51 protein-coding genes (2 of these 51 cut by a window edge) are annotated in these 56147 nt (G+C 65.9%); 24 read left to right on the top strand and 27 right to left on the bottom strand.

Annotated elements, in window-relative coordinates:
• On the top strand, positions 1-592 hold the 3' portion of the coding sequence (gene wzt, locus CFOUR_RS00460; RefSeq protein WP_085956983.1) for a galactan export ABC transporter ATP-binding subunit Wzt/RfbE. Its footprint begins 203 nt before the window's first position; only the last 592 of its 795 coding nucleotides appear in the window; its start codon lies off the left edge, out of view; the stop codon is at positions 590-592.
• A gap of 105 nt (positions 593-697) precedes the next feature.
• On the opposite strand, the gene CFOUR_RS00455 is transcribed toward wzt, so the two are convergent.
• Entirely contained in the window at positions 698-1666 is a 969-nt protein-coding gene (locus CFOUR_RS00455) for a putative endonuclease domain-containing protein (protein ID WP_085956984.1), read from the bottom strand.
• Between the two features lie 75 nt (positions 1667-1741).
• Between CFOUR_RS00455 and glfT1 the strand changes: the two genes are divergently transcribed.
• Positions 1742-2644 carry a galactofuranosyltransferase GlfT1 gene (gene glfT1 / locus CFOUR_RS00450; RefSeq protein WP_085956985.1) on the top strand — a complete coding sequence of 301 codons (903 nt, stop codon included), beginning with the start codon at positions 1742-1744 and terminating at the stop codon, positions 2642-2644.
• Here the strand turns inward: glfT1 and CFOUR_RS00445 are convergent.
• Together CFOUR_RS00445 and CFOUR_RS00440 are read right to left on the bottom strand one after the other, a co-directional pair.
• The gene (locus tag CFOUR_RS00445; RefSeq protein ID WP_230471757.1) at positions 2586-3050 is read right to left on the bottom strand and encodes a GtrA family protein; all 465 of its coding nucleotides are present in this window, start codon (positions 3048-3050) and stop codon (positions 2586-2588) included. The genes glfT1 and CFOUR_RS00445 overlap by 59 nt on opposite strands.
• 11 nt (positions 3051-3061) lie before the next feature.
• On the bottom strand, positions 3062-3844 hold the full coding sequence (locus CFOUR_RS00440; protein ID WP_230471758.1) for a hypothetical protein: 783 nt from the start codon (positions 3842-3844) through the stop codon (positions 3062-3064).
• A gap of 25 nt (positions 3845-3869) precedes the next feature.
• On the opposite strand from CFOUR_RS00440, the gene CFOUR_RS00435 reads away from it, so the two are divergent.
• From CFOUR_RS00435 to dprE2, 3 genes are read left to right on the top strand one after another with little or no spacing between them, the layout of a single operon-like run.
• Positions 3870-4106 (top strand): hypothetical protein, encoded by a 237-nt coding sequence (locus CFOUR_RS00435; RefSeq protein ID WP_085956986.1) that lies wholly within the window; start codon positions 3870-3872, stop codon positions 4104-4106.
• Between the two features lie 20 nt (positions 4107-4126).
• On the top strand, positions 4127-5524 hold the full coding sequence (gene dprE1, locus CFOUR_RS00430; protein ID WP_413540771.1) for a decaprenylphosphoryl-beta-D-ribose oxidase: 1398 nt from the start codon (positions 4127-4129) through the stop codon (positions 5522-5524).
• Between the two features lie 12 nt (positions 5525-5536).
• A complete protein-coding gene (gene dprE2 / locus CFOUR_RS00425; protein WP_085956988.1) occupies positions 5537-6301 on the top strand; it encodes a decaprenylphospho-beta-D-erythro-pentofuranosid-2-ulose 2-reductase in 765 nt (254 codons plus the stop codon).
• A 118-nt stretch (positions 6302-6419) separates the two neighbouring features.
• On the opposite strand, the gene CFOUR_RS00420 is transcribed toward dprE2, so the two are convergent.
• Both CFOUR_RS00420 and CFOUR_RS00415 read right to left on the bottom strand, forming a co-directional pair.
• The gene (locus tag CFOUR_RS00420) at positions 6420-7811 is read right to left on the bottom strand and encodes an FtsX-like permease family protein (RefSeq protein ID WP_290179579.1); all 1392 of its coding nucleotides are present in this window, start codon (positions 7809-7811) and stop codon (positions 6420-6422) included.
• Entirely contained in the window at positions 7808-8482 is a 675-nt protein-coding gene (locus tag CFOUR_RS00415; protein ID WP_085956990.1) for an ABC transporter ATP-binding protein, read from the bottom strand. Before CFOUR_RS00415 ends, CFOUR_RS00420 begins: the two co-directional genes overlap by 4 nt.
• An 83-nt stretch (positions 8483-8565) precedes the next feature.
• Here CFOUR_RS00415 and CFOUR_RS00410 point away from each other — a divergent pair, with 83 nt between their 5' ends.
• Genes CFOUR_RS00410 through CFOUR_RS00380 form a run of 7 tightly spaced genes read left to right on the top strand, consistent with a single transcriptional unit; the run spans position 8566 to position 18331 of the window.
• Positions 8566-9243 (top strand): sensor histidine kinase, encoded by a 678-nt coding sequence (locus tag CFOUR_RS00410; protein WP_085956991.1) that lies wholly within the window; start codon positions 8566-8568, stop codon positions 9241-9243.
• Positions 9240-9884 carry a response regulator transcription factor gene (locus CFOUR_RS00405; RefSeq protein WP_085956992.1) on the top strand — a complete coding sequence of 215 codons (645 nt, stop codon included), beginning with the start codon at positions 9240-9242 and terminating at the stop codon, positions 9882-9884. Before CFOUR_RS00410 ends, CFOUR_RS00405 begins: the two co-directional genes overlap by 4 nt.
• Before the next feature lie 20 nt (positions 9885-9904).
• A complete protein-coding gene (locus tag CFOUR_RS00400; RefSeq protein ID WP_085956993.1) occupies positions 9905-11734 on the top strand; it encodes a galactan 5-O-arabinofuranosyltransferase in 1830 nt (609 codons plus the stop codon).
• Positions 11735-11744: 10 nt separating this feature from the next.
• Positions 11745-14930 (top strand): arabinosyltransferase domain-containing protein, encoded by a 3186-nt coding sequence (locus tag CFOUR_RS00395; protein ID WP_290179575.1) that lies wholly within the window; start codon positions 11745-11747, stop codon positions 14928-14930.
• A gap of 14 nt (positions 14931-14944) precedes the next feature.
• Positions 14945-15802 carry a cutinase family protein gene (locus CFOUR_RS00390; protein ID WP_085956994.1) on the top strand — a complete coding sequence of 286 codons (858 nt, stop codon included), beginning with the start codon at positions 14945-14947 and terminating at the stop codon, positions 15800-15802.
• The gene (locus tag CFOUR_RS00385; RefSeq protein WP_085956995.1) at positions 15795-17687 is read left to right on the top strand and encodes a M13 family metallopeptidase; all 1893 of its coding nucleotides are present in this window, start codon (positions 15795-15797) and stop codon (positions 17685-17687) included. The genes CFOUR_RS00390 and CFOUR_RS00385 overlap by 8 nt, the downstream gene beginning before the upstream one ends.
• Entirely contained in the window at positions 17681-18331 is a 651-nt protein-coding gene (locus CFOUR_RS00380) for a hypothetical protein (RefSeq protein WP_085956996.1), read from the top strand. The genes CFOUR_RS00385 and CFOUR_RS00380 overlap by 7 nt, the downstream gene beginning before the upstream one ends.
• On the opposite strand, the gene CFOUR_RS00375 is transcribed toward CFOUR_RS00380, so the two are convergent.
• Genes CFOUR_RS00375 through CFOUR_RS00360 form a run of 4 tightly spaced genes read right to left on the bottom strand, consistent with a single transcriptional unit; the run spans position 18332 to position 20676 of the window.
• On the bottom strand, positions 18332-19012 hold the full coding sequence (locus CFOUR_RS00375) for a VOC family protein (RefSeq protein ID WP_085956997.1): 681 nt from the start codon (positions 19010-19012) through the stop codon (positions 18332-18334).
• Complete coding sequence (locus CFOUR_RS00370; RefSeq protein WP_085956998.1) at positions 19012-19299, bottom strand: RNA-binding S4 domain-containing protein; 288 nt, start codon at positions 19297-19299, stop codon at positions 19012-19014. The genes CFOUR_RS00375 and CFOUR_RS00370 overlap by 1 nt, the downstream gene beginning before the upstream one ends.
• A 10-nt stretch (positions 19300-19309) precedes the next feature.
• Entirely contained in the window at positions 19310-20020 is a 711-nt protein-coding gene (locus CFOUR_RS00365; RefSeq protein WP_085956999.1) for an SDR family oxidoreductase, read from the bottom strand.
• Positions 20017-20676 carry an alpha-ketoglutarate-dependent dioxygenase AlkB gene (locus CFOUR_RS00360; RefSeq protein ID WP_085958362.1) on the bottom strand — a complete coding sequence of 220 codons (660 nt, stop codon included), beginning with the start codon at positions 20674-20676 and terminating at the stop codon, positions 20017-20019. The genes CFOUR_RS00365 and CFOUR_RS00360 overlap by 4 nt, the downstream gene beginning before the upstream one ends.
• 116 nt (positions 20677-20792) lie before the next feature.
• On the opposite strand from CFOUR_RS00360, the gene CFOUR_RS00355 reads away from it, so the two are divergent.
• Positions 20793-22214, top strand: a complete 1422-nt coding sequence (locus CFOUR_RS00355; RefSeq protein ID WP_085957000.1) for an HNH endonuclease signature motif containing protein — start codon at positions 20793-20795, stop codon at positions 22212-22214.
• On the opposite strand, the gene thpR is transcribed toward CFOUR_RS00355, so the two are convergent.
• Positions 22211-22753 (bottom strand): RNA 2',3'-cyclic phosphodiesterase, encoded by a 543-nt coding sequence (gene thpR, locus CFOUR_RS00350; RefSeq protein WP_085957001.1) that lies wholly within the window; start codon positions 22751-22753, stop codon positions 22211-22213. The two genes, CFOUR_RS00355 and thpR, sit on opposite strands and share 4 nt — an antisense overlap.
• 25 nt (positions 22754-22778) lie before the next feature.
• Between thpR and CFOUR_RS00345 the strand changes: the two genes are divergently transcribed.
• Entirely contained in the window at positions 22779-24884 is a 2106-nt protein-coding gene (locus CFOUR_RS00345) for an ATP-dependent RNA helicase (protein ID WP_085958363.1), read from the top strand.
• On the opposite strand, the gene CFOUR_RS00340 is transcribed toward CFOUR_RS00345, so the two are convergent.
• Positions 24865-25503, bottom strand: a complete 639-nt coding sequence (locus tag CFOUR_RS00340; protein ID WP_085957002.1) for a Rib/alpha-like domain-containing protein — start codon at positions 25501-25503, stop codon at positions 24865-24867. The genes CFOUR_RS00345 and CFOUR_RS00340 overlap by 20 nt on opposite strands.
• An 88-nt stretch (positions 25504-25591) precedes the next feature.
• Between CFOUR_RS00340 and CFOUR_RS00335 the strand changes: the two genes are divergently transcribed.
• Entirely contained in the window at positions 25592-27043 is a 1452-nt protein-coding gene (locus CFOUR_RS00335; RefSeq protein ID WP_085957003.1) for an amino acid permease, read from the top strand.
• Here the strand turns inward: CFOUR_RS00335 and CFOUR_RS00330 are convergent.
• On the bottom strand, positions 27029-27775 hold the full coding sequence (locus tag CFOUR_RS00330; protein WP_085957004.1) for a TSUP family transporter: 747 nt from the start codon (positions 27773-27775) through the stop codon (positions 27029-27031). The two genes, CFOUR_RS00335 and CFOUR_RS00330, sit on opposite strands and share 15 nt — an antisense overlap.
• An 18-nt stretch (positions 27776-27793) precedes the next feature.
• On the opposite strand from CFOUR_RS00330, the gene CFOUR_RS00325 reads away from it, so the two are divergent.
• Positions 27794-28783 carry an AbrB family transcriptional regulator gene (locus CFOUR_RS00325; protein ID WP_101706354.1) on the top strand — a complete coding sequence of 330 codons (990 nt, stop codon included), beginning with the start codon at positions 27794-27796 and terminating at the stop codon, positions 28781-28783.
• On the opposite strand, the gene CFOUR_RS00320 is transcribed toward CFOUR_RS00325, so the two are convergent.
• Positions 28758-30392: a DUF885 domain-containing protein gene (locus tag CFOUR_RS00320; RefSeq protein WP_085957006.1), complete on the bottom strand. Its 1635-nt coding sequence runs from the start codon at positions 30390-30392 to the stop codon at positions 28758-28760. The genes CFOUR_RS00325 and CFOUR_RS00320 overlap by 26 nt on opposite strands.
• 67 nt (positions 30393-30459) lie before the next feature.
• Between CFOUR_RS00320 and CFOUR_RS00315 the strand changes: the two genes are divergently transcribed.
• The gene (locus tag CFOUR_RS00315) at positions 30460-31515 is read left to right on the top strand and encodes an ROK family transcriptional regulator (RefSeq protein WP_085957007.1); all 1056 of its coding nucleotides are present in this window, start codon (positions 30460-30462) and stop codon (positions 31513-31515) included.
• Positions 31516-32271 carry a serine hydrolase gene (locus CFOUR_RS00310; protein ID WP_085957008.1) on the top strand — a complete coding sequence of 252 codons (756 nt, stop codon included), beginning with the start codon at positions 31516-31518 and terminating at the stop codon, positions 32269-32271.
• On the opposite strand, the gene CFOUR_RS00305 is transcribed toward CFOUR_RS00310, so the two are convergent.
• Genes CFOUR_RS00305 through CFOUR_RS00295 form a run of 3 tightly spaced genes read right to left on the bottom strand, consistent with a single transcriptional unit; the run spans position 32255 to position 35047 of the window.
• A complete protein-coding gene (locus tag CFOUR_RS00305) occupies positions 32255-33118 on the bottom strand; it encodes a CAP domain-containing protein (RefSeq protein ID WP_143338962.1) in 864 nt (287 codons plus the stop codon). The genes CFOUR_RS00310 and CFOUR_RS00305 overlap by 17 nt on opposite strands.
• Positions 33051-34118: a glycosyltransferase 87 family protein gene (locus tag CFOUR_RS00300; RefSeq protein ID WP_290179566.1), complete on the bottom strand. Its 1068-nt coding sequence runs from the start codon at positions 34116-34118 to the stop codon at positions 33051-33053. Before CFOUR_RS00300 ends, CFOUR_RS00305 begins: the two co-directional genes overlap by 68 nt.
• The gene (locus tag CFOUR_RS00295) at positions 34115-35047 is read right to left on the bottom strand and encodes a Sir2 family NAD-dependent protein deacetylase (protein ID WP_085958364.1); all 933 of its coding nucleotides are present in this window, start codon (positions 35045-35047) and stop codon (positions 34115-34117) included. Before CFOUR_RS00295 ends, CFOUR_RS00300 begins: the two co-directional genes overlap by 4 nt.
• Positions 35048-35183: 136 nt before the next feature.
• Here CFOUR_RS00295 and CFOUR_RS00290 point away from each other — a divergent pair, with 136 nt between their 5' ends.
• Positions 35184-36413: a dicarboxylate/amino acid:cation symporter gene (locus CFOUR_RS00290; protein ID WP_085957011.1), complete on the top strand. Its 1230-nt coding sequence runs from the start codon at positions 35184-35186 to the stop codon at positions 36411-36413.
• Positions 36414-36416: 3 nt separating this feature from the next.
• Here CFOUR_RS00290 and amn read toward each other — a convergent pair whose 3' ends face one another.
• Both amn and CFOUR_RS00280 read right to left on the bottom strand, forming a co-directional pair.
• Positions 36417-37775: an AMP nucleosidase gene (gene amn / locus CFOUR_RS00285; protein ID WP_085957012.1), complete on the bottom strand. Its 1359-nt coding sequence runs from the start codon at positions 37773-37775 to the stop codon at positions 36417-36419.
• Positions 37776-37784: 9 nt separating this feature from the next.
• Complete coding sequence (locus CFOUR_RS00280) at positions 37785-38375, bottom strand: TetR/AcrR family transcriptional regulator (RefSeq protein ID WP_101706355.1); 591 nt, start codon at positions 38373-38375, stop codon at positions 37785-37787.
• A gap of 40 nt (positions 38376-38415) precedes the next feature.
• Here CFOUR_RS00280 and CFOUR_RS00275 point away from each other — a divergent pair, with 40 nt between their 5' ends.
• Positions 38416-39726, top strand: a complete 1311-nt coding sequence (locus CFOUR_RS00275) for a M20/M25/M40 family metallo-hydrolase (protein WP_085957013.1) — start codon at positions 38416-38418, stop codon at positions 39724-39726.
• A 343-nt stretch (positions 39727-40069) separates the two neighbouring features.
• On the opposite strand, the gene CFOUR_RS00270 is transcribed toward CFOUR_RS00275, so the two are convergent.
• The gene (locus CFOUR_RS00270; protein ID WP_268989766.1) at positions 40070-40198 is read right to left on the bottom strand and encodes a hypothetical protein; all 129 of its coding nucleotides are present in this window, start codon (positions 40196-40198) and stop codon (positions 40070-40072) included.
• Between the two features lie 50 nt (positions 40199-40248).
• On the opposite strand from CFOUR_RS00270, the gene CFOUR_RS00265 reads away from it, so the two are divergent.
• Both CFOUR_RS00265 and CFOUR_RS00260 read left to right on the top strand, forming a co-directional pair.
• Entirely contained in the window at positions 40249-40329 is an 81-nt protein-coding gene (locus CFOUR_RS00265) for an excalibur calcium-binding domain-containing protein (protein WP_230471878.1), read from the top strand.
• Positions 40330-40480: 151 nt separating this feature from the next.
• Entirely contained in the window at positions 40481-41026 is a 546-nt protein-coding gene (locus CFOUR_RS00260) for a hypothetical protein (protein ID WP_085957015.1), read from the top strand.
• Here the strand turns inward: CFOUR_RS00260 and CFOUR_RS00255 are convergent.
• Together CFOUR_RS00255 and CFOUR_RS00250 are read right to left on the bottom strand one after the other, a co-directional pair.
• Entirely contained in the window at positions 41005-42162 is a 1158-nt protein-coding gene (locus CFOUR_RS00255) for an alpha-amylase family protein (RefSeq protein WP_085957016.1), read from the bottom strand. The two genes, CFOUR_RS00260 and CFOUR_RS00255, sit on opposite strands and share 22 nt — an antisense overlap.
• A 1-nt stretch (position 42163) precedes the next feature.
• On the bottom strand, positions 42164-43780 hold the full coding sequence (locus CFOUR_RS00250; protein WP_085958367.1) for a glutaminase: 1617 nt from the start codon (positions 43778-43780) through the stop codon (positions 42164-42166).
• 89 nt (positions 43781-43869) lie between these two features.
• Here CFOUR_RS00250 and CFOUR_RS00245 point away from each other — a divergent pair, with 89 nt between their 5' ends.
• Positions 43870-45042: a globin domain-containing protein gene (locus CFOUR_RS00245; protein WP_085957017.1), complete on the top strand. Its 1173-nt coding sequence runs from the start codon at positions 43870-43872 to the stop codon at positions 45040-45042.
• On the opposite strand, the gene CFOUR_RS00240 is transcribed toward CFOUR_RS00245, so the two are convergent.
• Positions 45039-45722, bottom strand: a complete 684-nt coding sequence (locus CFOUR_RS00240; protein WP_179154781.1) for a helix-turn-helix transcriptional regulator — start codon at positions 45720-45722, stop codon at positions 45039-45041. The two genes, CFOUR_RS00245 and CFOUR_RS00240, sit on opposite strands and share 4 nt — an antisense overlap.
• 92 nt (positions 45723-45814) lie before the next feature.
• On the opposite strand from CFOUR_RS00240, the gene CFOUR_RS00235 reads away from it, so the two are divergent.
• Positions 45815-46198 (top strand): cupredoxin domain-containing protein, encoded by a 384-nt coding sequence (locus CFOUR_RS00235; RefSeq protein ID WP_085957019.1) that lies wholly within the window; start codon positions 45815-45817, stop codon positions 46196-46198.
• Here the strand turns inward: CFOUR_RS00235 and CFOUR_RS00230 are convergent.
• The 5 genes from CFOUR_RS00230 to CFOUR_RS00210 form a co-directional block, all read right to left on the bottom strand.
• Positions 46179-47372: a copper oxidase gene (locus CFOUR_RS00230; protein WP_290179559.1), complete on the bottom strand. Its 1194-nt coding sequence runs from the start codon at positions 47370-47372 to the stop codon at positions 46179-46181. The two genes, CFOUR_RS00235 and CFOUR_RS00230, sit on opposite strands and share 20 nt — an antisense overlap.
• Complete coding sequence (locus tag CFOUR_RS00225) at positions 47365-48681, bottom strand: MFS transporter (protein ID WP_085958368.1); 1317 nt, start codon at positions 48679-48681, stop codon at positions 47365-47367. The genes CFOUR_RS00230 and CFOUR_RS00225 overlap by 8 nt, the downstream gene beginning before the upstream one ends.
• Positions 48682-48805: 124 nt before the next feature.
• Entirely contained in the window at positions 48806-50050 is a 1245-nt protein-coding gene (locus CFOUR_RS00220) for a zinc metalloprotease (RefSeq protein WP_085957022.1), read from the bottom strand.
• Between the two features lie 500 nt (positions 50051-50550).
• Positions 50551-51102, bottom strand: coding sequence for an LURP-one-related/scramblase family protein (locus tag CFOUR_RS00215; protein ID WP_179154782.1), 552 nt, complete (start codon positions 51100-51102; stop codon positions 50551-50553).
• A 68-nt stretch (positions 51103-51170) separates the two neighbouring features.
• Positions 51171-56147, bottom strand: the 3' portion of a protein-coding gene (locus tag CFOUR_RS00210; RefSeq protein ID WP_435383874.1) for a DUF6923 family protein. Its footprint extends 4404 nt past the window's final position; 4977 of the gene's 9381 nt are visible here — the last part of the coding sequence; its start codon lies off the right edge, out of view; the stop codon is at positions 51171-51173.

Here is a 56147-nt window from a genome sequence, read left to right as displayed (position 1 = left end):
CGCTGGCAAGTCCACCTTGTTGAGGCTCCTGTCCGGCATCTACGAGCCCACCCGCGGCGTCGCCGACGTGCGCGGCCGCGTCGCCCCGGTGTTCGATCTCGGCGTGGGCATGGACCCGGAGATCTCCGGCTACGAAAACATCATCATCCGCGGGCTGTTTCTGGGCCAGACGCGCAAGCAGATGAAGGCCAAGATGGACGAGATCGCGGAGTTCTCCGAGCTCGGCGACTATCTCAACATGCCCCTGCGCACCTACTCCACCGGCATGCGCGTCCGCCTGGCCCTTGGCGTGGTCACCTCTATCGAGCCGGAGATCCTGCTTCTGGACGAGGGCATCGGCGCCGTCGACGCAGCCTTCATGGCCAAGGCCCGGGTGAAGCTGGCCGAGATGGTGGAAAAGTCCGGCATCTTGGTCTTCGCCTCCCACTCCAACGACTTTTTGGCCCAGCTGTGCAACACCGCCCTGTGGGTGGACAAGGGCGAGATCCGGGAGGCCGGCCTAGTCGCGGACGTGGTGGGCGCCTACGAGGGCCCCGAAACCGGCGAGTACGTCGCGGAGCTGGTGGAGCGCTTCCACGGGGACCCCGCCTAGGGAATTTGGGGAAATAGTTCAGCCGGGCGTTGAATTACTCCACCGAGAGACGCGGAATAATTCAGAACCCCCAGGTGGCAGCACGCGCCCTGCGGAAAAGTTCAATCAGCCGGGCTGCCCGGCTGAACTTTTCTGCATCAGCCCTTCGATCAGCCTGATGCACTCGAACATGGTCTCCGAGGCGCAACGCGCTGGCGTCCAACCAGCCATTGTCATCTTGATGGTGATGGACGAGTCCTTCTTTCGTTGTTTCCACTCCAAGTGGTGGGCGCCGTCGTACATGATGGCGATCTTCAGCTCCGGAATAGCCAGGTCAAAGACGGTGACGACCTTGCCGTCCACGATGAGCGGCACTTGTTCTTCCACGGTGTATCCGTAGCGGTCGGCTAGGGCCGTAACCAGCAAGCGCATCTCCGTTTCCTTGGGGGAGTCCGCACGGCAGCTGCTGCTGGCCAGAAGGCTTTTCAGCCAACGCGAGTCAAGTTTCCCCCTCGCCGCGACTTGGATCTCTCGCACCGACAGACCGAGGAAGCGACGAGCGCAGTCGACGAGCTGGAGCGCCATTATTTCCGACGGCTGCCGGCCTGCTACATCGACAACACCCCACCTGTGTTCACCCTTTTTCACCTGCTGTAGCGCTTGCACCACCGCATCAGCGGGGGCAGCCGCCCGAAGGGCAACTCCGCGGTGGTGCAACTGCCAGGTGGAGACAGGGGCACGCGAGGGCCTCCGCACTGTCGGCGAGTGCTCTCCTCCAACTGCGGACCGGGCGGCCGTAGCGCAGAACAACAGCGTGTCCGCGCCCTCCACCAGGAAAGGCAGCCCGTACAACGCCAGTGCCGAAAACCCGCCGACCACGGCACCGGGCCGCTCCACTGTATGGGCAACTGCGCGCGCCGCTGCCGGGGCCCAGTAGAGCACCCCGCGCGGGTGGTGTTTGGCCCCCAGCTCCACCTGCCACTGCTCCCGGCAATGGTCCACCGGTAGATAGCGCTGCCCGCTGACCCTCCTGTACTCCATCCCCGCAGTCCGTTGGCTCGCGTGAGTGAGCACCGCTTCGAACTCGACATTCATTCCGTCATGCACTTTCCCCATGCCTGGTTAGACGCGAAAAGTGCGCGTTTGGATCCCTCGGGCACAATAAAGGGCATGACTGCGCTGAATCCCCGCGGCACGACGGCCGCCGTGATTGTCACCCACCGCCGCGTTGAGCTGCTGAGGCATTCGCTCGAGCAGGTGGTGAACCAAACGCACCCGGTGGATTGGGTGATTGTGGTGGATAACGGCGCGCAGGAGGAGGTGGAGCGGCTGCTGCAGGACCTCGCGGGCGAACGCGCCGTCTACCTGCCTTCCAGGACCAATCTCGGCGGGGCGGGCGGCTTCGCGTACGGGTTCCTCCACGCGCTGGCGCTGGGCGCGGACGCGATCTGGTGCGCGGACGACGACGGCCGCCCGAAAGACGAGCACGTCCTTGAAGAGCTCTACCGAACCGCGGCGAAGCACCAGTTGGCGGAGGTCTCGCCTGTGGTGGCCAACATCGACGACCCGGAAAAACTCGCCTTCCCGTTGAGGCAGGGCACCACCTGGCACCGCCGCGTGGATGAGTTAGAAGGCGATTTCCTGCCCCAGTACGCCAGCTTGTTCAACGGCGCGTTGATCAGCGCGGCGGCGATGGAGCGCATCGGTGTACCGGACTACCGCCTGTTCATCCGCGGCGACGAGGTGGAGTACCACCGCCGCCTGGCACAAAGCGGTATGAAGTACGGCACTGCGCTGACCACCTTTTACCTACACCCGGATGGCTCGGGCGAGTTCCATCCCATCATGGGCGGCCGCGCGCACGCGCAGTTTCCGGACAACCCCACGAAGCGTTACTTCACGTACCGCAACCGCGGCTACATCATCAACCAGCGCGGCATGAAGAAGATGCAGTTGCAGGAGATTGTGCGCTTCGGCTGGTTCTTCTTGCTGGAGAAGAAGGACCCGAAGGCGTTTATCGAGTGGCTGGGGCTGCTTCGGAGGGGCGCGAAAGAGGACTTCCGGAGGCCTTAGATTCGCGGAAGATCCAGTGGCGCTGCAGCTCGAAGTTGGTCACGGTGGCCACGCCTTGGGCGATGATGAAGGAGACGAGGTTCTTCCACGGGTTCACCAAGCCTAACGACGCCAAAGGGGCATCCGTCACCCTCCACAGAACCAGCTGGACCGCGAAGGTCACCGCGTAGAGCACGAACACGGCGCTGGCCTTCTTCGCGTTGATCTTGGCGTTGAAGGAGAACTTGGAGTTGAGCACGTAGGCGGCGATGGTGCCGAAGACCCAGCCGACGGCCTTGGCAACGTCGCGCTGCCACCCCAACGGCACGTCCAGGGTGTAGGTGATGCCGAAGTCGATCACGGCGCAGCCGACGCCGATGACCAAGAACGGGATGAGCTGCTGTTTCAGGGTAGAAGTGGATGCCACGGGCGAATACCCTACCCGCGCATGAGCTGGCGGTAGATATCCAGCATCTCCGCTGGGGCCCTTTCGCCGCCGATGTTGTCCAGCTGGGAGAGGGATTCGGGGCAGAGGGACCGGAGGTCGTCGATAGGCAGGGGCTCGTAGCCCAAGGAGGCGTAGATGCTCTCCGCGATCTGCGCGGTTTCCTCGCCGGCGCAGCAGGTCAGGGCGAACACGAGGGACCAGAACGCGTCGCGGGCCCGGCGCTCGCGCTCCACGGGCAGCTGCTGCAGGCGCGGGCCCGTCCCGACGTCCAAGGCTTGCAGCAGCGGGGCGAAGTCGTGCCCACCGGCGCGGTCCATGAACTCGCGCACCTCCGCGCGCAGCCCCGGCAGCTGCACCTCCCCCATCAGGCGAGCGTTGACATCGACGATGTCGAAGGGCACCGAGCCGAACGAGCCGGAGCCGGCCACGCACACGGACGGCGGGGTGGACTCGTCGCGCGGGTACAGGTTGGCCAGCTGCATCTCGAAGGACCACAAGCCTTTGGAGAAGTGGGTGGATTGGCCGGGGGACTGTAAGACGTCGCAAAGCAGACGCTCCTGGGGCGCATCCGCGCCGACGCCCTCGATGCCGAAGACCTCGCCCACCACGTCGCAGCACCGCGCGATCGTGGTGTTTTCGTCGATGCCGACCCAGCGGTACACCACCTCGTCTGAGACCAGCCCGACGCGCACGAGCAGCGTCGCGCCGGCACGGCGGTCCTCCAGACGGATCACCGGCGCGAGGTGGTCTGAGCGGTAGAGGGTGCTGGACATGGCGCCCAATATAGGCTTTCTTTCTATGAGGAAGCATTACAAAGGCGACGACCCGCACGCGATCCACGAGGCAGCGCAGCGTATCGACGCTCCGTTGTCCGACTTCATGGTCCGCCTCATGGCAGAGGAATTGCCCTTCGTGGATTCGAAGGGGCGCACCCGCATCTACGAGATCCTGCGCGAGCACAAGGAAGCGGGCAAACCTGTGATTTCCAGCCAAGAGGAGCTCCCCGCGGAGATTCGTAGCATCATGGACCTGTAACCGGCGGTAGGGTTATGGCCATGGAACTGACGACCCAATCTCTCTACGGCTGGGGCCGCACCGCCCCTTCCACCGCGCAGGTCCTTTCCACCGCTGACGTGGACACCATCGCGCAAGCAGTCAAGCAAGTCGCCGACGAAAACTCCGAACTGCCGGAGCACAAGCGGCGCGGCATCATCGCCCGCGGCATGGGCCGCTCCTACGGCGACCCCGCCCAAAACGGCGGCGGCCTGGTCGTGGACATGACGCCGTTGAACCGCATCCACTCCATCGACCCGGACACCGGCATCGTCGACGTGGACGCAGGCGTGACCCTGGACCAGCTGATGAAGGCCGCGCTGCCGTACGGTCTGTGGGTTCCGGTGCTGCCGGGCACCCGTCAGGTCACCATCGGCGGCGCCATCGGCCCCGACATTCACGGTAAGAACCACCACTCCGCAGGATCTTTCGGCGACCACGTGCTGTCCATGGAGCTGCTGGTGGCCGACGGCCGGGTGCTGCACCTGGAGCCGACCGGCGAGACCGCAGAGCTGTTTTGGGCCACCGTCGGCGGCATGGGCCTGACCGGCATCATTTTGCGCGCGCGCATCCAGATGACGTTCACGGAGACCGCCTACTTCATCTCGGACACCGACCGCACCGACACCCTCGACGAGACGATCGCGCTGCACTCCGACGGCTCCGAGGTCAACTACACCTACTCCTCCGCCTGGTTCGACGCGATCTCCGGCCCGCCGAAGACCGGCCGCTCCACCATCTCCCGCGGCTCCCTGGCCACCCTGGACCAGCTCAAGGAGTACGCGCCGAAGCTGGCCAAGAACCCGCTGAAGTTCAACGCCCCGCAGCTGATGACGGTGCCGGACGTCTTCCCGTCCTGGACCATGAACAAGCTGTCGCTGATGGCCATCGGCGAGGCGTACTACCTGATGGGCAAGCCGTCGCGCAACGACATCAAAAACCTCACGCAGTTCTACCAGCCGCTGGATCTCATCGGCGAGTGGAACCGCGGCTACGGCAAGGCCGGCTTCCTGCAGTACCAGTTCGTGGTGCCGACCGACGCCGTGGAGCCGTTCAAGGACATCATCTACGACATCCAGACCTCCGGCCACTACACGGCCCTGAACGTGTTCAAGCTGTTCGGCGAGGGCAACCAGGCGCCGCTGTCCTACCCGATGAAGGGCTGGAACGTGTGCGTGGACTTCCCGATCCGCCCGGGCCTCAACGAGTTCCTGGACCGCCTGGACGACCAGGTCATGCAGTTCGGCGGCCGCCTCTACCTGGCTAAGGAGTCCCGCACCTCCGCCGAGAAGTTCCACAAGATGTACCCGGAGCTGCCCGGCTGGCTGAAAACCCGCCGCAACATCGACCCGACCGGCGTGTTCGCGTCCGACATGTCCCGCCGACTTGAGCTGAACTAAGGAGAACCGACCATGTTGAATGCAGTAGGCCAAGCCCAGCACATCCTGCTCCTCGGCGGCACCAGCGAGATCGGCCTCGCCATCGTCGCTGAGCTCGCCTCCCGCGGCGGCAACCCCACCGTCACCCTGTGTGCGCGCAAGGACTCCCCGCGTATCGACGGCGCGATCTCGGCCGTCCAACAAGCCGGCGCAGGCCACGTGCGCCTGATCGACTTCGATGCGCTCGATTTCGCCTCCCACCCGGCCGTCATCGACGCGGCCTTTGAGGACGGCGAGGTCGACGTTGCCGTGGTCGCCTTTGGCACCCTCGGTGACCAGGAACAGCTCTGGCAAGACCAGGCTGCGGCAGTCGCGTCCGCGCAGACCAATTTCACCGCCCCGATGTCCGTCGGCGTCCTGCTGGGCCAGCACATGAAACGCCAGGGCAACGGCAAGATCATCGCCCTGTCCTCCGTGGCGGGCCAGCGCGTGCGCCGCTCCAACTTCGTCTACGGTGCCTCCAAGGCCGGCATCGACGGGTTCTACCTGCAGCTCGGCGAGGCGCTCAAGGACGACGGCGTGACCGTCACCGTGGTCCGCCCCGGCCAGGTGCGCACCAAGATGACCGACGGCCTCGACGAGGCCCCGCTCACCGTGAACAAGGAAGATGTCGCCGAGGCCGCCGTCGAGGCCGCCCTGGCCGGCAAGTCCTCCGTGTTCGTGCACAAGCTCTTCGGCCCCATCTCTCTGGTGCTGAAGGCCATCCCGGCGCCGATCATGAGCAAGCTGAACTTCTAGTACTGCGCGCATAATTCAGCCGCGACCCGTCCCCGCTGACGGATCGCGGCTGAATTTGTCAGACGGGCCCTATTTCCCCAGGACCCTGACTTTTTCTGCCTGAAAGTGTCAGAACCACCTAGTCGTTCGCCCGGCCCATCCCGAGCAGCACCTGCTCGCGAAGCCGACCGGTCCCCACCACCGCCAGGACACAGCCAACCAGCGCGACCGCAACAAGCCCGCCGAACAGCACCAACTTGTCCATCACATTGACGTGGACCACGACCATGGCGGTGCCCATCAGGCTGCCCATGCCGAATCCCAGCAGGGCCACCACCAGCATTGGAACCCCAACCTCGCGCACGGCCACCTTGGTGTGGAACGCGGCCGGCGCGCCAATGAAGTAGAGCGATTTGGTCAGTTGCTTCTGCTCCACCACGGCCAGTGCCTGAGTGAGCAGGGTGGATGACACCAGCAAGACCGCCGCGAAGACGGCGGTGATAGCCACACCGGGGGGAGTATCACCCGTGATCATCTTCAGGACGGGCTCTTCCTCGACTTCCGGTACTGCGGAGATCCAGGCGCCAATACCGCCAATGAACGCCACGAAGTACAGGGCGGTCACTCGCTTCCAGGTGGTTTTCGCGCCTCGGCCGACCCGACGCGTGGCAACGTAGTTTGCGGCCCCGGGGACCCGGTAGCTCAGGCGTGCGAGGAGTTGGATCACGCCGACGGCGATCAGTGCGTTGACGTTGAGAATGCCGCCGGCTACGACCAGCACCACCACGAACTCCAACGCGTCTGCCTGCGGAGCGATGCTCAGCGAGCTTAGGTAGCGGTACAGCACCACCGCACCAACCAGTGAGAGCACCAGCGTGATCATGTTCTGTCCCTTTGGTGGGATTTTCTTGGTGACGCCGAGTGGGGTGACGGAGACTCGTCGCAAAGCAAGCCACACTGAGCACGCAGCCAACACCAGCACGACGATCCAGGCGATGGGGATGACCCACCAGGTGAGCATTTCCCAGGTGTCGACGCGCTTTTCCTGGAACGTCAGCAAACTCCACGCCGGGCACGTAACTATGTACAGCACCGAGCCCAGCACCAACCCGACAAGCGCCTGGCGCAGCGATTCCAGGATCATCATCCCGCGTACCTCGCCGGCGGTCGCGCCGATGAGGCGAAGCACCGCCAGGTGCTCCTCGCGCCCGCCCAGGTTCGCGCGCGCGGCCTGGGTGAGCAGACCCAACAGGCTCGGCACGAGCAGCACGCACGCGAATAGCGCGAGGAAGATATACGTGATGGAGATCGGCCCGCCCAGGTCTTTCGAGACTTCCACGAGCGCCTCGTGCGGGTGTCTGTCGCGCGCCACGAACATCCAGGTGCCGCCCATAAGGGTGCACAGCATCCAGGTCGCCACCGTCACCGCAACCAGCGACAGCGCACGCACCCAACGCTCGCCGATCTGCCGCTGCGAGCGCCCTTCGCTTGTCTGCGACACCGCCGACCGCATCAACGTCACCGCACTCATCGCGCCACCTCCGAGTGGATCAGGCCGTCGCGGATTTCAACGCGGCGGCTGCACCAGTCGGCGATCTTCGGGTCGTGCGTAACCACCACGAGTGCTACACCGAACTTCTGGCACACGGCCACGATCTGCTGCATGACTTCGTGGCCGGTGGCCTGGTCCAGAGCCGCGGTTGGCTCGTCGGCGAACACGACAGACGGCGGCCCGGCCAAAGCACGCGCGATGGCTACGCGCTGCCCCTGGCCACCGGAGAGCTGCCCCGGGTACCGGTCCACATAGGCACCCAAGCCCAGGCGTGTGAGCATGTCAATGGCTTCGTCGTGTGCTTGCGACCGCGGCACCCCGCGCATGATCTGCGGCAGGGCGACGTTTTCGGTGGCGGTCAGCTCCGGCAGCAACTGGCCGTCTTGGAAGATGAAGCCGAAGTGCTCCAGGCGCAGGCGCGAGCGTTCGGCGTCGCTCATTGCGGCTACATCGCGGCCGTCGAACAGCACCTCGCCCTGGTCGGGAACGAGCACGCCGGACATGCAGTGCAGCAGCGTCGATTTACCAGAGCCCGAAGGCCCCATGATGGCCACGGATTCGCCGTCGCCCACCGTCAGACTGATGCCTTCGAGGACCCGCTGCTGGGGGAATGACTTAGTGATGTCTCTGAGTTCAAGCATGGTTTCCATTTCACAGGTGGTCGTGGCTAAGCACTATGGCCCTGACTCCCGAATATGGGTAGTGCTAGCTCTACCCCGCTACGCTTTCGGACATGCGGCGAAGAATAAACCACGAACAGCGGGCAGCGGCAAAAATTCACCAGCTCACCGCATCGCGGCGCAAGATTGCGGAGGCGTACGAGGTGGAGCGCCTGCGCATCGAGCGCGACCTGCACGACGGCGCGCAGCAGCACTTCGTGGCCGCGGCGATGAAGCTGGGCGAGGCCAGGCTCGACGTCGATTCGCCGCTTCTCGACGACGCCGCGCGCGACCTTCACAACGGCCTCGACGCACTCAGGAGAACCGTGCGCGGCATCCACCCTCGCGAGCTATCGGACCACGGGCTCATCGCCGCCATCGAGACGGCTGCCGCGCAGTACGGTCCACACGTCACGGTCCGCGCGCCACACGCGCTGCCGCGTATCGACGACTCCGTCACCGCCGCCGCCTACTTTTTCACCGCCGAAGCACTCACCAACGCCGCGAAGCATGCACCACGGCAACCGGTCAGCGTGCTGGTGACCTGCGACCACACCTTGAACATCTCGGTCACCGACCAGGGCGGCGGCAACGCCCGCATCACCCCCGGCGGCGGGCTCGACGGGATGCAGGAGCGCATCGCGGCGTTCGGCGGCGAGCTGGAACTGCACTCGCCTGACGGCGGGCCGACCACCGTCACCGCGCGTATTCCTTTGCTGTTGTTCCGGGGAGAAAGTGGGATTGTGCCATGAGGATTGCCATCGCGGACGACTCCGCACTGCTGCGGGAAGGCGTTGCCGGCCTGCTCACCCGGCGCGGCCACGAGGTCGTGGCGCAGGTGGACAGTGCGGATCGGGTACAGGGAGTCGTCGATACGCATGTGCCCGACCTGGTGATCACGGACGTGAGGATGCCGCCGAACATGCGCGACGACGGCCTCCAAGCAGCACTTGAGCTGCGCCACCGAGGCCCGGTTAACGTGCTGGTGCTCTCGCAGTACGTTGCGCCCGCCTACGCGCGGGAACTGTTCTCCGGTGGCGACGGCGGCACCGGCTACCTGCTCAAGGATCGTGTCGCCGAAGTGAAAGACTTCATCCAGGCGTGCGAAACCGTGGCGTCCGGCGGGGTGGTCATCGACCCGGACGTGGCGAGCGCGCTCATGGCCGCGAGCTCGCGCTGGCTAACCACGCTCACGCCGCGCGAGACGGAAGTACTCGAACACATGGCGGAGGGCCTGTCCAACGCGCAGATCTCCGAGCAGCTCTACCTCTCCGGCGCTGCGGTGGCGAAGCACGTCTCCAGCATCTTCTCCAAACTGGGGCTCACCCCCGACGAGGACAACCGTCGAGTACGCGCGATCCTGATGTACCTGGCAGAACGTGGAGTTGGGTAGCGTATGCGAAACTGTTACGTATGACTACCGCTTACCACCCCGACGAGCAGTCGGTTGGGCAAACCGCTGCCCGGACTGTCGCGGCCGGGCTCGCCGGCGGCGTGATCGCCCTGGCCGCCTGGTTCGTGCTGCACAAGATCTCGCTGCCGGCGTTTAACACGTCGATGGTGACCAGGTCTTTGGCCACCGCCGCCTCCTTCGTCTGCATCGGCGTCGGCGTCGTTTTGGCCGTGCTGTGGACCAAGGGCAAGAAACCCTGGATTTCCTCGGCCGTGATGTCGTTGGTGCCGGCGGGGCTGGTGGTGTCGTCTATCGGCATCCCGCTCGGCGCGACCCGGCTGTACCTGGACGGCATCCAGGTGGACCAGGGCTTCCGCACCCAGTTCCTGTCGCGCATGACGGAGAACCTCGGCCACGCCGACATGGCGTACAAGGGCCTGCCCACCTTCTACCCCATGGGCTGGTTCTGGCTGGGCGGGCGCACCGCCAACGTGCTGGACATGCCGGGCTGGGAGGTGTACCAGCCGTACGCAATCGCCACCCTGGCGGCGGCCGCGGCCATGCTCACCCCGGTCTGGCGCAGGCTCACAGGCTCGTTGCCGACCGCGCTGGCAATCGCCACGGTGACCACGGCGGTCGTGCTCACGGAGGTGCCCGAGGAGCCGTACGCGGCCGTGGTGGCCATGTTCCTGCCGGCGGCTGCAGTGATGGCCTACCGGGCGGTGAGTGGCTCCTGGGCAGCCACGATCGCGCTGGCCGTCTACCTGGGCATCTCCGCCAGCTTCTACACCCTGTTTACTGCGATCGCGGCGCTGACGGTGGTGGTCATCGCGATCGTGCTGGCGTTTAACAAGCACAGCTTCACCCCGGTCGTCCACCTGGTGGTCGTCGGCGCCATATCCCTGGCCATCGCCGCGGTGTCCTGGGGCCCGTACGTCTGGTGGGTGCTCACCGGCGACGAGCAGATGGAGTCCACCGCCAACCACTTCCTGCCCATCGAGGGCACGTACTTCCCCCTGCCGTTCCTGTCGTTCTCCCTGGTCGGCCTGCTATCCATGATCGGCCTGATCTACCTGGTCAGCAGGATCAAGGATCCGGAGGTGGGGGCCCTTGGTGCGTCGATAGGCGTGTGCTACCTGTGGGCGCTGGCCTCCATGGCCATCACCCTGCTGGGCACCTCGCTGCTGGGCTTCCGCCTGGAGGTGCTCATTGTGGAGCTGTTTGCCACCCTCGGCGTCATCGCCATCGCGGAGTTCGGGCTGAACAAGTACACCCCGGCCGTCGCCGCCATCCTGGCGGTGGGCGCGCTGCAAATGGTGCAGCACATCCCGGTGGAAAACGAGGACTACATCGACCAGGCCTACGCGGACACGGACGGCTACGGCGAGCGCGCAGACCGCTTCCCGGCTGACGCGGGCCGCTACTACAACGAGATCGCCGCCTACATCGAGGAGCACGGCCACAAGGAAAATGACGCGGTGATCTACACCGACGAGATCAACTTCATGGCCTTCCACCCCTTCTTCGGCTTCAACGCCTACACCAGCCACTACGCCAACCCGCTGGGCGAGTTCGAGCACCGCAACGACGAACTGAAGCAGTGGGCCGAGATCTCCTACGACGACCCGGAGAAGTTCACCGAGGCCGTGGATAACTCGCAGTGGGAGCCGCCAACCGCGTTCATCTTCCGCGACAACGGCAAGGACGGCTACAAGACGCACATCGCGCACGACATCTACCCCAGCCAGCCGAACGTGCGCTACGAGGGGCTGTTCTATAACCCGGAAGCATTTGCAAAGGACTGGGACGTCAAACAGATCGGCCCGTTCGCTGTCGCGGTAAGGAAGTAAGGTGTCCGCTGTGAAAAAAGTCCAGACCACCGCTATCGTCGCGGGCCTCATCGCGTTCGTCCTGCTGCTGCTCACCCCGTTTTTGCCGGTGAAGCAGACGGAATCTTCAGTGTCGTGGCCGCAGAATGACTCGGTCGCCTCCGTCAACGCGCCGCTGATTTCGCTGGCGCCGCAGGAGCTCGACGTCACGGTGCCGCTCAAGGCGGTCGGCGAGCTGCGTGACGGCGAGTCCCTCATCCTGGGCACCCTCCCCGAGGGCTCCCCGAAGGCGAGCGACCGCGGCTTCTTTGTCACCTCCCCCGAGGGCGGCCTTGTGGTCAGCTCGCTCAACGAGGTGCTGCTCCAGCTGAGCCCGGCGCAGGTAAAGAAGCTGCCCGCCGACGCACGGCTTGAAGCGAAGCTCGCCCACGATTCCACCACCGTGGAGATCCCGGACACGGATTACGCCGAGGAGAGCGAGGACGACTACCGCCCGCAGCTCACCGGCATTTACACGGAGCTGCAGGATTCGCAGGAGCTGATCGGCGAGGGGTTGAACGCCCACGTGGACATCAACTCCCGGTTCACCTCGAAGCCCACGCTGGTGAAGACGTTGGCGATGGTGATCGGCCTGATCTCGGCGCTGGTTTCGCTGGCCGCGCTGCGCAAACTGGACCGTCCCGCCCCGAAGCTGCGGCGCAAGGGCCTGACGCCTCTCGACGGCCTGGTGGCCGCCGTGCTCGGTTTCTGGCACGTCTTCGGCGCCAACACCTCCGACGACGGCTACCTGCTCACCATGGCCCGCGTGGCCGCCAACACGGACTACATGGCCAACTACTACCGCTGGTACGGCGTGCCGGAGGCGCCGTTCGGCTCCCCGTTCTACGACCTGTTGGCGCTGCTATCACAGGTGAGCACGGCGTCGATGTGGATGCGCCTGCCGGCGCTTTTCGCCGCGCTGGGCACCTGGTGGCTGCTCTCCCGCGAGATCCTGCCCAAGCTGGGAACCCAGAGGAGGGTGGCGCACTGGACCGCCGCGCTGGTTTTCCTGGCGTTCTGGCTGCCGTACAACAACGGCACCCGCCCGGAGCCGATCATCGCGTTCGGCCTCATGGCCACCTGGGCGCTGTTCGAGCGCGCCATGGAAACTGACCGCCTCGTGCCGGCGGCGTGGGGCACCATCGTGGCGGCGCTGACGCTGGCGTGCGGCCCGACCGGTTTGGCCGCGGTGGGCGTGTTCTTGATTGCGCTGCCGTGGGTGTTGCGCACCATTGGACGTCGTCAAGCGAAGCTCGCGTACATCGCGCCGTTCCTCGCCGCGGGAATGGCTGTGATGGTGCCGGTGTTCAAGGACCAGACGCTGGCCAGCGTGCTGGAGGCCACCGCCGTGCGCTCCGAGGTGGGCCCGGCGATGCACTGGTTCGAAGAGTGGAGCCGTTACTCCGTCCTGTTCGAGCAGACGGTGGACGGCTCGCTGGCGCGCCGCTTCCCCATGTTCGTGCTGCTGCTGTGCATCGGCCTGATCCTGTGGTGGTTCGCGCGCGGCGGGGAGAAGACCGACACGGCCAAGCGGATGATGCTGATCATCGGCTTCTCCACCTTCTTCCTCATGTTCACGCCGACGAAGTGGACCCACCACTTCGGCATCTACGCGGGCCTGGGCGCGGCGATCGCGGCGTACGGGTCTGTGGTGCTCTCGCGAATCGCGCTGCAGTCCAACCGCAACCGTTCCTTCGCCGCCGCGGCCGTGCTGTTCCTGCTGGCGCTCACACTCGCGGGCTGGAACGGCTGGTGGTACGTCTCCTCCTACGCGGTGCCGTGGTGGGACCGCGTGCCGCAGCTGAAGGCCGTGGAGGCGAACTCTGTGGTGCTGGCGCTGGCGCTGGCGGTGTTTGTGCTGGGCGTGGTGCAGGCGATGAAGGGCGCCAAGCCTATCGACGCCTCCCGGTGGGCCGGTGTCATGTCCGCCCCCATCGCCGTGGCGGCCGCGCTGATCGTGGCGCTGTCGTGCCTGACGTTTGTGAAGTCTTTCGTCTCCCAGGCGCCCGCCTACTCCGTGGGCATGGGCAACGTGCGCACCTTCGCGGGCGACCGCTGCGCCCAGGGCTCCGACGTGTTGCTGGAGGACGACACCAACGACGCATTCCTCACGCCTATCGACGGCGTTCCGCTGGGCCGCTCCCTGGATTCGGGCGACAACCACGCGTTCACCCCGGACGGCGTGCCGGCCTACATCGCCTCTGAAAACGCCGATACCTCGGACGTGAGCGGCCAGCAGGTGCAGGACGACGACACCGCCGATGTGGACCCGACCTCGGACGAGGCGCAGTCCACCTCCCGTGTGAACACGCAGGGCAACCGCCCACGCTCCATGCGCGGCGTGAACGGTTCGACTGTGCGCCTGCCGTTCGGCCTGGACTACACCCGCGTGCCGGTGCTGGGCACCTTCGAGGACGAACCGACGCAATCGGCAAGCCTGGAAACTGCATGGTTCGAACTGCCGGAGAAGTCCGAGGACCGTCCGCTGCTGGTCGCCTCCGTGGCTGGCCGCATCAAGCACCACGACATCAACGGCATCGAGGAGGACGGCACGGAGCTGAAGATGGAGTACGGCCGCACCACCGAAGGTGGCGTGGAAAAGCTCGGCGACGTGGAGATGCTGGACCAGGGCCCCACTCCGCAGTGGCGCAACGTGCGCTACCCACTGGACGAGCTGCCGGAGGACGCCGACACGGTCCGCCTCGTCGCCGAGGACGCTTCCCTGGCGGAGAAGGACTGGCTGGCGGTGACCCCGCTGCGCAACCCGAAGCTGGTGGAGCTGAGCGAGGTGTTCGATGCCGACACCCCGGGCCTGTTGGACTGGACCGTGGCGTTCCAATACCCCTGCCAGCGCCCCTTCTTCCACGAGGCCGGCGTGAACGAGATTCCGGAGTACCGCATCATGCCGGACGCCCCGGGTAAGGCGAAGCTGTCCGGCTTTATGGACTTCCTCGGCGGCGGCGCGCTCGCCCCGACGGAGGCCGTGAACACCTCCTACGAGATCCCGGGCTACCTGCGCGACGACTGGCAGCGCGACTGGGGTTCCGTGGCCAAGTACCAGCTGCGCACCAACTCCGCCGGTGAGGTGCCGGCGCTGGCCCAGGTGGATACCGCGCAGACGACCAGGTGGGGCCTGTACACCCCCGGCCCGATGAAGGTCCGCGACCCGAACGAGTAAAAGGACATACCGCCATGAAAATGCCAAGAATCGCCGCCGCAGCAGCCCTGCTGCTGGCCCTGACAGCCGCGCCCGCAGAGGCGAAACCGCAGCACTGCTCCGCCCACTACCTGGTCGCGGTGCCGGGCGGCGCGAACACGGCGGAAGGGATCCCGGACTTCGTGCCACACGGCGGCAACGTGTTCATGACGGGCATCCTCACCCGCCTGGGCACCGGCGGGGAGATCCAGCCGGTGTGGGTGTCCTATTCCTCCACCCCGTTCGCCACCAAGGAGTACGAGAAGTCGAAGGCCGGCGGCCTCAGGCGCGCGCGAGCCACCGTTTCCAATCTGGCGAACGCCTGCCCCGACGCGCGGTTCAGCTTCACCGGCTACTCCCTCGGCGCGGACATCGCCGCCACCTTGACCAGCGACATCGCCAACGGCCGCGGCCCGATCAACCCGGAGCGGGTCTCCGGTGTGGCGTTGTTTGCTAACCCGCACCAGGGCGGCAACGGGGCGGTGCTGTCCTCCGGCACGTCGCCACACTCGCGCGGTTCGCTGGGGTCGCTGCCGGACGGCTACGGTGCGCTCGGTCCCCGCGTGCTGGAGATCTGCCGCGTGGACGATCTGGTGTGCTCCATGCAGGAGTCCCACCGCGGCCTGGTCGCCCCTGCCATGCGCACCAACCTGGCGGCCGGGCGCCTGCCCGCCGCCGAGTTCAACGTGCTCTTCCGCGCTTTGGGCTTGAAGTCGCTAGGCATTTTCTCCAACATCGGCTCTCACGGTGGCTACACCCTGGCCCAGCAGCGCGAGGCCAGCAACTGGATCATCGGGCAGTCTGAAGCGCCGGTCCAGATCCCCGTGCCGGATGTAGAGTTGGGGCATGAATGACCTCTTTGAACTTGTGAACGGCAAGTGGGTGGCAGCCCACGAGATTCCCGCGGACCGCGGCATCGACGGCGCGTTTTACGTCCTGCGCGACAAGTCCGAGGCGGATGTGCGCGCCATCCTCGAGGACGGTGAGGGTCTCGGCGGCGATCTGTTCAAGTCCTTCATGGACGTCGAGCGCGTCAACGCCGCCGGCATCGGCGCCATCGACGAAGATTTGGCCAAGATCGAGGTTGCGGACCCGGAGGAGTTCGCCCGGAACTTGGGCGAACTGGAGCGCGTGGGCATCGGCGGCCCGGTGACGTTTTGGGTGGAGAAGGACTCCGACGGCGAAAATGCCGTGGCCTACGTCGTCCAGTCCGGCCTGGGCCTGCCGGACGAGGCCTACTACCGCGAGGAGGACCACGCGCAAACCCTCGCCGACTACCGCGAGCACGTGGCCACCATGCTCGGCTTCCTGGAGCCGAAGTACCTGCTGGGCCTGACCCCCCAGCTCGCCGCGGAGCGCATTGTGAACCTGGAAACTCAGCTGGCTGCGAGCCACTGGAATGTGGTCAAGGCCCGCGACGCGGTGGCCACCTACAACCCGACCACGCTCGAGGAGATGCCGCCGCTTGTGCGGACGCTTCTCGACGCCTCCGGCCTGTCCGGCAAGGTCATCGACATGATGCCGTCCTACACCGCCGACTTGGACGCCATGCTGCGCCGGGAAACGCTGGCGGACTGGCAGCTGTGGGCCGCCTGGAACATCCTGCGATCCCGTGCCGGGGTGTTGTCCGAGGAGATCGGCAAGGCCAACTTCGAGTTTTACGGCCACAAGCTCAGCGGCGCGACGGAGCAGCGCGACCGTTGGAAGCGCGGCGTGGGGCTGGCGGAGTCGCTGGTCGGTGAGGATATTGGGCGAAGCTACGTCGAGAGGCACTTCCCCGCGTCATCCAAGGAGAAGATGCTGGAGCTGGTGGATTACCTCACCTCCGCCTACCGCTCCCGCATCCAGCAGCTGGAGTGGATGAGCGAGCCGACCAAGGAGCGTGCGCTGGAGAAGCTCGCCAATTTCAACGCGAAGATCGGCTACCCGGAGAGGTGGCGCAGCTACACGGGGCTCACCTTCGGCGAGGACCTGGTGGACAACGTGCGCCGCGGCGCCGCCTTCGAACACGACTACCAGCTGTCCAAGCTGGGCAAAACATCGGACCGCGAGGAGTGGGTGTCTTCCCCGCAGACCGTCAACGCGTTTTACAACCCGGTGGTCAACGACATCACCTTCCCCGCCGCGATCTTGCAGCCGCCGTTTTTCGACCCAGAAGCAGACGCCGCCGAGAACTTCGGCGCGATCGGCGCGGTGATCGGCCACGAGATCGGCCACGGCTTCGACGACCAGGGCTCGCGCTACGACGGGCTGGGCAACCTCAATTCTTGGTGGACCGATGAGGACCGCAAGAACTTCGAGGCTTTGACCGCCAAGCTGGTCGGGCAGTTCAACGGCCTGGTGCCGTCCGTGCTCGAGGGCACGAACTCGAAGGGTGTCAACGGCGAGTTCACCCTCGGCGAGAACATCGGCGACCTGGGCGGGCTCGGCATCGCCGTGGTGGCGTACAAGAGGTATTTGGCGGATCACGGCATGGAGGACGCGGCGGCGCAGAGCTTCGGCGACTTGGACGGCGAGTTCACCGGCTTCCAGCGCCTGTTCTTGGCGTGGGCGCGCGTGTGGCGCTCCAAGGCGCGCCCGGAAATGGCTGCCCAGCTGCTGGCCATCGACCCGCACTCCCCCAACGAGTTCCGCTGCAACGTCATCGCCTCCAACGTCGCCGAGTTCTACGAGGCGTTCGATGTGGAGGAAGGCTCCCCGATGTGGATCGACCCGGAAGACAGGGTGACAATTTGGTAGAGCACATCAACGAGCAGGGCGACCCAGACTTCAACGTCGGCGGGATCAAGCGGGACATGCCGCCTGAGCTGCAGCTGGAGCAGCTGGCGTCCTACATCCACGCCACCTACGAGGATTCGCCGAACTACCTGGCGCTACTGCCGGACCGCATCACCCACGCCGCCATGCTCATGCTGGGCAGCGCCGTGGATCATGCGCTGCCCGCCACCAAGTGGGCGCAGGGGGTCGGCGTGGAGGCCCACGAGCTAGGCACGGTGTTCCGCCCGAGCCAGCCGAACGGCACCTGGGCAGTATCGCTTTGGGACGGCCCCGCCCACGCCAAGGAAATGTTCTGGCGCCCCGACGTAGCAGCCGCCGCCGAGCTGTCAGGCACCACCATCCTGGATGTGGACGACGTGAACGACGCAGCCCGGGCCGTGGAAATGACCGGTGCACAAACAGTTTGGGCGCTGGGGGATGTGGACCTGCCGGACGCGACCAACTACATCGTCACCTTCCCCACCGCCCAGCCCGCGAAACCCGCGTTCGTGCAGGTGAGGAAGGGATCCGGGCTGGAAGGCACCGAGTACTACGCGGACGGGTTTATTTCCACACCGGCAGAAATCCGTCGCCGAGTGCAGGATGCGGCAGCCGCGCTTTCCTGATCACAGCACGGATTCCGCTTCGTCCACCTCGTCGAACGTGGGCTCGTCCACCTCGGACAGGAAAAACTGCGCGCCATTGGCGTCGTGCACGCCCGCAGTCCCATTCTCGGGTCCGAATTCGACGCCGCCGCCCAGCGCCTCCACCTGCTTGCAGGCGGCGTCTAAGTCGCGCACGCCGAAGTAGCTGAACCACTGGGCGTGCTCGCCGACGAACATGCCCAAGAAGGGTGCGCCGTCCTCGAACGCGATGAAGTAGCCGTCCTCCTCGCGGATCTCCCAGTCGAAGAGTTCGCCGTAGAAGTCGATCACGTCGATGCTGGGCGCGGCGTACTCGTACCACACCGGAACACCCGGTTCACCTGCGGCGACGAACCGCTCCTCCGGGTCTTTCAGCCCGAACAGGCCGCCAGCCGGGTCCTGGCACAGCACCACCGTGTCGTCGGAGCTGAGCACCTTGCCGCCCAGTTTCTCCACGTTTTCCGGGTTGCCGATGAAGGAGGTCACCCACATGTCCATCTGCGCCGGGATCAGGCCGGCGACCGGGAGCCCTTCCTTGCGCGCCGTGCCATCGACGATCTCCCAGCCCAGCAGCTCGGAGTAGAAGTGGGTGGACTTGAGCAGGTTCTGGGTGACCAGGTCCTGCCAAAACGGCATGCCTTCCTTGCCCTCGAATGCCGGCATTACATGTTCCTCCACTTCTCGGGGTCGAAGTCGTCGTTGGCGGTGCGTTCGTCGAAGTAGTCGCCGTCCTCGCCGTCCACAACGACGGTTGCTGAGTCTTCGCCGAGGCCGACGGTATCGCCGTCGATAAGCGAATGCCCGCGCGAGGTGACCACCTCGTTGTTGACGGTGACCTCGCCGGCCACAATCGCTTCCTTGGCGTGGCCGCCGGATTCGACGAGGTTGGCCAGCTTGAGAAATTGGCCGAGTTTGATCGTCTCGCCCGTAATGGGCACGTCGATATGCATGCCGGCCAGTCTAGCGTTCCGCCTGATCCACGGGCATGATGCTCATCGTGTCCACGTTGACGTGCGACGGCAAGCTGGCCACCCACCGCACCGCCTCGGCGATGTCCGCGGCGCTTAAGTTGAGTTTGCCCTCGTAGACCTTGTTTGCGCGCTCCGCATCCCCGCCGAAGCGGTTCAGCGAAAAGTCCGTTTTCACCCGCCCCGGGTCGATCTCGCACACACGGATGCCGTGTTCCGCCTCTTCACGCCGGAACGCCCTGGTCACACCCCGCAGCCCGTGCTTGGCGGCGTTGTAGCCGGAGCCGCCCTTGTACGCGTCCGTGCCCGCCACCGAACCGATGTTGACCACCAGCCCTTTTGCTGCCTTGAGCTGCGGGTACAGCGCACGGGTGACGCGCATCGTGCCCATCACGTTCGTCTCAAACATCCACTGCCAGTCCTCGTCGCCCGCATCCCGCAGATAGTCCAGCTCCTTCGCCCCGCCCGCGTTGTTGACCAGCAGGTCCACGCGCTCTAGGGCCGCAAGCTTGTCGACGCTCCTCCGGTCCGTCACATCCAACTCGAGCGCCACGCCCCCGATCTCCTCCGCGATGGCCTTGCACTTCTCCAGGCGCCTTGCCGCCACGACGACCTTCCAGCCGTCCGCCGCCAGCGCCCTGCAGGTGGCCTCCCCGATGCCTGCCGATCCGCCCGTGACTACTGCTACCTTCTGCTCGCTCATGTACCCGAGTGTAGGGGCTGCCCCATCTGCCGCATGGTGATGTTCAGGCGGCCGTTCAACAGGGGTGAGGTGCCTTTCCTCGCCCCCAGCACACCGTGCCTCGCCCTCCTGGCCGGTCCGCCGAACACCACCGCGTCACCGGACATGAGCAGCACGTCGTGCCCCTCGATGCGGAAGATGGTGTCCTGCCCGAACGACAGGCTGACCACGGCGTTTTCGGACTCCTCCTCGGCGTCCACGTGCTGCCCCATCCCCTTGCCGGGCGGGTAAAAGTTCACCAGCGCCGTCTGGATGGTCGGGGTGGGGCCGACCAGCGGGTCAATCTGCCGGGCGCGCTCCATCACCTCGTCCGCGATCGTTTGAAAGTTCTCGGGGACGGGCGGGACCTGGTGGCCGTCCACCTCTTTGAGCATGCGGTAGGGATTAGTGGCCCAGAACCATCCGAGCGAGAGCAGCCAGGCGTCCATCTGGCCGTGGCCGACCTGTGGACGTCGCATAGCAACCGGCGTCCCCGCCACCTCGCGTGCGATCGCACGCGCCTGATCAACCAGTTTCTCCTGCTCATCCGGGCTGAGGAAGGCAGGCAAATGGACCGCACCAGGGATGATGCGGGCAGGCGGCCGCGGAATGACGAGCACGTGCTCAATGTAGCGCATCTGACCCACGCGTTCGAATATTTGAGTGTTTTTATTTTAGTTTTTCCTGTTCACCCCCCTTGCCGTTCGTCCATGTGTTCTATATAGTGGAGAGTACCAGACGGAAAGGGGGGACGGTGACCACCGCAACCAAGACACCAAAACAGTTCCGCAACCAGCGCAAACACGACCCGGACAGCGAATGCGCCCAGGCCATCCGGGACACGTACTGGACCATGTTCGGGCACTACGCATTCCCGGGGTACGACGTCGACGACTTCGATGCCACAGTGACAAAGCTGCAGCTCGCCACCGGTTGGCACAAGGGGTTCGTCAAAAATGCGATCCTGGGGCACGCCGCTCTGCAGGACCTACCGCGCCTGCGTGAGCTGCAGCAGGACACGCGCGTGATGGATATCGGCCATCTCACCGCGGTCTACACCGGCATCGAGGAGTTGGGGCCGGATGCCACCGAGGAAGCGCTCGAGCTTATCGACGACACCCTGTGCACCACCTTCACCCCAAAGCGCCACGACCAGGCGGTTCCGCAGCGAAAGACCGTCACGGACCGGATCCGGGCCGCCATCAAGAAGATGGACCCGTCCCGCGCCTACGACAAGCGCAAGCGAGACGAGCGCGTGAAGGACACCACGGACTCCTTCGGCATATACGAATACAAGGACCGTGCCACGGTGCAGCTGGACACGAACTCGTTGTACGGCCGAAAGATTCAGGCGAACGTCGCTGCCGTGGCTCGCGAGCTGGGCATCAGCGCAGCCGAAGCGGCCATCAAACTTCTCAGCGGCGAGATTGCCGGCATCGAGGTGACACCGGTGTTGAACATCTACACGCCAAGAAACCGGGCGGTCAGCGGCCCCGTTTATATACCGGGCAGCGGGTGGACGACCCCGGAGGCCACCACCGCGTTCGAGGATTGGCTGGCCACCAACTTCCCCATCCTGCGCGATCTGGACAAGGAAGCAGAGAAGGTGCTCCAGGGCTACGGCCCCGGCGAGGCGATGCGCCACGCTGTCTACGCACGCAACCGCACCTGCATCTATCCGGAGTGCAACCGCCCGGCCGAGCAGTGCCAGCTGGACCACCGCATCCCCTACGACGAGGGCGGCCGCACCGAGGTGGACAACCTGTTCCCCCTGTGCCAGCACCACCACAACATGAAAACCGATCGGCGCATTTTCTACGTCCCCGACCCGTATTCGGGCGACATTATTTGGTTGTTCGCCGACGGATCCTACGAGGTCACCACAGAGGAAGGAATACTGCGCGACCAGATCACCCCCTACAACCCCCGCTGGCAATCCAGCATGCACAACGTGCGCAAGAACCGGGCCCGCGCCGCGGAATTCTTCGCCAAAGGCCACACCATCCTCGACGCTTTCGAAGAGGACCTGGACCTCGAGCAAGCCACCGCAGCGATCGAGGACTTAGAGCAGGAGTACGGCATGACTTTCGGGTTCGCCCCCGAGATGCCGTACGTGGAGCCCTTCCCCGAAGAACCGGTGGACGCCCCCTTCCCCGATCCGCAGGAGGAGGCCTAACGCAGGTAGAACTTGTCCACCATCTCGTATTTCGGCCCACCGCTTCGGCCTTTGCCCAGGTGGGACTCGAAAAGCAGCACCTCATCGGCGGCGAATTCGGGTCCGGTGTAGATGGCGAGTGCGTGCGCGTGGTCGTCGAGAAGCCATGGGTCCCTGGTTCGGGTGCCGGTCCGCGCCACGGTCAGGTGCGCGCGTTGGCGGCGGCGCATGTCGGGGTCGAGTTGGCAATCGGCCATCAGGTCTTTCAGGGGCGCTTTGTCCCCGCCGACGCCGATCCACATGGTGCGCCGATCAAAACACCCGGCTCCTCGGAGGTGCAACCTCAAGGGCCGGGTGAAGGCGGTGGCTTGGGCCAGGTGGTCGGTGACCGCGGCGGCGTCGTTGGGCTGTGACCCGTAGAAGGCGACCGTGATGTGCCAGTTGTCGGGATCCGCCCACCGGACTTCTGTGCCTGAGAAGTCGCGGATGGGCCGCAGGGCGGTGATGAGGTGTTCGCGAACATCGGCCGGTGGGACGATCGCTGCGAAGAGGCGTCTCATGGCCCACACGCTACCCTGGATTGTCATGTTTGACCTTGCGAAAATTGGTCGGGATTTACCGGTGTCGCGCGTCATCGACCAGCTGCCGGAGCAAGGTCCCCTGGTGGTCGAGGCCCCGCCCGGAACGGGCAAGACCACGTTGGTGCCGCCGGCGATTGCCAATATCGCGGGAAAGACGCTGGTCACGGCTCCTCGGCGTGTTGCGGTGAGGTCCGCGGCGCAGAGGCTTTCGCTTCTCGACGGCGTCCCGCTCGGCCACAAAGTCGGCTACAGCATCCGCGGGGAGCACAAGGATGGCTCTGAGGTCGAATTTGTCACGCCTGGGGTGTTGCTCAACCGCCTGCTCAAGGATCCCGGGCTGGAGGGCGTCGGCGCGGTGGTGGTCGACGAGGTGCACGAGCGCCAGCTGGACACGGACCTGGTGCTGGCGATGTGCATGGAGGTGGCGCTTTTGCGCGACGACCTGTATTTGGCGGCCATGTCCGCGACGTTGGACGCGCGCAAGTTCGCCGACCACATGGGCGCGCAGATCCTGTCCACGGAGGCGGTGACGCACCCGTTGGAGATCAGCTACGCCCCGCACGCGGAGCGGATTCAGGGCACGAGGGACTTTTACCGTCACGTCGCTGCGCAGACGAGGGGCGAGCATCGCACGCTGGTGTTCGTGCCTGGGGCGCGCGAGGTGGATCTGGTGTGCGGGTTTTTGGACGATGCTGTTGCCTTGCACGGCCGGCAGTCCAGCGCGGAGCAGGACGAGGCGCTGCACGGGGATGCGCGGGTGGTTGTGTCGACGTCGGTGGCGGAGTCTTCCATCACGGTGCCGGGGGTGCGCAAGGTGGTGGATGCGGGGCTGTCCAGGGTGCCAAAGCGGGATGCCCGCGGCATGACGGGCCTGGTCACGGTGTCGGAGGCGAAGACTAGCGCGGATCAGCGGGCGGGGCGTGCGGGCCGCATCGCCGCCGGCGAGGTGGTGCGCGCATTCTCCCGGGAGGAGTACGCGAAGATGCAGCCGGACATCACCCCGGAGATCCTCACCGCGGATCTCACCGGCGCGCTGCTGACTATGAAGGCGTGGGGGTCGCCGGACTTGCCGCTTCTCGACGTACCAAAGGACCTCTCCCAAGCCGAGTCCAACCTCGAAGCTCTCGGGGCGACACAAAACGGCAGGATCACTGACTTTGGCAAGAAGCTCGCGAGTATGCCTCTGGACCCGAGACTCGGCGCGGCGCTACTTGAGTGGGGCGCCCAAGCAGCGCCGACGATCTCGCGGCTGGCGGGCGACGCTCCCCGGTTGCACAGGCTGGTGGAGGACAAGGGCCCGGTGGATCCCGGCGAGGTGATTGCCAGTGCGTTTCCGCAGTGGATAGCCAAGAAGGTGGGCGACGAATACCTGTTGGCGTCTGGAACAAGAGCGAAGTTCCCCTCGAACGCGGAGTGGATTGCGGTGGCGGAAGTCCAGCGGACTAACGGCGGTGCGGTGATCCGGGAGGCGGAGCCGATCGCTTTTCCGCAGCACCGGGTGGTGGAGGAAACCCGCGCGTACCTGGAAGACGGCAAGGTGCGGGGGCGCAAAATCGCACGGATCGGCGCAATTGAGCTGAGCTCCACACCGGTACAGCTGACTCCGGACGAGGCGGCGGAGGCGCTGACGGACCTGGATTTCTCCAGCTTCCCGCTGACCAAGGAGGAGCAGCACTTGAAGGAGCGGCTCGACTTCCTGCACGAGACTTTGGGCTGGCCGGATGTGGGCCGGGGCGATTACTCGGTGGAGGTGCGGGAGGTGGCCGAAGGTGCGTCGATAGGCAATTGCGACATGCGGCAGGCGATGCTGCGCCAGCTGGATTGGAAGCAGGCGGCGGAGCTGGACGCCGCGGCGCCGAAGCAGTACCAGTACGACACTGGCCGGCCCGTCAAGCGGGTGAAGTTGCAGCACATGTTCGGCAAAAACGGCGAGACAGTCTCAGGCGTGAAGGTGCTCTACCACCTGCTTTCGCCCGCCGGCAGGCCGCTGGCAGTCACGGACGACCTGGACAGCTTTTGGGCGGGGCCGTACCAGCAGGTGCGCAAGGAGATGCGGGGGCGCTACCCCAAGCACGCGTGGCCGGAAGACCCTACTGGCACTGGGAGATGATGGCGCCGGCGCCGGCCAGGCCCGCTGCGGCGAGGACGCCGGCGATGCCCATGTCCACGTCCTTGGAGTTGAGGTCGCGCAGCTTGACGTCCACGAGGAACGGCAGGTTCTCCAATTGCAGCTGCAGGTTGTTCTGACGGGCGACGAACGGGAAGCTCATCTGGGAGGCGAACCCCAGCGGCAGCAGCACCAACAGCGGCAGGCCCACGCCGAGGGCGGTGGCAGCGCAACGATGGGACACCTCCGGGGCGTACTGCACGAACGCGTCGATCACGGCGCCCTCGTCGGACGCGTCGCTGTCAGTGCCGACGGTGACGCGCACCGGGTAGGTCTGGGTGGTCTCGTCCGGGAAGGTCGCGACCACGGGCCACTCGTAGGTGCCGGGGGTAACCTCCTCCCCCGGCTCGAGACGGATGGTCCCGTCGGGTGTGAGCATCGCCCATTCGGGCAAGGAAGCCGACTCATACCACGCCGCGCCGCGGGGCAGTGGGGGCTCGATGGTGGCGGTCAAGCCCGGAACGACCGAGGTGGGCTCGTATGAATCTTCCGCATGAGCTGGGGAAATGGGCGCGCACACGAGTGCGAGCGTGCTCGCCAGTGCGATAAGTTTGGTGCGCATTTCCGGTCTTCCCTCAGTTGTTTATGTTTATACGGCTTTGAACGTTTGATGATTGTAATAGACAACTCCTGATGTAGTGTTACTCGCCATGTCAAAGCGCACCGTCTCTGTGTGGACCTTGGTCTCACTCATTATCGGATCCACCATCGGGTCCGGCATTTTCGCGCTGCCTCAAAACATCGGATCAGTGGCCAGCCCGGGCGCCATGCTCACCGGCTGGGCCATCGCGGGCGTCGGCATGCTCTCCATCGCCTTCGTCTTCCAAATCCTGGCGGTGCGAAAGCCCCACCTGGACTCCGGTGTCTACTCCTACGTCCGTGCGGGGCTGGGCGACTTCATCGGCTTCACCTCCGGCATGGGCTACTGGCTCGGCTCCGTGATGGCCCAGGTGGGATACGCCACACTGTTCTTTAATACGTTGGGTTACTACTTCCCCGGCTTTTCCAACCGCTGGGTGCTGGCGCTGTCCGTGTCCGCGCTGAGCTGGCTCATCTTCTTCGGGCTCACTCGCGGGTTGAAGCAGGCGGCGGTGATGAATGCGGTCACGACCGTCGCAAAGCTTGTGCCCATCGTCGCATTCATCGTGCTGGTGGCCTTCCTCGGCTTCTCCTGGGACCGCTTCACCATGGATTTCTGGGGCTCCAACCTGCCGTTTGCGGACCAGCTCAAGGGCATCATGCTGTACACAGTGTGGGTGTTCATCGGCATCGAAGGCGCCTCCGTGTACTCCAAGCAGGCGCGCGTGCGCAGCGACGTAGGCAAGGCCACCATCATCGGCTTCCTGTCAGTTCTGGGCCTGCTGATGGCCGTGTCCACCCTCTCCTACGGCGTGCTCAGCCAGGAGGAGCTGGCGGCGCTGCCGGACAACTCCATGGGCGCGGTGCTCGAGGAAGTGGTTGGCCCCTGGGGCGGCGTGCTGATCTCCGTCGGACTCTGCCTGTCCGTGCTGGGCGCGTACGTGTCCTGGCAGATGCTGTGCGCCGAGCCGATCGTGATGATGGCGCAGGACGGCCTGCTGCCGCGCTCGATGGGCCGCCACAACGAAAACGGCTCGCCGGTGCGCGCGCAGCTGCTGTCCACGCTGGCGATCCAGTTCTTCGTGGTGGTGTTCTTCCTCTCCGCGGCGTCCTACAACGCCATGGTGCAGCTGGCCACCATCATGTACCTGCTGCCCTACATCTTCTCCTCCATCTACCTGGTGCTGCTGACCATCCGTGGCAAGGGCCTGACGCACCCGCACGCCGGCACGCGTTTCGACGACTCCGGGCCTGTTGTCTCTCGCCGCGACAACCGGATCCACCTCCTGGTCGGTCTGATCGGCTCCGTGTACTCGCTGTGGTTGATCTACGCCGCCGACCTGGTCTACGTGCTGCTCGGCGCGCTTGCCGTGGTGCCGGGCATGGTGCCCTACATCTGGAACCGCCGCAGGCAGGGCGAGCAGCTGTTCAACTCCTTCGAGCGCGTCGTGGTGGCAATCGTGCTGATCGCCGCGTTGGTTGCCGTTGCCGGTCTGGCTACCGGCTCGCTAGTGCTGGAGTAGGTCCCACCCCAGCTTCGCGCACAGCACGACCACGAGCCCGAGCAGCGCCACGCGCACCAGCGCGGAGCCGCCCTTAAGCACCGTCCGCGCACCCAGCTGCGCGCCGGCCACGTTGGCCACGGCCAAACCGAGCGCCAGTGGCCAGTTGATAAACCCGCCGAGGCCGAAGACCACCAACGCGCCGAGGTTCGTGGCGGTATTGATCACCTTCGCCATGGCAGCCGAACGCACGAACCCCTGGGTGAAAATAGCCGTCAGCGCCATGATCAGGAACATGCCGGTGCCGGGCCCGAAGCAGCCGTCGTAGCCGCCGATCACAGCCACGGCCACGGCGGCTAGGGCGAGGCGCTTGCCGGAGAAGACGCCGCTTCCCTCTTGCCCGAACGTTGGGTTGGCCGCGACAAAGGCCCCCACCGCGAGCAGGAGGATGAGGATGATGGGGGTGGACACGGAGTCGTCGATAAGCGAGACTGCCCTGGCGCCGAGCGCGGCGGCGACCCCCGCGATGAACGCGTAGACCCAGGTCACCCTGGGCACCCCGACCCGGCGCACGAGGGTCGCCGCGGCGGAGGCGGTGCCGGAGATCGCGGCGACCTTGTTCGTGGCTATCACGGACGCGACCGGCATGGACGTGGCCGACATCAGCACCGGAATGAGCACGAGCCCGCCGCCGCCGATGACGGCGTCGATCCAACCCGCGAACGCGGACGCGACAAGGAGAACGAATAGCACGCGACTACTATGCCCCACATGAACCGTTGGCTCGTCGCTGCTCCCCTCTCCGTGGCGCTGGGCCTACTGTTGTCCTGGCTGAACGTGCCGGCCGCCTGGATCCTCGCCGGGATTTTGGGAGCCGGCTCGGTGGCGCTGGTCACGGAGGAGGACCTGCCCGTCAACGAGCACCTGTTCACCTTCGCCCGCGGCACCGTGGGCGTGCTGGCGGCGCTGCCGCTGGTGGGAATGAACCCGCTGCCCTACCTGCTGCCCGGAGTGGTGGCCAGCGCTTCGGTGATCGCACTGGGCTTTGTGGGCGGGCTGGTGCTGGCAAACCACGGCGTTTCACGCGAAACGGGCGTGCTCTCACTGCTGCCCGGCGGCGCGTCGCTCATGCCCGCACTCGCGCGCGACGCCGGCGCGGACATCCGCTATGTCAGCCTCAGCCAGTATTTGCGCCTGCTCATCGTGTCTGTGTCCTTGCCGCTGGTCGCCTCGCAGTTTTCCACCACCTCCCACACCGACGCGGACCCCGCCTGGTGGATGTGGTTGCTCGTGCCGGGGCTCATAGTCGCCGGCGCGGTGGTGGGCCGGCTGGTCCGGCTGCCGAACCCCTCGGTGTTCGGCCCGATGATCCTTACGGTGTGTGTGGGCGCGGGTGTGGACGTGGAGATTGTGCCGCCGCGGCTGCTGTCCATCGTGGGCTTTTTGGCCATCGGGTGGATGTGCGGCGGCGGGTTGTCCGTGCCGGCGCTGCGGCAGTTCTCCCGGCTGCTGCCGGCCACCCTCGCCTACATCGCCGGGCTGATGCTCGCCTGCGCCGGCATGGGCTGGCTCATGGCCAAGTGGCTGGGGCTGAGCTTCTACGAGGGCTACCTGGCCACCAGCCCCGGCGCGCTGGAGACGGTGCTGGTGCTGGCCACCAGCCCGGCGGTGGTGGCGCTGCAGGTAATCCGGCTGATCATGGTGATCCTGTTCGCCGGGTGGCTGCCCAAAATCCTCAGTGGTTTAACACCTCGTGGGTGAGCATGTCCATGGGCATTGAGCCCAACTTCAGGGCCTTGACGTGGAACTCGTGTTCGCTCATGCCCTGGGCGAGCGCCTGCCGGCGCAGATCCACCCAATCCTTGTAGCCCAGCGCGTAAGACGGCGCCTGGCCCGGCCAGCCCATGTAGCGGTCCAGCTCGAACGCGAGGTTCGCTTCAGGCATGGCGGTGTTGTCGCGCAGGAAGGCCTTGGCGTACTGGGCATCCCAGGTGCCGGTGCCCTCCGGGGTGCACTTGCCCAGGTGGACGCCGATGTCCACCATCACGCGGGCGAGCCGGAGGCGCCTGGAGTCCAGCAGTCCCATGCGGTAGCCCGGGTCCTCGAAGAAGCCGTGGTCCTCCATCAGGTGCTCGGCGTAGAGGGCCCAGCCCTCGCCGTGGGCGGAATTCCAGCACACGGAGCGGCGCCACAGGTTCAGCTCGTTGCGGTTGAGCAGGGCGTAGCCGTGTTGCAGGTGGTGGCCCGGCACGCCCTCGTGGAAGACGGTGGCCAGCTCCTGCCAGGTGTGGAAGGTCTCCTGGCCCTCCGGCACAGACCACCACATGGTGCCGGGGCGGAGCATGTCGTCGCTCGGCGGGGTGTAGAAGATGCCGCCGGAGCCGGCGTAGTCGATGCCGCACTGCACCTGGTGCAGGCCCTCCGGCACGGGGAACGCTTCGGCGGCTTGTTCGTTGATGCCGGCCATCCACTCGAGCAGCGCGTCGGTGCCGCGCAGGATGTAGCGCTCGTCCTGGTCCAGGTTGCGGTACGCCCCCGCCACGGAGACGTCCCCGTAGAGCTGGCGGGCGATGGCGCGCTGCTCCTCCACAGTCCGCGCCAGCTCCTCCTGCGCCCACTCGTAACCGGCGTCCAGGTCCACCTCGCGGCCGTGGAAGAACTCGGCGAACAGCTGGTAGCGCTCGCGGCCAACGCTGTCGTTGTGGGAGGCCTGGGGCGACAGCTCGGTGGACAGCCAGTCCGCCATCTCCAAAAACGCTTCCTTGGCGTGGCCCACCACGTGCGAATCCGGGTTAAGGCCTAGATGGTCGAGCTGGGACTCGGTGTCGCCCAGCAGCTCGCACTGGTTGATCACCGCGTCGATCTGCCTATGCGACGCCACGTCGCCGCTGCCCGCCGCTTCGGTCAAAGACTCGCGGTAGCCCGCCAAGGCGTTCGGGATGCGCGACATGCGCGAGGCGATGTTGTCCAAATCCTCCTGCGTCACCTTCGGCATGAGCGCAAAAGAGTCACGGATGGTCTGGACCGGCGAGTCGATGTTGTTCAGCCGGCACAGCAGCTCGCCGCGGTGGTGGAACTCCAGTTCCGCGCTCATCCGGTCGCGCAGGATGGCGGCGGTGAGGTTGTCCACGTCGTCGAAGTCGTCCTCGTCGTCGGACGCGTCGGTGCAGTCGTTGAGTGCGTCCACGTCCGCGACAAGGTCGCGCATCCTGTCCGCCAGGCGCCCCCAGTACTCCGGGGAGAAGTCCTGCAGCTCCCCGTCGTGGCCGTCTACGCCGATCTGGGTGGCCAGGGTAGGGCTGATTTCGGCCAGGTCATAGACAAAGTCCTCACATGTGGCGTCCAACAGGGACGGCTCGCGCTTGGTCATGCCGAGCGATTGTATCCGAGCTGGCCAAATGGACAATCTGAGCGTTCAGCGAGTAAATATATTCATCATGATTTTCTCACGTCCGCGCACACCAGCAGCGAAATGCCTGCACCTGATTCGGTTGTACGAGACGACGTCGAGAAGCGACCTTGTCAAGGAGACCGGGCTGTCGCAGCCGACGGTGACCCGCGCCATCGCTTCTCTGGTGGACGCCGGTTACGTCACGGAGCGCAACGACCTGACCCAGTCCAAGGGGCGCGGCCGCCCGACCATCCCGCTGGAGCTGGCGGAGACCCCCGGGGTGCACGCCGGTGTGTCCGTGGGCACCGAATCCACCTACGTGGCCCTGTTCGACCTGAAGGGCCGCACCCTCATTTCCCGCGACATGGACATCACGGTCAGCAACGTCAGCGAGGACGACTTCATCCAGTCCATCATGGCGCAGCTGAACAAGCTGACCACCAAAGTGGAGCGCCCCCTGCGCACCGTCGGCGTGACCACCTCCGGCAGCGTGCGCAAAGGCGGCACAGTGTTCGCGCCGAACCTGGGGTGGGACGGCGTGAACATCGGCGAGCAGATGCGCGAGCAGTTCTCGGTGCCGGTGGAGGTGTCCTCCATCAGTAGCGCGATCGTGGGCTCGGAGATGCAGTCCACCCCGTCGCTGAACATCCCGTCGGTGATGGCGCTGTTCGCGGACGACTCCATCGCGTGCGCCATCTCCCACCCGGAAGGCGTGGAGCCGATCGAGGTGGAGCAGGGCGAGCTGACCACCCGGGGGCTGATCGACGCCATCGGTGTGCCCGAGATCCGCACCTTGAAGGACGCGGTGACGGATTCGCGCGAGGACACCCGCTACGCGCTGGACCGCCGCGCGCGGGGGCTCGGCTCGCTGGTGGCCGAGCTGTGCACCTCCCACGCGCCGGCAACCGTGGTGGTCGCGGGCAGCGCATTTATCGACGACCCCCTGGCCAGCGGCCCCTTCGCGCGCACCGTGCGCTCCGAGACGGAAAGCACCCCGGCGTTGCGCGTGATCCCCTCCCACCCCGAGGTGGTGCGCGACATCGCCCGCGCCGTGGCACTCGATTTCGTGCTGCGTGAGCCGCTGAAGGTGGCGGGGAAATAGATGAAGCGCGCCGCTTGGCTGTGTGTGCTGCTGTTGGCGGGCTGCGCCACCGATTCCCCCGAGCCGCCCCTGGAGACCCCCACGACGACCACTCCCTTCGCGGGCCTCGACGAGGCGGTGGCGGCTGTTGAAAAGGACACGGACACCGAGGTGGGCGTCGCGCTTTACGACGGCTCCGCCACGACCCGAGCCGGGTCCTTGGACGTGCTTCCGGCGTGGTCCACCATCAAGATCCCCATCGCCCGGGCCGCGGCCGCGCACTGCGAGTACGGCGAGGAATACATTGACGACCTCACCGAAGCGTCCGTGGAGTGGTCCGACAACGACTCCGCACGCGCCCTGTGGGACTGCATGGGCAGCGACGCTCAGGCCGCGGAAAAGGTCGAGGAAGAAATTGCCAAGTCCGGCGCCCACGTGGAGGCGCAGGGCGCGTTCGGCATGACGGAGTGGTCGTTCGCCGAGCAGGCCAAGTACGCCTACTACCTCAGCCAGCTAGACGAGGACGACCCGACCATTGCGGACATGCACCACATCGCCGAGGACCAGTCCTACGGGCTGGGCCAGCTCCAGCACGTGCCGTTCAAGGGCGGCTGGTCCGACAACGAGGAGGACGGCGCCTGGCACACCCGGCAGTTCGGCTGGTTCGACGGTTACGGTGTGTCCATCGGCGCACGCTCGGCAGACGGCAGCTACGACGACACGATCGACGCGCTCGACCAGGTGGCGAAGCTGCTCGAATCTAGCGTGCCTGATTAATCAAGGGTTCGACGAACTTATACAGCGCCGACAGCACCGACAACACCGTCAGCACGGCGGTGATGATGGCGACAATGTCCCGCGGGGAAGACCCGCCGAAAACCAGCTTCTTCGGGGTGGTGTTGGGCGTTTCCCTGCCATTGGCGGGACGGTGCAGCACGGTGTTCTGCTCACCCTCGATGCGCTCGGAACCGGCGGTGGTCCAGCCGGCTGCCGTCACGCTCGCCTCGCCTTCCGCGGTGACCACGCTGGCGAAGCCGTAGCGCTTCAGCTGCGGGTCGAGCAGGTTGTGCAGGTGTCCGTTGCCGGTGTTGAAGTGGCCGTTGGCGCGGACCAGGTCGTTGACCTCGCCGTAGCCCCAGTCTTGCATCGCCTTGCCCATGTTGGCTGCGGAGTGCAGGTTCTCCCCTGCTCCGGCCTTGCCCTTGTAGGTCGCGGTCCCCGTGTCGCCGCAGTTGGCGGTGCAGGTGGCGTTGTACGGGCGCTCGTGGCGGAAGAACTGCGTCGCCTCGGCGCCGCGCTGGAGGGCGACGCGGGACAGGCCGGCATCGTACTGGGCGGCGTCCACGTAGGCCTGGCGGGTCTTCAGCCCTTGCTTTGCCGCGGCCTGGCGCAGGGTCATCCCGTCAAAGGCCACGTTGCGGTCCCACATGTCGCCGCGCAGCTTGCGCAGTTCGCGCATGGCGGTGTCTTGGTCGGAGGTGAGATTGAATTTCGCTTCGACGGCGACGACCTGGCCGGCGGGCTGGTTCAGCTCCACGCCGGTGACGGGTGCCGGGTCAGCGGCGGCGAACGGGGCGAGTGTCAGAGCTGCTATTGGAGCGGCGGCGAGAAGACGGATGCGCATAGCCTGAGTATAGGCTGTACCAGAGCATGAAGCCGACTGGAACGGGTATAAATAGCACGTCCGGCACGTAAAACAGGTTCACCGACGCAAACGGCACCATAAACAGCGCCAGCACCAGCGGGCCCCAGCGGTTGTACACCCACACCAGCATGGGCACGACCCACACCCAGTGGTGGTACCAGGAAAACGGGCTGACCAGGCAGGACGTCATGCCGATGAACGAGATGGCCAGGGGTGCGGGAGCTCGTCGAGAAGCAAAAAGCGCAAGGGCAGTCACCGCGGCGACGAGCGCGAGCCACAGCACCGGCGAGTCCACCCCGGCGCGGGCGAGCACTTGGCGGATGGACTGCGCCCCCGGGTTGTCGTCGGTGCCGATGCGGGTGGTGGCGAACATGGCATCAGTCCAGAAACTCTTCGCGTCCACCACCTCCGAAAACCCGGTGGCCACGGTGCACAGGAACGTCAGCGCGGCAATGCAAACGGCACCCCACCGGCGCTGCTGCACAAGCAGGAGCAGGAAGAACGCCGGCGTGAGCTTCAGGCCCGCCGCGAGCCCCACGCCAATGCCGGGCAGTTTGTTGCGTGGCAGGAAATCCAGGCACACCAGGCCCACCAGCAGCAGGTTGATCTGCCCGAAGTACAGCGTTCCCTGCACAGGCGACAGGCACAGCACGAACACCGCGGTAAGCAAGACGGCGTGTTTGCTTGTAGACGCACGCACCACCAACAGCAGCACCAGCACAGATAAAATTTTCCACGCGATACCAAGCGCGGTGCTTTCGGTAAACCAGGAAAACACCACGCCGGCGAACGGCGGGTAGGTAAACGGCAGGCCGGGCAGCAGGTCACTTTCGTAGAGGGGCTGGTCAGCCGCGACCTTCTGCCCGCCCAGCAGGTAAACCTTCAGGTCGCTGGGAAAATCGGCGGTAAAAGCATTCGGCAGGCCGGTGTCGATGTAGCGCCACACCGCGAAGGCGAGCAGCAGGATCAGTCCGATCACAGGTCGAGCCCGTCCAGGATCTCATCGAGCGCGTCGCCGATGTTTACTCGCCACAGCGTGTCCACTTTGGCGTCCGCGCGCCCGGGCCCGCCGTTGATCACGGCGGTGGGTTTGCCCTGCTTTTTCGCGTCCAGGATGAACTTGTAGCCGCTCATCACCGCCAACGAGGTGCCAATCGCGATCACGCCGGTGGAATCCGCCAGCCACTGCTCAGCCGCTTGTCTGCGTTCTGTAGGCACCCCTTCTCCGAAATACACCACATGCGGCTTGAGGCGGCTGCTGTGACAGTTCGGGCAGGCGATCATGCGGAAGCGGGACACGTCGCGGTCGCTGAGCTCCACGTCGCCGTCCGGGTTGAGCATGGAGCCTTCCACCTGGACGGACTCGAAGAAGGTGGGGTTGGCGGCCGTGAGGAGGGCGTCGATAAGCGAACGCTCGTGCAGGGCCTTGCAGTCGAGGCAGACCACGTGCTCCATGTCGCCGTGCAGCGCAATGACGTGCTCGGAGCCGGCCTTGGCGTGCAACCCGTCCACGTTTTGGGTGACAATGCCGCGCAACAGGCCGGCCCGCTCGAGCTCCACCAAGGCGAAGTGGGCGCGGTTCGGGCGCGCGGTCAGCATGAAGCGGGTGCCCACGAAGGCGCGGGCCCAGTAGCGGTGCACCTGCGCCGGGGAGTGCGCGAACTCCTGGAACGTCATCGGCCGGCCCTTGGTCAGGCGGCCGTTTTTGCTGCGGTAGTCGGGAATCCCCGAATCGGTGGAGATGCCCGCGCCGGTAATGACCAGCGTTTTCGGGTCCTGCAGCTGCTCGAGGATCCTGCTGGCGGCGTCCTCGGTGGGTTCAGCCGTTTCCGTGACAACCCGCTCGATGGAGCGCACGGCGGATCTGTGCGCCATGGCGATAGCTGGGTCGTCGAAGTGGGTTTCCATGTTTTGGGCAGTGTAGACCGACAACCACAAACAGACCGTGTTGTCTGTTTGCCCAGTTTGCATTTTGGTAGCAACGGAGTAGGTTATCCACGTCTTAAACACATAAATGAACAGTTCTGTCTAGAAGGAGCCCCGCATGCCTAAGTGGGCAACAAGCTTCGGCGCACAAGTCATCTACGGCCTCATCATCGGCCTCGCCCTCGGCTTTCTCGCCGTGGACGTCGAACCCCTGGCAGCAACCCTGGACTGGGTCGGATCCACCTACGTCAAGCTGCTGAAACTGCTGATCCCGCCGCTGGTATTCACCGCCGTGATCACCTCCGTGGCCAACCTGCGCCAAGTCACCAACGCCGCGCGCCTGGCCGCGCAAACCCTGGTCTGGTTCGCCATCACCGCACTGTTCTCCGTGCTCATCGGCATCGGGGTCGGCCTTCTGGTCAAGCCCGGCGCCAACACCTCGGTGGACGCGGCAACCGCGGCGGAGCCGTCCTCCACCGGCTCCTGGATGGGCTTTTTAAACTCCGTGGTGCCCGCCAACATCTTCGGCCTCGGCGTCTCCAGCGACTCCGTGAAGTTCAACGTGCTGCAGATCCTGGTGATCTCGCTGCTGTTCGGCATCGCCGCAGTGCGCGTGGGCAAGCCCGCCGAGCCCTTCATCGCGTTCAACGAATCCCTGCTCAAGGTCGTCCAGGAAGTGCTGTGGTGGATCATCCGCCTCGCCCCCATCGGCACCGCCGCGCTCATCGGCAACGCCGTGGCCTCCTACGGCTGGGACGCCCTCGGCTCCCTGGGCAAGTTCGTGCTGGCCATCTACATCGGCCTCGCGCTGGTGCTGTTCGTGCTCTACCCGGTGGTTCTGGCCGCGCACCGCATCCCCGTGCTGGAGTTCTTCCGCCGCGTCTGGCCGGTGACCACGCTGGGCTTTGCCACCCGCTCCTCCATGGGCGTCATGCCGGTCACCCAGCGCACCACCGAAGAAGCGATGGGCGTGCCCTCCTCCTACGCCTCCTTCGCCATCCCGCTGGGCGCGACCACAAAGATGGACGGCTGCGCCTCCATCTACCCCGCCATCGCCGCCCTGTTCGTCGCCCAGTTCTACGGCATCGACCTGGCCGTGTCGGACTACCTGCTCATCGTGATCGTGTCCGTGCTCGGCTCCGCGGCCACCGCTGGCACCACCGGCGCAACGGTCATGCTCACCCTCACCCTGTCCACCCTGGGCCTGCCGCTCTCCGGCGTGGGCCTGCTGCTGGCAGTCGACCCGATCATCGACATGGGCCGCACCGCCGTCAACGTCACCGGCCAGTCCGTCGTGGCCACGGTGGTGGCCAAGCGGGAGAAGATCCTCGACGAAAGCCGCTGGTAGCCCCTACCTAAACGGCACCTCGCCGATCGCGCGCCGCAGCTTGCGGGTCCGCAGCCGCTCCGGGTGCCGCGCGAGCTTCTCCACCGCCCGCACCGCGCACATCACGTGGGCCTCTTTCGAGTTGGAGTAGAACGCCTGGGCCCCGGCCGGCAGCTTCGGCACGGCGTGCAGCGGCAGGTCGGACACCGCCAGCAGGGTGCCGTACGGCACCCGGTAGCGGTAGCCGTTCGCGGCGACGGTGCAGGATTCCATGTCCACGGCCGCGGCGGTGGATCCGCGCAGCCACTCCCACAGGTCGCGCGGGTCCTTCCACTCCCAGTTCCGGTCGCCGGTGCTCAGCACGGTGCCGGTGCGCATGAGCGACGCGTCGGAGCCGTAGACCTTCGACACCGCTTTTTCCAGGGTGCGCTGGATTTCGGGCACGGCGGGGATGGGCAGCTCGCGGCGCAGATAGTCGTCCAGCACGTGGTCGTGGCGCTCGTAGGCGTTGCCCAAAATCAAATCGCCGATGCGCATGCGCGCGTCTAGGCCGGCGCAGTGGCCGATCATGATCCACGCCTCCGGGCGCAGCACCGCCAGCGAGTCCGTGATGGTTTTCGCGTTGGAGGGGCCGACCCCGATGTTGATCATGGTGATGCCGTCGCCGTTCTCGGTGACCAGGTCGTAGCGCGGCATCTGGAATTTCGAGCCGAGCTCAAGATCCTCCAGCGCCACGGTGTCGGAGACGGTCTCGCCGCTGGGCAGCACCAGCCGGGTGTAGCGCGATTCGGGGTCGGATAGTTCCCGCAGCCCGAATTTCACGAATTCGGTGACGTGCATGGCGTAGTTGGTGAAGAGGATGAACCGCTGCAGCGAGTCGGCTTCGATTCCGGTGTAGTGCTCGAGTCGCGCCAGTGCGAGGTCGAAGCGTTGCGGGCCGAAGTGGAACAGCGGCTTTTCGGCTCCGTTGAAGGCGTCCCAGTGGCCGTCGACGATTGCGTCGTGGACTTCGTCGAGGGTGGGCCGCGGCAGGTTCAGCGTTTCGTCGATAGGCGGCATGCCTTTGATGTAGGCGGGCGGGATGACCACATCGGAGTAGTCCACCTGCACGTCGCACGGGTAGTTCGAGGTCAACGCCTCAAGTTGGGCGGTGAGGTAGCCCTCCATCAGGTCGGGCCGCGAGATCACGGCGGAGTACGTGCCGGCCTCGTCGACGTAGCCGAAGGGCTCGGAGCGGTCGATGGGGCGCCACTGCAGCACCTCAACTGTCAGCTTGGGGTAGCGCACCTCCCCGTAGCGGTCGAACTGCCCCGATCGCGCGATGTCGCACGACTTTTCGTAGAGGGCTTGAAGCTTTGCGACGACCTCCGGTACCTCACACATGCAGCCAGGTTACTCACGAATGAACACACGGCGCACGGCTTCGGCGCGGCGGCCGATCTCCTCCGCGGTGCAGCCTTCGCGGACGCACTGCTCAATGAGGCGCTGTATGCCGGCGACGTAGACGCGGGACATGTCGGCGACTAGCTCGGTGTCCGCATCCCCCCACTCCTTCGAGCGCGGTAGCAGCTGCTCGCGCATCGTGTCCTGCATAACGCGCTGCACTTCGTTGTCCAACACGGTGTGCACCGGGGAATCGATCAGGCGCACGGCAGCTTCGTTTTTTCCGTCGACGACGCTAGCCAGTTCGACGACTGACGCCTCGAAGTTCTGGTCGATCTCGAAACGCTCCGCGAAGCGCTCGTACGCGTCGAGCACCCAGTCCGCGGCGACGGCCAGAATCAGCGCGTCGCGGTCGGCGAAGTGCTGGTAGAAGACCTGGCGGCTGACACCGGCCTCTTTCACAATCTGGGAGACGTTGAGATCCGCCACTTCGTGCTCGTTGAGGAGGCGCAGGGCGGCGTCGACAAGCGCCTTGCGCGTGCGCAGCGCCCGGGGGTCAGTGCTTTCCGAGCGACGGCCGGGCAGAGAGTGTTCGTTCATCCTGATGCTCCAGGGGTATCCAACGTTAGGCTTATCTGCTATGAGCCTAACCCATGACACCCTCGAACTATTGCAGAACCTCATCCAAAACGGATGTGTCAACTATCTCACGGCAGATTCTGGACAGGAAGCAACAAACGCCGGCACGCTCGAGGCTTTCTTCGCAGGTACCGGCGTCCGCGTTCAGCGCTACGAGCCCCACCCCGGGCGCGTGTCCATCGCCTTCACCGTGGAGGGCACCGACCCAGAGGCTGAGCCGCTGACCCTGCTCGGCCACACCGACGTCGTGCCGGTGGATAAGGACAAGTGGACCCACGAACCCTTCGGCGGCGAGATCGTCGACGGGCGCGTTTTTGGCAGGGGTGCCACAGACATGCTCTACATCACCGCGGCGATGGCGGCGTGCGTGCGCGACGTGGCGCGGGGTGAGCGCCCCCGCGGCACCGTGACCTTTGTGGGCTGCGCCGACGAGGAGGCGCGCGGGGGCCTGGGTGCCGCCTGGCTGGCTGACAACGCCGACTTCTCCTGGGACAACTGCCTGTCCGAGGAGGGCGGCTCCCACATCCCCGCTGTTGATGGCTCCGACGCGCTGGTGGTGGTCGTGGGCGAGAAGGGCGCGGGCCAGCGCCGCTTGACCGTGCACGGCGACGCGGGCCACGGCTCCGCCCCGTTCGGCCGGGACATGGCGGTGGCGAAGATCGGTGAAGTGGCCCGGCGCGTGGCCGCGATCGAACCGGCCGTGCGCAGCGACGACATCTGGGAAGGCTACGTCCGCGCCTGGAAGTTCGACCCGGACACCGAGGCGGCCCTGCTGCGCGGCGAGGGCTACGAGGCGTTCGGCCAGCTCGAGAGCTACTCCCACGCCATGAGTCACCTGACCCTCTCGCCGACCGTACTGCGCGCCGGCGACGCGATTAACGTGCTGCCGTCGGTGGCGTGGATGGAGTTGGACATCCGCCCCCTGCCGGGCCAGACGCAGGACGAGATCGACGAGCTGTTGCGTGAGGCGCTCGGCGACCTCGCCGACGAGGTGGAGATCACCCACCTCATCACCGAGGAGGGCACCGTCTCCCCCACGAGCGGTCCGCTTTACGACGCCATCCTGTCCACCTTCAACGAATTCTTCCCCGGCGTGCCAGTCGTGCCGACCATCGCCGCCGGCGGGTCGGACCTGCGCTTTGCCCGTCGTAAAGGCGGCGTGGGCTACGGCTTCGCGCTGCACGCCCGCGACGAGACGCTGGGTTCCGTGCTGGGCCAGCTGCATAGCCACGACGAATCCGTCGCCGTGGAGGACGTGGACCTGACCGTGCGGGCGTACCGCTCCCTGATCCGCCGCTTCGTCGGGGCGTAAAAACTGCTCTCAAACAGCTGTGAAATAATTAGGAGCGTGAAGAAATCTCTTGTATCTGCGATCACCGCAGCTTCCCTCGCCGCCGGTGCACTCTTCGTCCCCACCGCCAGCGCCCTAGAACCCACTGCCACGCCGTCTGCCTCGGCACCCACTTCGGTAGCCGTCACCCCATCCCCGACTGAAACCGCTACGACTTCCCCCTCTACTCCGGCAGTCGATGAAGAACTCACCACACTAGAAATCGTTCTCGGCGTTGTGGGGGTCATCGCCGTCAATGCGGCGATCGCTGGTGGCGTGTGCTGGGCGATGAAGCAGGGTATTATCCCGAACCCGGCACCACAGCTCATTCCGTGCCACCCGGCGGCGAAGCCAGCGCCTGCACCAGCCCCTGCGCCTGCACCAGCCCCTGCACCGCGCCCGGCACCAGCCCCTGCGCCTGCACCAGCCCCTGCACCGCGCCCGGCAGCGGCATCGAAATCGTATCCGAACTGCCGGGCAGTTTGGAATGATCTTGGCCGCCCGATTCGCCGCGGAGAGGCAGGGTATGGATCCCACCTGGACCGCGACGGCGACGGCGTGGGATGCGAAAAACGCCCAAAGTAGGCCGCCTCTGGCTAGATCCAGCTAGTAGGACTCAGCTAACAGCCCCTTTTCGGCCTGAAAGCTGGAACCTACTAGCTGGATTTGGCTTTTGGGCCACAAAGCTTTACGCCACACCTGCCACATTTGCCCCATCCGTGACATACTGGCCTGCATGAAGATTCGCACCCTCGCCATGACCGGCATCGTCGCCGGAACCGTCGCCCTCGCGCCGACCGCCAGCGCAGACACCATCGACGACGCCCTGGCCAAGCTGCCATCCGGCCCGATCTCCTGCGACCAGGCCTCGCGCTACTGGACCAACGACGCCGACTACCAGCAGAAAGTCCGCCAGGCCCGCGCGATCGCCGCGTTTGACCGCCGCGGCCCGCAGATCCTCGACGCACTCTCGCGTGTCGACGAAGCCGCGAACCGCTGCGGCCTGAAGGGCACCCAGGGCAAGCCGGCGCAGAGCCAGCCCCAGAGCCAGAGCCAGCCGCAGAACCAGGCACCGGCCCCGAAGCAGCAGACCCAGCAGCCGCAGCCGCAACAACAGCAAAAACCGCAGCAGCAACAACTGCAGATCAACCTCGCCCCGGCGGGCACTCCGACCTTCGAGGTGCCGGTGGCGAACGTGGCCACACTGCAGCTGCCGGACATTTTGAAGATCCTGCGTGACGCGCTCACGCAGATCCTCGCCTACTTCAACATCCAGCTGTAGAGCTCTTCGCCGTTCGCATGCACCCGCACGCCGGGGGCGGGTTCAAGCCAGAGGTCCGTCTGCAGCGACTGCTCGCCGTCGGAGCAGCGAAACGAGATGGTCTCGTTGGTCTTGTCCAGCACTTCGAGGTGGGAGTGGGTGAGCCACGCATTGCGACGTCGCAAAGCAATGAGCCTCTGATGCTCAGTGAACATCCACCCGCCCAGGGGCGAAAGCTCCGCGGGTGAGGCGGGCAGGGCCGGTCGCACGCTGTCGTCGGCGGACCAGCCCTCGCCGCGGGTGCCGGTGAAGCCCTGCTCGTCGCCGTAGTAGACAGACGGCATGCCGGGGGTGGTCATGAGCACCGCCGCGGCCAGCACCGCCTTGTCCTCCCCCACGGTGGAGACGATGCGGTCCACGTCGTGGTTGCCCACGAACGTGTTGGGCAGTACATCGGCCGGGTGCCGTTCGAGCGCGTGGGCGAGCTCCCAAAAATTCACGTCCACCAGCGAGGACCAAGTGGCCTTCCACAGCTCGTACTGGGTCACGGCATCGAGGGTGCCCTCTGCGGCAATCTGCGAATAGTCGCCGTGGATGACCTCGCCGAGGAACATCGCGTCGGGGAACTCGTCTCGGACCCGGGCGAGCACCTCGCGCCAGAACTCGGGCGGTACGGCGTAGGCGACGTCCAGGCGCCAGCCGCTGATGCCGCGGCGCAGCCAGTGGCACATGATGTCCGCCACCGCGTCCTTGATGGCGGGGTCGGCGTGGTGGAGGGCGGCCAGCTCGCCGTGGCCCTCCCAGTCGGTGTTGCCGGCCAGTCCTTGCTCCACCCAGGGGTGGGTGCGCGCGACGTGGTTGAACACGCCGTCGAGCATGACGTGGATGCCGCGGTCGCGGCAGGCGCTGATGAGCCAGTCAAAGTCGGCGTCGTCGCCGAGGCGCGAGTCGATGCGGAAGTGGTCCAGCGTGTCGTAGCCGTGGGTTGCGGACTCGAAGATGGGCCCGAGCAGCAGGCCGTTGCAGCCGAGCTCGATGAGGTAGTCCAGCCACGGCTCCAGCGCCCGCAGCCGGTGCGCGCGATCCTTCTCTTCCCGAATCGGCGCACCGAGGGCGGCCAGCGGGTAGACGTGCCACCAAATCGTGCGGTCGAGCATGTTAGGAGTTGTCCTCCCGCCCGATTAGCGGCTGCAGCCCCTTGGCAATGCGGTCCTTCCAGGTCTTGGCAATCTCCTCGTAGCCGCGGTCGTGCGGGCGCACGCCACGGTGGGTGAAGTTGACCTTGGTTTCGCCGTCTTCTTCCTCGATGTCGAAGATGAGGGAGGTGTCGTCCCACTCGCTTTCGGTGGGTTCGACGGTCCAAACCACTCTGTCGCTGTCGGCTTCTTGGACGGAGAACTCCCGGTCCTCGACGTGGAACTCGCCGCCCTGCTCAGCTGCGTTTCCTTCCGCCTTCTTGTCCCACCAGTTGCCGGGCGCGGTGATGGCGCGGTAGACCTCCTCGCGGGTGGCCGGCACGGAAAAGGACGCGGTGAAGTCGCGGATGGCTTGGGCGGTGGTGCCGTCTGCGAACGTCCAGTCGGACAGGGTGTGGTCGGGGTCGTAGATGGCCACCTCAAAGCCGTCGTCCTTGAACTGCAGCAGCCCGTCTTTGATCAGGTCGCGGCCGGCTTTGTTAAACCCGGTGACGTTGGAGACGTCGAAGATGAGCTTTGTGCAGTGCAGGCGCCGCTGCGTCAGCCCGCGCAGGATCTTCTCTGCGGCGGTGAAGTTGATCATCCCCTGCAGCTCCACCACCTCGGCGCCGTCGCGCCGCTCGACGGATTTGATGCCCGGCGCGAGGTAGTAGTTGGAAGACAGCAGGTTCAGCCCCATCGAGCTGGACAGCTCGCGGAAGATTTTCACGCCGCGCACGGAGTTGCCCTGCTTGTTCAAGCGGGGGCTTAGCGACGCGATCCCGAGCTGCCCCGGCAGCGTGCCGATCAGCCCGCCGGCCACACCGGACTTTGCGGGGATGCCCACGTTGACCATCCACTGCCCCGACGCGTCGTACATGCCGGAGGAGACCATCACCGCCTGGGCCAGGCGGGCGGCTTCCGGGGAGACGATCTTCTCACCGGTGACGGGCTGCGTGCCGCCGTTGGCCAGGGTGGCGGCCATGGCGGCGAGGTCTTTCACGGTGACAAGCACCGCGCACTGGGCGATGTAGCTGGCCACGGCGTCGTGGGCGTCGTCGGTGATCATGCCGGCCTCGCGCAGCATGTGGGCGAAGGCCTTGTTGCGGTCCGCGCTGTCCAGCTCGGAGTCCAGCACGCGCTGGTCGACGTCCAGCTCCCGGCCGGCCAGGCGGGAGAAGTAGTCCCGCAGTTTCTCGCTGCGCTGTTCCACCGGGATGTCGGGGCCGCCGATGAGCTGGTTGACCGTGATGGCGCCCGCGTTGATGAGGGGGTTGGCGGGACGTCCGTCGTCGTCAAGCGAAAGCATGTTGAACGGCTCGCCGGACGGCTCCACGCCGACGTGCTGATGCACCTCGTCGGGGCCGTACATGTCCAGCGCGAGGGCGTAGACGAAGGGTTTGGAGATGGACTGGATGGAAAACTCGTAGTCCTCGTCACCCACGGAATACAGCTGGCCGTCGGTGGTACACAGGGCCAGCGCGAGCTTGTCCGGGTCGGCGTTTTTGAGCACGTCGATGTAGTCGGCGCGTTCCCCGCTGTCTTGGTCGCGGACGTCGTCGACGATGGCTTGGAGGTGTTCTTTCACTGGCGAGCGCATGGAGCCAGTGTAGAGCTGCAGCCGGAACAACCCTTTTACAACGGATATAATCGTGTTTAGTCGTTCCGCTACTTCAAGGAGGCCAGCTCATGTACAACGACACACTCCCCGATTCGAAGAACACCCACCTCTCCCCCGAGCACGCTGAAACGGTTAAGGCCACGCTCGGACCGGTGGGCGAGAACATCCACACCATCGCGAACACGTTCTACTCGAAGATGTTCGCGGCGCACCCCGAGCTCATCTCCGACCTGTTCAACCGCGGCAACCAGAAGCAGCAGGCGCAGCAGAAGGCGCTCGCGGCGTCGGTGGTGAAGTTCGCTTCGCACCTGGTGGACGAGTCCGCGCCGGACCCGGTGGTGATGCTGAACAGGATCGCCCACAAGCACGTCTCCCTCGGAGTGACCGAGGACCAGTACCAGATCGTGTACGAAAACCTGATGGCCGCGATCGCTGAAGTGCTCGGAGACGCCGTCACCCCCGAGGTGGCCGAGGCGTGGAGCGCGGTGTACTGGCTCATGGCGGACGTGCTGATCAAGGCCGAAAAGGATCTCTACGCCTCCGACGGCGTGGCAGACGGCGACGTGTTCCGCAAGGGCAAGGTCGTTGAAAAAACGGCGCTGTCCGACACGGTGACGGCGTTTACGGTCGAAGGCGACTTCACGGAGCCGAAGCCGGGCCAGTACACCTCCATCGGCGTCAAACTCGACGACGGCGCCCGCCAGCTGCGCCAGTACTCCATCATCGAAGGCGACGCCGCGCACTACCGCATCGCGGTGGAGCGCGACGGCGAGGTATCCACCTTCCTGACCGAGCGCGTGTCCACCGGCGACACTGTCGACGTCACCCTCGCCGCCGGCGATCTCGTGCTGCGCCCGGGCGAGCGCCCGATCGTGCTCATCTCCTCCGGCATCGGCTCCACGCCGCTGACCGGCATTCTCAGCTACCTGGCCAAGCACAGCGACAGCCGCCGCGTCACCTACCTGCACGCGGACCGCTCGGCGGAGACCTGGGCGCAGGCGCAGCAAACCCGCAAGCTGATGGATGCGCTGGGCGACGGGTCGCTCCAGACCTTCTTCCGCGACAGCGACGAGCGCATCGACGTCCGCGAGCTCGACCTCGCAGGCGCGGACGTGTACCTGTGCGGCGGCACGGGCTTTTTGCAGTCGCTTCGCGACGAGCTGGCGGCGCTTCCGGCGGACAAGGCCCCGGCCAACGTGTTCTACGAGCTGTTCAGCCCGAACGACTGGCTGGTGTCCTAGCCCATCTTGCTCAGCCGCGCGCCGCACTCGCCGGGGCGGTCGTGCGGCAACAGCTCCACCTTCACGTCGCCGGCGCCCTGGTCCAAAAAGCCCTCGTGCAGGGCGCACACGACCGTCGCGGGACGGGTTCCCCGCTCCGCGACGAAGGGGCAGGCGTGCAGCCCCAACTCGCGCACGCGCGCATTTGAGCACTCAGGACGCAGCACGGGGTCGAAGCCCATCTCGCGCAGCGTTTGGGCGGTGTGCCGGGTTGCAGTGTCCAGGTCGACGCGCAGGTTGCCGTGGCGGCGCTGGTTCACCCGGCCCGCCCACTGGCGTCCGAGGTCCTTGGCAGTGTCCGTGTCCCCGCTGGCCACAGTGCTGGCCAGCACTTCCACCAGGGCGATGATGGCCTTTGACGCCATGTTCGTGTGCGCCACGCGGGCGGTGTAGACGTGGGAGGGGCGGCCGCGGCCCGGCGCGGGCGCGACGTGGCGGTTGACCACCCCGGCGGCCATCAGCTCGTCCAGGTGGCCCCGCACGGTGTTGGGGTGCATGCCCAGCGCGCTAGCGATCTGGGCAACCTGCATGCCGTCCGGGGTGTCCTGGATGACCTGAAACACCTCGAGCTGCTTGAGGCTCAAACGGCCGACTGCGTTGAGCAGGTCGCCGGCCGGGCGGGGTGCATGCGTCCGTTCCATGCGCATTCTCCTGGGTTATCTTAAGGTCAGATCTATTATACGCCTCCCTGAATTGTCCTACAACTTATAGTCGCATCGTTAGGAGCGGACACATGACACGCCGGACACAGCCTGCCGCGTGGGCGATCACCGCAGCCATCCTCGCTAGCGCGGCGTCCACCTCGGCGCTCGTGCTGCCGAAGGAAGGCGACATCCCCACCGGCGACGACGTGGTCACCGCCGAGGTGCGCATCGAGCGGATGCACTACATCCCCGACCGCATCGAAGTCCCCCGCGGCACCAAACTCGTGGTCAACCTGGTCAACGACGGCGAGAAGGAGCACGACCTCAAAATTGGGGACGCCAACTCCGGCCGCCTTACCCCCGGCGAGACCTCGACGACCTACTTCGGCGAGTTCAACGTGGACACCTTGGGCTGGTGCACCATCGCCGGGCACAAGACGATGGGCATGACCTTTAGGGTCGACGTGACTTAATCACCGCAACCTGCGCCTTCACCGCCCGCGCCAGCAGCGGGATAAACGCCACCAACACACCGAACGCGACGAAGGAAAACGCGATGCGCGCATAGGAGTTGCCCACCGCCAGCCACGCCAAGAGTGCGGCGTTGAACAGGCCGACGCGCAGGTACGGGGCGCGGTTGAGCTGGCTCAGCCCCGCCTTCACCGCGGCCGGTCCGCCGCCCATGGTCACCGGCATGAGGTAGCTCATGGTGCCGATGAGCAGCTGCGCCGCGAACCCGAGTAGCAGCGGCAGCGTGGGCACATCCGACGTCCCAGCGAAGACCCGCACCGCATACCAGGCCAACCCGCCGATGAGCCACGTCACCGCGCACAGCGCGGACAGCGCCGGGTAGGTCACGCGCCCGCGCGGATCCCGCAGCACCGTCAGCGCACTTGTCACGAACCCCTGGTAGAGCCACACCCAGCCCGCCAGGATGACTACGGTGCCCACCCCAGTGACCGCAGGTGCGCGCATCAGCGAGCCCGCCACCGCGACAACCACGCCGGCGGAGGCGAGTGCGAGTGCCACCCCGATGCGGTCCTGGCCCCGGGTGCGCCACATGGCCGGGAACAGCACGCTCAGCGCCCCCATCGCCGCCAAGCCAACAAAGCCCGCGACGTTGGTGAACATGTGGGCCTGCCGCACCGCGCCGTGCCACTGCCCCGGCAGCCCCGCGGCCAGGGCGGCGCCGAACAGCGCGCCCACCGGCAGGCAGCACGCTGACGCGACAAGGCCGGCCACGCCGGCGTGTTTGCGCGGCGCAGCGTTGACTTGCCCCGCCAGCACCACCGCGTGCCAGGCCAGCGCTACCGCAATCACCAGCGCCCCCGTCCAGGTCAGCCAGTACCACCGGGCGGGTTGGCCCACCAGCACCGCGACAGCGCCGGCGTTGAGCAGATAGGTGCGGGTGAGCTGGGCGGGCCGGGCCGTGCTGTCCAGCTTCCGCCCCAGGAAGCGCTCGGTAAGGTTTTGGGACCACAACACGATGGAATTGGTCAAAATGCCCAGCGTGAAAATGTGCACCAGCAGCCACGGCCCGTCCGGAAGAAACGGGTGGGCAAGCCCGACGGCGAGAAAGACCGCCATCCAAATACTCACCGGGCGCGAGGCCTTGCGGTGCCACGCGCGGGGGTTCATGTCAGGCATGGGTTCCTCCAGACTTCGGATTGTCCCTGAAGCACCACCACGTTGCCGCGCTAAACAGCACCGCAGCCCCCGCCAACATGGCCATCACCCCAGTGTACGCGTCCGTGTAGTCGGCCCCGCGGTCCAATCCCGCCTGCAGCAGCGAGCCGGTCAGCGCCACGGTGACCAGCGTGCCCAGCTCGTAGGAGACCTCCTCCACGCCCGCGGCCATCCCCGAGCGGTGCATCGGTGCGGCGCCGATGATCGCGATCGAGGACACGCTCATCACCGACCCCGCCGACAGCCCCAGCAGCACCAGCCCGAGCATCACGCTTATCGACGACCCTCCGGCCGCCACCACGAGAGCTCCCGCCGCGGCACCGACGAAACCGCCCGCGATCAGGGGCAGGAAGCCCACCGTGTGCAGGTTGGCGCCGCCGAGCGTGGACGCGGGGATGGCCGCAAAGGCCATCACGGCGACTGTGGCTCCGGCGGCAAGGGGCGTGAGCTCGTCGACAAGCTGCAGCTTCTGCGTGGTCATCAGCTCCGCGCCCGCAAGGACGAACATGCCGCCCACCGCCGCGAGCACCCCGCCGGTGAACATGCGGGAACGGAAGATGTCGAAGGTGAGCAGCGGGTCTGCCAGGCGGTGCTGGCGGCGCACGAACAACACACCGCCCAGCACGGCGGCAACCAACGCCCCGAGAAGCAGCGCCCGGCTCTGCATGTGCGCCGCCTGCTTGATGGCCATAGTTACCCCCGACAGCGCGAGCAGCGCGTAAAAGGAGGAGACCACGTCCCACTGCTTGTCCAGGTTGGGCAGGTTCTCCGGCGCAAGCGCGACGGTGAGCACGAGCGCGACAACCACGATGGGCACGTTGATGAGGAAGACGGAGCCGACCCAGAAGTGCTGGATCAGCACGCCGCCGACCACTGGGCCGAGCGCGCCGCCGGCCACTGCCACCGAACCCCAGATGCCGATGGCGGTGTTGCGCTCCCGCTCGTCCGGAAACGTCAGGCGGATCAGCGCGAGGGTGGCCGGCATCATCACCGCCGCGCCCATGCCGAGCATGCCGCGGGCGACGATCAGCTCCATAGGCCCCGGCGCGAACGCCGCGCCCAGGGAGGCCAGGCCGAAAATGGCCAGTCCCACCAGAAACATCAGGCGGTGGCCCACCCTGTCGCCCAGCGCACCCGTGCCCAGCAGCAGGCCGGAGAGCACCAGCGGGTAAGCGTTGATGATCCACAGGCCCTGCTCCGGGCTCGCACCGAGCGCTCCCTCCAGCGCCGGCAGCGCTGTGTAGAGGATGGAGTTGTCCAGGCCGATCATGAGCAGCCCGAGCGAAACCACCGCGAAAAATCCCCAGCGCTGCGCCTTAGTCACGAGCAGATGGTATCGCACATAAAAAAGAGTGCGCTCCGGTTGCGGGACGCACTGTGTGTGGTTCTTGCCCTTAGCGCATTGCGAGGAATGCTCCGCCGATGCCGAGGGCTGCCAGGGCTGCGACGATGCCGCCGATGATGGCTGCGATGTTGACCTGATTCTGGACCTCGACCTTGGGCTCGGCCTTGACTTCTGCCTTGACTGGCTCTGCGGGGACCGCACCGGGCTGTGCCTCTGCCTCTGCGACCTCGATTTCCTCGGCCGGGACGAGCTCGACCATCTCGTGCACTTCGGCGACCTCGACCGGTGCGGGTTGCTCGATCTCGACGATTTCCTCGGGCTGCTCGATGATCTCGGCGCGGGCGCCGATGGATTCGGCGTAGGCGCCGATACGCGGGCTGGCGATTTCCAGGCTGTCCCAGTCGGCGGGGATGAACACCTTGCCGTGCGGGGTGTCAGCGAAGTAGGGCTGCTCGGAGTAGTTGAAGTAGTCGAACTGGTGGTTGTAGTTCATCACCGAGTGGTAGCCGTCCTGCATGGGGGAGCCTTCGGCGATGTCCTCGACGTACTTGGCGGCGCCCCAGTGGCGCAGGCCCAGTGTGTGGCCGAACTCGTGCAGGATGGTGTTGCGCACCTGCTCCTCGTTGGCACGGCCGCCGGGGTTGGCAACGTAGAAGGTGTTATCCCCCACCAGCGACAGGCCCGTGGCGTTGGAGCCGGCACGCATGCGGTCGCCCAAAACGCCGGGGCGGAAGATGTTGGCGCGCTCGCCGAGCTGATCGATGGTGTCGATGAGCTGGAATGCCTCCTGGCGGCTCGCATCGAAGTAGATGCCACGGTAATCGATGGTCTCACCGCCGTGGGCATCGCTGTAGTTGGCGATGTTGGTGTAGTGCTCACCGGCGTCGATGTGCAGGCTAATGCCGTGGTTTTCAAACAGGTCCACTAAATCATCCAGGCCCTGCTTCGACGGGGCGTAGGAGGTGCGGTTGGCTTCTGAGCACTCGCGGACGGCAGAAGTATCGCAGCCGAGGGTGTCGTATTCGGAGGCCATCCAGTTCAGCTGGAGGAACAGATCCGGGCGGTTGGGGTCTGCGCCCCAGTCCGGCAGAGGTATTTCGGTGCCGTCGGCCAACACGACGCCTTCTTCCTCCCAGATGTTGGGCAGGCCGTCACCATCGGAGTCGACGAGGGTTGCGGTGTTGGTGCGCAGTGGCGCCAGCTCAATCTCGTCGGCGTGTGCGACGCTCGCGCCGGAAACCGCGATGGCGGCGGCAACTGCTGCGGCGATGGTGTTTCGGAATGCTGCTCGCATCTCGGTGACTCCTTGGTGCTGATTTCTCTTTGTTACATCCATGAGTTTATGCACCGAATATGCGCTGGTAAAACGTTCAATCGGAGCCTGAAAAGACCCTGAAATCGTTGAACATTCCATCCGGATTGTTCAACGTTTCTACCCGTCTTGGCCTGCGGATTGTTCAGCAATCCGGACGCTTGTTCCGCGGTTTCTCCCGCATTGTTCAACGATCAAATCGTTGTCGCGCGCGGATGGTTGAACAATCCATCAGAACTGCATTTTATGCACCTTAAGGTGTTTTCTAGCATGGTCGGGCCCAGATCCACCCCTACCTGCACATTTGGGTTGCCCATACATTTCATACGGCCTGAGTTTGGGCGAATCCCCCCCCCCAGAAACGACGCAAAACCCCTGGATTGTTCAAAGATCGGCGGATTGTTCAGCAATCCGGAAAACCCCACTACCCCCGTTTTTTACCCCCGTTGCGGTGGCACGGGGCGTCGCAAGGCGAAAGCCCGCTAACTCGAGTTCTTGCGCATCTTCGCGCGGCGCATGTCAATCGCCAGCGTGATGCCCACAACCGCCGCGTACTGGCGCTCGTCAAGCCCGGGCTCAATGCGCACCCGGTAGCTGGTCTTGCCCATGAGCATCCGCCCCATACCGGAATACTCGGCGTCCACGCGCGCGATCACGCGACCCTGGCTGTTCAGCGTGTAGTTCAGCTGGAAGGCCTGGCCCTCGATCTGCACGTCCGGAAGACCGGCCATTTCCACATCGTATTTCGCCCCGATCCAGGCAAACCGCTTGGTCAGCTTGGCCAGCTGCAGCGGCGGGTTGACCAGGTGCACCACGTACTGGTCGCGGATGAAGTTGACCGGGTCTTCGATGCTGAGCACATGTGTGCCGTTCGCGTCGAACACCTCCACCCCGCGCGACGCCTTGACCAAGTCGCTCATCCGCAGCGTCTGCCGCGCGGTGCCCAGCAGCTCGCCTGTCGGGCCCTCAATCGCGAACTCGTCGCGCCCCATAGCCTTCGTTTGCTTTACGACGATCTCACGTTCCGTAAACATGCCCCCAAACATAGCGACAACCCCGGCAGGCGGTGTGCCTGCCGGGGTTGTCTGCCTAGCTGGATCGGTTACTCAGAGGAACCTTCCGCGCTGCCGTCGGTGTCAGTCACCGGGGCAACGATCGTCTCCACCGAGTCGTCGCGGCCGCGCAGCGAGGAGCCGTCGACCTCGACATCACCCTTCGAAGAGGAGCCGTTCGAGCCGATCGCGGTGAAGGCTTCACCCGGCTCGTTGGAGCACCAGTCGTAGAGCACGGAGCCTGCCACGACCACGCCGGCGGCGATTGCCGCCCACTGGCCGTACTGCTGCACGTCCGGACGCATTGCCAGCTCCTGCAGCATGCGGTTCGCGGCCTCAGCCTTCGCACGCAGCTCGGCGACCTGCTCGTTTTCCTCACCGCGGCGGCCGTAACCGAAGTTCGGCGTCTTGCGGCGGATCTCATCCTGGATCTCGGAGGAGATCTTGTTGAACTGGTCGTTGACAGCCTTGACGTACGGGGCAGCCACCTCGCCGAGCACCTGGCCCGCCAGCAGCAGCGGCACCATGTACAGGATCGGCGAGCGCACCGCGTTAGCGATGCAGCGGCCGAGGACGTCCTTGCCCTCGTCCACCTGCAGCGTGGAGGTGGTCAGCGTCGTCGGCACCTCGGTGACCGTGATCGGCGGCAGCGTCTCCGTGACGGCCGGGCCCTCAACGGTGGTGACAACCGGCGCCGGGGTGGTGGTCACGGTGACCTCGGACGTGACCGGATCCGGCGTGACCGTGGTGACCTTGCCGGCCTCGGTGGTGGTCACCGGCGCCGGGGTGGTGGTCACGGTGACCTCGGAGGTCACCGGATCCGGCGTGACCGTGGTGACCTTGCCGGCCTTGGTGGTGGTCACGGTGACCTCGGAGGTCACCGGGTCCGGCGTGACCGTGGTGACCTTGCCAGCCTCGGTGGTGGTCACCGGCGCCGGGGTGATCGTGGTGGTCTTGATCTCGCAGTCGCACGGCGCCACGCCCGTCGTCGGAGTGGACTGCGCCTTGTTCGTCGGCGTGTTCGGGGTGCGCTCAACCACCGTGGTCTCAGTGGTGACCGTGCCCGGAACCGTCGTCGTCTCATTCGTGGTGCCCGGAACAGAGCTCACCACAGTTTCGGTGGCCGTGACCGGCGGAGCCGTCGCGATCGCCTCATTGACGTGGTAGCCAGCCGGAGCAGTCACCGTGACCACGATGACCTTCTCCTCGCCCGGAGCCAGCGCGAAGTTGCGGCCCTCAGCCTCGAGCGCGGTGTTGATCTCCGCGGTGAACTCGTCCGCGTCGCCCTCGTCCAGGCGGGTGACCTCATCGACGACGTCGATGCCGGACAGCTCCACCGAACCGGTGTTGCGTACCGTGTAGCGCAGCTGCATCGCCTCGCCCGGTGCCACCGGCAGCGCATCCGCTTCGGTCTCGGCGTCGCGCCACGCATCGTCACCGTCGTCGGCGCGCTTGATCTCCTTGAGGATCTCCAGCTGCGGCGAATCAGACGACGCATCATCCGGCGGCGCAGTTACCGTCACCACCGTCGACGGCACCGTGGTGCCCGGAATGGTGGTGTTCGGGTTCGTCGTCCCCGGAATCGTGGTCGCCGGAATAGTCACCGGCGGCACCGTCATATTGACAGTGTCGTCGTGGCGGCCGGCCGGAGCCTTCACCGTCACCGTCACCTCGCGCGACTCGCCCGGCTCAAGCGCGAACGGGTCAACCTTGCCCAGCTGAGCGTCAATCGCCTGCTGCAGCTCGGCGTTGTCCTCCTTGACCTGGTCGGTCAGGCGGACCCCGTCGACACGCACAGTGCCGTTGTTGGTCACACGGTAGGTGATCTCCATGTCCTCGCCAGCGTTGACCAGAGCGTGCTCGTCGCGGCCGTTGATGAACTTCTTCACCGACAACTGCGGCGAGTTCGCACGCGCCGTCGTCGACACGGTCGAGCCCGGCACAGTCGTGCCCGGCAGCGTCGTGCCCGGCACCGTCACCGGCGGCACCGTGGTCGACGGACCAGTCGTGCCCGGAATCGTGGTCTCCGGACGGGTCACCGGCGGCACCGTCACCGGCGGCACCTCCGCACGCGCCTCGTCGTTGTGCTCGCCCTCCGGCGCAGTCACCTCGATCTTGATGTCGTGGAACGCACCCGGAGCCAGGTCGAACGGCTCAGCCTTCTTCGCCAGCTCCGCGTTGATCTCGTCCTGCAGCGCCTGGTTGTCCTCGCGGATCTGGTCCGCAAGGGCGATGTTGGCGAGCTCAACGTTTCCGGTGTTGCGCACCCGGTACCAGATCTCCATCTTCTCGCCCGGCTTGACGACGGCATCCTCACGGCCGTCGATGCGCTTTTCAATGTTCAGACGGCGCAGCTCCACCGGGGTGCACACAACGTTGTTGCCAGCACCGTCGGAGTCGCCGTCCATGTTGACCTGGTTGACCAGACCGGAATCCGCACCCGGGTTCGCACCCTCGGCGTCGCACTGGCCCACAGCCTCCGGCAGGTTATCCGCCGCAGCCTCAGCCAGCGTGCCGGTGACGGTGACGTGGAAGTCCTTGTACTCGCCCGGTGCCAGCTTGGCCGCGTCCGCGATCTTGTAGCGGCCGTTCGCGACCTCCACAGCCTTGTCGTCGACGGTGACCTCGTTGACCGTGAAGCCGGCGCCGCGCAGCGGCACGTCCCAGATGGTGGCGTGCTCGCCGTCGACCAGGCCGGAGTTACGCACGCGGATGACGTACTCGTTGGAGTAGTCGTAGTTGCCCTCGTCGTTGCGGGTCAGCGCGACGTTGCCTGCACGAGCGCCAAGCTTCTCTACGGCAAACTGCGGCCGCTCAGGTGTCGGCACCGGCGGCGGAGTCTGGCGCGTGGTCGGCGTGGCCTGTGCGGTGTTCGTCGGCACGTTCGGCGTCTTCTCGGTGGTGACCACGGTGGTGGTCAGCGAGCCCGGCACCGTCGTCGTGGCGTTGGTGGTGCCCGGCACCGAGGTGACCTGCGTCTGCGTAGTCGTCACCGCCGGGGCCGTCGCGATCGCCTCGTTGACGTGGTAGCCCTTCGGTGCGTCGACAGTAATCTCGACGACCTTCTTCTCACCCGGCTTCAGGTCGAAGCCGCGGCCCTCAGCCTCAAGCGCGGAGTTCAGCGCGTCGGTGAGCGCCTGCTGGTCGCCCTCATCCAGGCGGGTGACGTTATCGACAATGTCGACGCCGGAAAGCGCCACAGAACCAGTGTTGGTCACTGTGTAGCGCACACGCATCTTGCCGTTGGCGTCCACAACCGCCGCGTCGTCCTCGGTGTCGGCGGCGTGCCACTCGTTGTCCGCCAGGCTGAAGATGTCCTTGAGGATCTCCAGCTTCAGGGAGTCGGAACGAGCGTCGTCGGACGGCGTGGTGGTCGGGGTGACCACACGCTCCGGCACCGTGGTCTCCGGGATGGTGGTGTTCGGGTTCGTCGTGCCCGGGATCGTGGTGGCGGGCACAGTCACAGGCGGAACGTTCGGCTTTGCGACGTTCACGTGGCCGCCCTCCGGCGCCTTGACCGTGATCTCCACGTCGCGGAACTCGCCGGCCGGGACGTCGAACGGCTCGATCTTGGCCAGCTCGGCCTCGATCTGCTTGGTCAGGTCCGCCTTGGTTGCGTCGGAGCCCTCGGTGACCTCGTCGGCGATGGTGACACCCTTGGCGTCGACGTTGCCGTTGTTGAACACGCGGTAGGTGATCACCATGTCATCGCCCGGGGTGACAATGTCGCCGTCGTCGATGTTGTTGATGTACTTCTTGATGTCCAGCGCCGGCGAATCCGAGCGGGCATCATCCGACGGGGTGGTCACGGTGACCACCGTCGACGGCACCGTCGTACCCGGCACCGTGGTGTTCGGGTTCGTCGTGCCCGGGATCGTGGTGCCCGGCACAGTCACCGGCGGAACGATCGGCTTTGCGACGTTCACGTGGCCGCCAGCCGGCGCCGGCACCGTAATGCGCACCTCACGCACCTCACCCGGCTCCAGCGCGAACGGCGCCTCGTTCTTCAGCGCGGCATCGATGTCGCGCTGCAGCGCCTTGGACACCTGCTCGTCGGCAGCCTCGGTGACTTCGTCGTCGAGGCGGATGCCGTCGATACGCACAGAGCCCGTATTGGCCACGCGGTAGAGGATCTCCATGTCCTCGCCCGGTGCTACCTGCGTGCCCTCGTCGTAGCCGTTGATGTACTTCTTGATCTCAAGCTTCGGCGAGTTCGCGTGCGCCGTCGCGGTGACCGTGGTCGGCGGGACCGAACGGCCCGGCACGGTGGTGCCCGGAATGGTCGTCGCCGGGACGGTCGAACCCGGGATGGTGGTGCCCGGCACCGTGGTCTCCGGGTTGGTGGTGCCCGGGACGGTCACCGGCGGGACGGTGGTCTCCGGGATGGAGGTCTCCGGACGGGTCGTGCCCGGACGGGTGGTCTCCGGAACCTCAGCGCGCACTTCGTTCTCGTGCTCGCCGGCGTACGCGGTGACCGGGAACGTGATGTCCTTGACTTCGCCCGGCTCGAGGTCGAAGGCCTCGATCTTGGCGATCTCGTCGTCGATCTCCTTCTGGAGGTCCGGGTTGTCCTCCTTGATCTGGTCCGCCAACGTGATACCGGACAGCGTGACGTTGCCGGTGTTGCGGATGCGGTACCAGATCTCCATCTTCTCGCCCGGGGTAACCGGGGCATTCTCACGGCCGTCGATGCGCTTCTCAATGTTCAGACGGCGCAGCTCAACCGGCTCGCAAACGATGTTGTTGTCCGGGCCATCGGAATCGCCCGCCATCTGCACCGTGTTGACCAGACCGGAGCCAGCACCCGGGTTACCCGGGGTCACAGCCTCGCACTGGCCCACAGCAGCCGGCAGCGCGTCTGCAGCCTTATCGGCGAGGGTGCCGTTGACCACCACTTGGTAGTCCTTGTACTCGCCAACTGCGAGCTCAGCCTTGTCGCTGATGAGGTAACGGCCGGAATTCGGCTTGACCTCAGCGCCGTCGACGGTGACGTTGGCAATGTCGAAGCCGACGCCACGCACCGGCAC

This window comes from Corynebacterium fournieri (assembly GCF_030408775.1).
In the GTDB taxonomy this organism is placed as follows: domain Bacteria; phylum Actinomycetota; class Actinomycetes; order Mycobacteriales; family Mycobacteriaceae; genus Corynebacterium; species Corynebacterium fournieri.
This window is presented reverse-complemented; position numbering and strand designations above follow the sequence as displayed.

What these genes read in the sequence shown, in the direction of transcription:
- CFOUR_RS00340 (WP_085957002.1), bottom strand. Translation starts at nt 25,503, where the DNA reads ATGCGCACCAAACTTATCGCACTGGCGAGCACGCTCGCACTCGTGTGC.
- CFOUR_RS00220 (WP_085957022.1), bottom strand. Translation starts at nt 50,050, where the DNA reads ATGCGAGCAGCATTCCGAAACACCATCGCCGCAGCAGTTGCCGCCGCC.
- CFOUR_RS00360 (WP_085958362.1), bottom strand. Translation starts at nt 20,676, where the DNA reads ATGCGCTACATTGAGCACGTGCTCGTCATTCCGCGGCCGCCTGCCCGC.
- CFOUR_RS00435 (WP_085956986.1), top strand. Translation starts at nt 3,870, where the DNA reads ATGAGGAAGCATTACAAAGGCGACGACCCGCACGCGATCCACGAGGCA.
- CFOUR_RS00305 (WP_143338962.1), bottom strand. Translation starts at nt 33,118, where the DNA reads ATGCGCATCCGTCTTCTCGCCGCCGCTCCAATAGCAGCTCTGACACTC.
- CFOUR_RS00375 (WP_085956997.1), bottom strand. Translation starts at nt 19,012, where the DNA reads ATGCCGGCATTCGAGGGCAAGGAAGGCATGCCGTTTTGGCAGGACCTG.
- CFOUR_RS00255 (WP_085957016.1), bottom strand. Translation starts at nt 42,162, where the DNA reads ATGCTCGACCGCACGATTTGGTGGCACGTCTACCCGCTGGCCGCCCTC.
- CFOUR_RS00315 (WP_085957007.1), top strand. Translation starts at nt 30,460, where the DNA reads ATGATTTTCTCACGTCCGCGCACACCAGCAGCGAAATGCCTGCACCTG.
- CFOUR_RS00270 (WP_268989766.1), bottom strand. Translation starts at nt 40,198, where the DNA reads ATGCCGCTGCCGGGCGCGGTGCAGGGGCTGGTGCAGGCGCAGGGGCTG.
- CFOUR_RS00440 (WP_230471758.1), bottom strand. Translation starts at nt 3,844, where the DNA reads ATGTCCAGCACCCTCTACCGCTCAGACCACCTCGCGCCGGTGATCCGT.
- CFOUR_RS00310 (WP_085957008.1), top strand. Translation starts at nt 31,516, where the DNA reads ATGAAGCGCGCCGCTTGGCTGTGTGTGCTGCTGTTGGCGGGCTGCGCC.
- CFOUR_RS00345 (WP_085958363.1), top strand. Translation starts at nt 22,779, where the DNA reads ATGTTTGACCTTGCGAAAATTGGTCGGGATTTACCGGTGTCGCGCGTC.
- CFOUR_RS00400 (WP_085956993.1), top strand. Translation starts at nt 9,905, where the DNA reads ATGACTACCGCTTACCACCCCGACGAGCAGTCGGTTGGGCAAACCGCT.
- CFOUR_RS00325 (WP_101706354.1), top strand. Translation starts at nt 27,794, where the DNA reads ATGAACCGTTGGCTCGTCGCTGCTCCCCTCTCCGTGGCGCTGGGCCTA.
- CFOUR_RS00260 (WP_085957015.1), top strand. Translation starts at nt 40,481, where the DNA reads ATGAAGATTCGCACCCTCGCCATGACCGGCATCGTCGCCGGAACCGTC.
- glfT1 (WP_085956985.1), top strand. Translation starts at nt 1,742, where the DNA reads ATGACTGCGCTGAATCCCCGCGGCACGACGGCCGCCGTGATTGTCACC.
- CFOUR_RS00245 (WP_085957017.1), top strand. Translation starts at nt 43,870, where the DNA reads ATGTACAACGACACACTCCCCGATTCGAAGAACACCCACCTCTCCCCC.
- CFOUR_RS00385 (WP_085956995.1), top strand. Translation starts at nt 15,795, where the DNA reads ATGAATGACCTCTTTGAACTTGTGAACGGCAAGTGGGTGGCAGCCCAC.
- CFOUR_RS00370 (WP_085956998.1), bottom strand. Translation starts at nt 19,299, where the DNA reads ATGCATATCGACGTGCCCATTACGGGCGAGACGATCAAACTCGGCCAA.
- CFOUR_RS00320 (WP_085957006.1), bottom strand. Translation starts at nt 30,392, where the DNA reads ATGACCAAGCGCGAGCCGTCCCTGTTGGACGCCACATGTGAGGACTTT.
- CFOUR_RS00240 (WP_179154781.1), bottom strand. Translation starts at nt 45,722, where the DNA reads ATGGAACGGACGCATGCACCCCGCCCGGCCGGCGACCTGCTCAACGCA.
- CFOUR_RS00235 (WP_085957019.1), top strand. Translation starts at nt 45,815, where the DNA reads ATGACACGCCGGACACAGCCTGCCGCGTGGGCGATCACCGCAGCCATC.
- CFOUR_RS00420 (WP_290179579.1), bottom strand. Translation starts at nt 7,811, where the DNA reads ATGAGTGCGGTGACGTTGATGCGGTCGGCGGTGTCGCAGACAAGCGAA.
- CFOUR_RS00215 (WP_179154782.1), bottom strand. Translation starts at nt 51,102, where the DNA reads ATGTTTACGGAACGTGAGATCGTCGTAAAGCAAACGAAGGCTATGGGG.
- CFOUR_RS00405 (WP_085956992.1), top strand. Translation starts at nt 9,240, where the DNA reads ATGAGGATTGCCATCGCGGACGACTCCGCACTGCTGCGGGAAGGCGTT.
- CFOUR_RS00455 (WP_085956984.1), bottom strand. Translation starts at nt 1,666, where the DNA reads ATGAATGTCGAGTTCGAAGCGGTGCTCACTCACGCGAGCCAACGGACT.
- CFOUR_RS00295 (WP_085958364.1), bottom strand. Translation starts at nt 35,047, where the DNA reads ATGGAAACCCACTTCGACGACCCAGCTATCGCCATGGCGCACAGATCC.
- CFOUR_RS00335 (WP_085957003.1), top strand. Translation starts at nt 25,592, where the DNA reads ATGTCAAAGCGCACCGTCTCTGTGTGGACCTTGGTCTCACTCATTATC.
- dprE2 (WP_085956988.1), top strand. Translation starts at nt 5,537, where the DNA reads ATGTTGAATGCAGTAGGCCAAGCCCAGCACATCCTGCTCCTCGGCGGC.
- CFOUR_RS00415 (WP_085956990.1), bottom strand. Translation starts at nt 8,482, where the DNA reads ATGGAAACCATGCTTGAACTCAGAGACATCACTAAGTCATTCCCCCAG.
- CFOUR_RS00225 (WP_085958368.1), bottom strand. Translation starts at nt 48,681, where the DNA reads ATGATCGGCCTGGACAACTCCATCCTCTACACAGCGCTGCCGGCGCTG.
- thpR (WP_085957001.1), bottom strand. Translation starts at nt 22,753, where the DNA reads ATGAGACGCCTCTTCGCAGCGATCGTCCCACCGGCCGATGTTCGCGAA.
- amn (WP_085957012.1), bottom strand. Translation starts at nt 37,775, where the DNA reads ATGTGTGAGGTACCGGAGGTCGTCGCAAAGCTTCAAGCCCTCTACGAA.
- dprE1 (WP_413540771.1), top strand. Translation starts at nt 4,127, where the DNA reads ATGGAACTGACGACCCAATCTCTCTACGGCTGGGGCCGCACCGCCCCT.
- CFOUR_RS00365 (WP_085956999.1), bottom strand. Translation starts at nt 20,020, where the DNA reads ATGAGCGAGCAGAAGGTAGCAGTAGTCACGGGCGGATCGGCAGGCATC.
- CFOUR_RS00290 (WP_085957011.1), top strand. Translation starts at nt 35,184, where the DNA reads ATGCCTAAGTGGGCAACAAGCTTCGGCGCACAAGTCATCTACGGCCTC.
- CFOUR_RS00390 (WP_085956994.1), top strand. Translation starts at nt 14,945, where the DNA reads ATGAAAATGCCAAGAATCGCCGCCGCAGCAGCCCTGCTGCTGGCCCTG.
- CFOUR_RS00280 (WP_101706355.1), bottom strand. Translation starts at nt 38,375, where the DNA reads ATGAACGAACACTCTCTGCCCGGCCGTCGCTCGGAAAGCACTGACCCC.
- CFOUR_RS00250 (WP_085958367.1), bottom strand. Translation starts at nt 43,780, where the DNA reads ATGCGCTCGCCAGTGAAAGAACACCTCCAAGCCATCGTCGACGACGTC.
- CFOUR_RS00410 (WP_085956991.1), top strand. Translation starts at nt 8,566, where the DNA reads ATGCGGCGAAGAATAAACCACGAACAGCGGGCAGCGGCAAAAATTCAC.
- CFOUR_RS00230 (WP_290179559.1), bottom strand. Translation starts at nt 47,372, where the DNA reads ATGCCTGACATGAACCCCCGCGCGTGGCACCGCAAGGCCTCGCGCCCG.
- CFOUR_RS00275 (WP_085957013.1), top strand. Translation starts at nt 38,416, where the DNA reads ATGAGCCTAACCCATGACACCCTCGAACTATTGCAGAACCTCATCCAA.